The sequence below is a fragment of the Arthrobacter sp. AG258 genome, from assembly GCF_004364695.1.
Taxonomy (GTDB): Bacteria; Actinomycetota; Actinomycetes; order Actinomycetales; family Micrococcaceae; genus Arthrobacter.
Genome location: NZ_SOBI01000010.1, coordinates 1 through 56,747, shown reverse-complemented (window position 1 = coordinate 56,747; position 56,747 = coordinate 1). Strand labels below are relative to the sequence as shown.

The 56,747-nt window shown below is 67.8% G+C and carries 54 protein-coding genes (1 of these 54 running past the window's edge); 40 read left to right on the top strand and 14 right to left on the bottom strand.

Annotated elements, in window-relative coordinates:
• From pgsA to DFO47_RS18590, 3 genes are all read left to right on the top strand, one after another.
• Window positions 1-472, top strand: the 3' portion of a protein-coding gene (pgsA, locus tag DFO47_RS18600) for a CDP-diacylglycerol--glycerol-3-phosphate 3-phosphatidyltransferase (protein WP_133832585.1). 167 nt of this gene lie to the left of the window's left edge; the window shows 472 of its 639 coding nt (coding positions 168-639); its start codon lies beyond the left edge, outside the window; the stop codon is at window positions 470-472.
• On the top strand, window positions 469-948 hold the full coding sequence (locus DFO47_RS18595) for a CinA family protein (protein WP_109044899.1): 480 nt from the start codon (window positions 469-471) through the stop codon (window positions 946-948). Before pgsA ends, DFO47_RS18595 begins: the two co-directional genes overlap by 4 nt.
• Before the next feature lie 165 nt (window positions 949-1,113).
• The gene (locus DFO47_RS18590) at window positions 1,114-1,566 is read left to right on the top strand and encodes a helix-turn-helix transcriptional regulator (protein ID WP_018763632.1); all 453 of its coding nucleotides are present in this window, start codon (window positions 1,114-1,116) and stop codon (window positions 1,564-1,566) included.
• A 79-nt stretch (window positions 1,567-1,645) separates the two neighbouring features.
• On the opposite strand, the gene DFO47_RS18585 is transcribed toward DFO47_RS18590, so the two are convergent.
• The gene (locus DFO47_RS18585; protein ID WP_109044898.1) at window positions 1,646-2,176 is read right to left on the bottom strand and encodes a MarR family transcriptional regulator; all 531 of its coding nucleotides are present in this window, start codon (window positions 2,174-2,176) and stop codon (window positions 1,646-1,648) included.
• A 41-nt stretch (window positions 2,177-2,217) separates the two neighbouring features.
• Between DFO47_RS18585 and DFO47_RS18580 the strand changes: the two genes are divergently transcribed.
• The 6 genes from DFO47_RS18580 to dapF all read left to right on the top strand — a co-directional run bounded on the left by DFO47_RS18580 (window position 2,218) and on the right by dapF (window position 7,859).
• Window positions 2,218-2,442, top strand: a complete 225-nt coding sequence (locus DFO47_RS18580) for a DUF3046 domain-containing protein (RefSeq protein ID WP_018763630.1) — start codon at window positions 2,218-2,220, stop codon at window positions 2,440-2,442.
• 252 nt (window positions 2,443-2,694) lie between these two features.
• Window positions 2,695-3,750, top strand: coding sequence for a recombinase RecA (gene recA, locus DFO47_RS18575; protein ID WP_026265110.1), 1,056 nt, complete (start codon window positions 2,695-2,697; stop codon window positions 3,748-3,750).
• 111 nt (window positions 3,751-3,861) lie between these two features.
• Entirely contained in the window at window positions 3,862-4,410 is a 549-nt protein-coding gene (locus DFO47_RS18570; RefSeq protein WP_018763628.1) for a regulatory protein RecX, read from the top strand.
• A gap of 3 nt (window positions 4,411-4,413) precedes the next feature.
• A complete protein-coding gene (gene miaB, locus DFO47_RS18565; RefSeq protein WP_133832584.1) occupies window positions 4,414-5,970 on the top strand; it encodes a tRNA (N6-isopentenyl adenosine(37)-C2)-methylthiotransferase MiaB in 1,557 nt (518 codons plus the stop codon).
• A 3-nt stretch (window positions 5,971-5,973) separates the two neighbouring features.
• Window positions 5,974-6,870, top strand: coding sequence for a tRNA (adenosine(37)-N6)-dimethylallyltransferase MiaA (gene miaA, locus DFO47_RS18560; RefSeq protein WP_133832583.1), 897 nt, complete (start codon window positions 5,974-5,976; stop codon window positions 6,868-6,870).
• A gap of 44 nt (window positions 6,871-6,914) precedes the next feature.
• The gene (dapF, locus tag DFO47_RS18555) at window positions 6,915-7,859 is read left to right on the top strand and encodes a diaminopimelate epimerase (protein ID WP_026265106.1); all 945 of its coding nucleotides are present in this window, start codon (window positions 6,915-6,917) and stop codon (window positions 7,857-7,859) included.
• Here the strand turns inward: dapF and DFO47_RS18550 are convergent.
• On the bottom strand, window positions 7,831-8,454 hold the full coding sequence (locus DFO47_RS18550; protein WP_018763624.1) for a methyltransferase: 624 nt from the start codon (window positions 8,452-8,454) through the stop codon (window positions 7,831-7,833). The genes dapF and DFO47_RS18550 overlap by 29 nt on opposite strands.
• Before the next feature lie 437 nt (window positions 8,455-8,891).
• Between DFO47_RS18550 and hflX the strand changes: the two genes are divergently transcribed.
• A complete protein-coding gene (gene hflX, locus DFO47_RS18545; RefSeq protein WP_109044894.1) occupies window positions 8,892-10,472 on the top strand; it encodes a GTPase HflX in 1,581 nt (526 codons plus the stop codon).
• Window positions 10,465-12,525 (top strand): ATP-dependent DNA helicase, encoded by a 2,061-nt coding sequence (locus DFO47_RS18540; protein WP_133832582.1) that lies wholly within the window; start codon window positions 10,465-10,467, stop codon window positions 12,523-12,525. The genes hflX and DFO47_RS18540 overlap by 8 nt, the downstream gene beginning before the upstream one ends.
• A 32-nt stretch (window positions 12,526-12,557) precedes the next feature.
• Here DFO47_RS18540 and lexA read toward each other — a convergent pair whose 3' ends face one another.
• On the bottom strand, window positions 12,558-13,286 hold the full coding sequence (gene lexA / locus DFO47_RS18535; RefSeq protein WP_109044892.1) for a transcriptional repressor LexA: 729 nt from the start codon (window positions 13,284-13,286) through the stop codon (window positions 12,558-12,560).
• A 353-nt stretch (window positions 13,287-13,639) separates the two neighbouring features.
• On the opposite strand from lexA, the gene DFO47_RS18530 reads away from it, so the two are divergent.
• The 8 genes from DFO47_RS18530 to DFO47_RS18500 all read left to right on the top strand — a co-directional run bounded on the left by DFO47_RS18530 (window position 13,640) and on the right by DFO47_RS18500 (window position 20,029).
• Window positions 13,640-14,056 carry a LysM peptidoglycan-binding domain-containing protein gene (locus tag DFO47_RS18530; protein WP_231369931.1) on the top strand — a complete coding sequence of 139 codons (417 nt, stop codon included), beginning with the start codon at window positions 13,640-13,642 and terminating at the stop codon, window positions 14,054-14,056.
• Window positions 14,057-14,221: 165 nt separating this feature from the next.
• Window positions 14,222-15,340 (top strand): histidinol-phosphate transaminase, encoded by a 1,119-nt coding sequence (locus tag DFO47_RS18525; protein WP_018763619.1) that lies wholly within the window; start codon window positions 14,222-14,224, stop codon window positions 15,338-15,340.
• A 61-nt stretch (window positions 15,341-15,401) separates the two neighbouring features.
• Window positions 15,402-16,028: an imidazoleglycerol-phosphate dehydratase HisB gene (hisB, locus tag DFO47_RS18520; RefSeq protein WP_018763618.1), complete on the top strand. Its 627-nt coding sequence runs from the start codon at window positions 15,402-15,404 to the stop codon at window positions 16,026-16,028.
• On the top strand, window positions 16,025-16,792 hold the full coding sequence (hisH, locus tag DFO47_RS18515; protein WP_109044891.1) for an imidazole glycerol phosphate synthase subunit HisH: 768 nt from the start codon (window positions 16,025-16,027) through the stop codon (window positions 16,790-16,792). Before hisB ends, hisH begins: the two co-directional genes overlap by 4 nt.
• On the top strand, window positions 16,793-16,951 hold the full coding sequence (locus tag DFO47_RS21160; RefSeq protein ID WP_018763616.1) for a hypothetical protein: 159 nt from the start codon (window positions 16,793-16,795) through the stop codon (window positions 16,949-16,951).
• 76 nt (window positions 16,952-17,027) lie between these two features.
• Entirely contained in the window at window positions 17,028-17,774 is a 747-nt protein-coding gene (priA, locus tag DFO47_RS18510; RefSeq protein WP_018763615.1) for a bifunctional 1-(5-phosphoribosyl)-5-((5-phosphoribosylamino)methylideneamino)imidazole-4-carboxamide isomerase/phosphoribosylanthranilate isomerase PriA, read from the top strand.
• Window positions 17,775-17,794: 20 nt separating this feature from the next.
• Entirely contained in the window at window positions 17,795-18,679 is an 885-nt protein-coding gene (locus tag DFO47_RS18505; RefSeq protein ID WP_133832581.1) for an SseB family protein, read from the top strand.
• 57 nt (window positions 18,680-18,736) lie between these two features.
• Window positions 18,737-20,029 (top strand): MFS transporter, encoded by a 1,293-nt coding sequence (locus tag DFO47_RS18500; RefSeq protein WP_133832580.1) that lies wholly within the window; start codon window positions 18,737-18,739, stop codon window positions 20,027-20,029.
• Window positions 20,030-20,157: 128 nt separating this feature from the next.
• Here the strand turns inward: DFO47_RS18500 and DFO47_RS18495 are convergent, their stop codons facing one another.
• Window positions 20,158-20,544 (bottom strand): DUF1844 domain-containing protein, encoded by a 387-nt coding sequence (locus DFO47_RS18495; protein ID WP_018763612.1) that lies wholly within the window; start codon window positions 20,542-20,544, stop codon window positions 20,158-20,160.
• Window positions 20,545-20,824: 280 nt separating this feature from the next.
• Between DFO47_RS18495 and infC the strand changes: the two genes are divergently transcribed.
• From infC to DFO47_RS18475, 4 genes are all read left to right on the top strand, one after another.
• Window positions 20,825-21,937, top strand: coding sequence for a translation initiation factor IF-3 (gene infC / locus DFO47_RS18490; RefSeq protein ID WP_279586715.1), 1,113 nt, complete (start codon window positions 20,825-20,827; stop codon window positions 21,935-21,937).
• A gap of 121 nt (window positions 21,938-22,058) precedes the next feature.
• Entirely contained in the window at window positions 22,059-22,253 is a 195-nt protein-coding gene (rpmI, locus tag DFO47_RS18485; RefSeq protein ID WP_009358635.1) for a 50S ribosomal protein L35, read from the top strand.
• 118 nt (window positions 22,254-22,371) lie between these two features.
• The gene (gene rplT / locus DFO47_RS18480; RefSeq protein ID WP_018763610.1) at window positions 22,372-22,761 is read left to right on the top strand and encodes a 50S ribosomal protein L20; all 390 of its coding nucleotides are present in this window, start codon (window positions 22,372-22,374) and stop codon (window positions 22,759-22,761) included.
• A 70-nt stretch (window positions 22,762-22,831) separates the two neighbouring features.
• On the top strand, window positions 22,832-23,743 hold the full coding sequence (locus tag DFO47_RS18475) for an RNA methyltransferase (protein WP_026265103.1): 912 nt from the start codon (window positions 22,832-22,834) through the stop codon (window positions 23,741-23,743).
• A 119-nt stretch (window positions 23,744-23,862) separates the two neighbouring features.
• On the opposite strand, the gene DFO47_RS18470 is transcribed toward DFO47_RS18475, so the two are convergent.
• Together DFO47_RS18470 and DFO47_RS18465 are read right to left on the bottom strand one after the other, a co-directional pair.
• Complete coding sequence (locus tag DFO47_RS18470; RefSeq protein ID WP_018763608.1) at window positions 23,863-24,138, bottom strand: GlsB/YeaQ/YmgE family stress response membrane protein; 276 nt, start codon at window positions 24,136-24,138, stop codon at window positions 23,863-23,865.
• A gap of 240 nt (window positions 24,139-24,378) precedes the next feature.
• Entirely contained in the window at window positions 24,379-25,587 is a 1,209-nt protein-coding gene (locus DFO47_RS18465; RefSeq protein ID WP_133832579.1) for an MFS transporter, read from the bottom strand.
• 156 nt (window positions 25,588-25,743) lie between these two features.
• Between DFO47_RS18465 and DFO47_RS18460 the strand changes: the two genes are divergently transcribed.
• Window positions 25,744-26,190 carry a (deoxy)nucleoside triphosphate pyrophosphohydrolase gene (locus tag DFO47_RS18460; RefSeq protein ID WP_133832578.1) on the top strand — a complete coding sequence of 149 codons (447 nt, stop codon included), beginning with the start codon at window positions 25,744-25,746 and terminating at the stop codon, window positions 26,188-26,190.
• A gap of 52 nt (window positions 26,191-26,242) precedes the next feature.
• On the opposite strand, the gene DFO47_RS18455 is transcribed toward DFO47_RS18460, so the two are convergent.
• From DFO47_RS18455 to DFO47_RS18445, 3 genes are all read right to left on the bottom strand, one after another.
• Complete coding sequence (locus DFO47_RS18455; RefSeq protein WP_133832577.1) at window positions 26,243-27,340, bottom strand: Rv2578c family radical SAM protein; 1,098 nt, start codon at window positions 27,338-27,340, stop codon at window positions 26,243-26,245.
• Window positions 27,341-27,417: 77 nt separating this feature from the next.
• A complete protein-coding gene (locus DFO47_RS18450) occupies window positions 27,418-28,074 on the bottom strand; it encodes an SIMPL domain-containing protein (RefSeq protein ID WP_133832576.1) in 657 nt (218 codons plus the stop codon).
• Window positions 28,071-28,526: a hypothetical protein gene (locus DFO47_RS18445; protein ID WP_133832575.1), complete on the bottom strand. Its 456-nt coding sequence runs from the start codon at window positions 28,524-28,526 to the stop codon at window positions 28,071-28,073. Before DFO47_RS18445 ends, DFO47_RS18450 begins: the two co-directional genes overlap by 4 nt.
• 200 nt (window positions 28,527-28,726) lie before the next feature.
• On the opposite strand from DFO47_RS18445, the gene pheS reads away from it, so the two are divergent.
• From pheS to DFO47_RS18430, 3 genes are read left to right on the top strand one after another with little or no spacing between them, the layout of a single operon-like run.
• The gene (gene pheS / locus DFO47_RS18440; protein ID WP_018763602.1) at window positions 28,727-29,788 is read left to right on the top strand and encodes a phenylalanine--tRNA ligase subunit alpha; all 1,062 of its coding nucleotides are present in this window, start codon (window positions 28,727-28,729) and stop codon (window positions 29,786-29,788) included.
• 2 nt (window positions 29,789-29,790) lie between these two features.
• Window positions 29,791-32,334, top strand: coding sequence for a phenylalanine--tRNA ligase subunit beta (pheT, locus tag DFO47_RS18435; protein ID WP_133832574.1), 2,544 nt, complete (start codon window positions 29,791-29,793; stop codon window positions 32,332-32,334).
• A 31-nt stretch (window positions 32,335-32,365) separates the two neighbouring features.
• Window positions 32,366-33,070 (top strand): 4'-phosphopantetheinyl transferase superfamily protein, encoded by a 705-nt coding sequence (locus DFO47_RS18430; protein WP_243835538.1) that lies wholly within the window; start codon window positions 32,366-32,368, stop codon window positions 33,068-33,070.
• On the opposite strand, the gene DFO47_RS18425 is transcribed toward DFO47_RS18430, so the two are convergent.
• The 3 genes from DFO47_RS18425 to DFO47_RS18415 all read right to left on the bottom strand — a co-directional run bounded on the left by DFO47_RS18425 (window position 33,034) and on the right by DFO47_RS18415 (window position 39,525).
• Window positions 33,034-34,395 carry a M1 family metallopeptidase gene (locus DFO47_RS18425; RefSeq protein WP_208294431.1) on the bottom strand — a complete coding sequence of 454 codons (1,362 nt, stop codon included), beginning with the start codon at window positions 34,393-34,395 and terminating at the stop codon, window positions 33,034-33,036. The genes DFO47_RS18430 and DFO47_RS18425 overlap by 37 nt on opposite strands.
• Window positions 34,392-38,330: a Pls/PosA family non-ribosomal peptide synthetase gene (locus tag DFO47_RS18420; protein ID WP_133832642.1), complete on the bottom strand. Its 3,939-nt coding sequence runs from the start codon at window positions 38,328-38,330 to the stop codon at window positions 34,392-34,394. The genes DFO47_RS18425 and DFO47_RS18420 overlap by 4 nt, the downstream gene beginning before the upstream one ends.
• A 229-nt stretch (window positions 38,331-38,559) precedes the next feature.
• Window positions 38,560-39,525 carry a quinone oxidoreductase gene (locus DFO47_RS18415; RefSeq protein WP_133832573.1) on the bottom strand — a complete coding sequence of 322 codons (966 nt, stop codon included), beginning with the start codon at window positions 39,523-39,525 and terminating at the stop codon, window positions 38,560-38,562.
• Window positions 39,526-39,684: 159 nt separating this feature from the next.
• On the opposite strand from DFO47_RS18415, the gene argC reads away from it, so the two are divergent.
• The 10 genes from argC to DFO47_RS18365 all read left to right on the top strand — a co-directional run bounded on the left by argC (window position 39,685) and on the right by DFO47_RS18365 (window position 49,932).
• A complete protein-coding gene (gene argC, locus DFO47_RS18410) occupies window positions 39,685-40,716 on the top strand; it encodes an N-acetyl-gamma-glutamyl-phosphate reductase (protein WP_133832572.1) in 1,032 nt (343 codons plus the stop codon).
• Window positions 40,713-41,879, top strand: a complete 1,167-nt coding sequence (gene argJ, locus DFO47_RS18405) for a bifunctional glutamate N-acetyltransferase/amino-acid acetyltransferase ArgJ (protein WP_133832571.1) — start codon at window positions 40,713-40,715, stop codon at window positions 41,877-41,879. Before argC ends, argJ begins: the two co-directional genes overlap by 4 nt.
• Before the next feature lie 42 nt (window positions 41,880-41,921).
• Window positions 41,922-42,881: an acetylglutamate kinase gene (argB, locus tag DFO47_RS18400; RefSeq protein ID WP_018763594.1), complete on the top strand. Its 960-nt coding sequence runs from the start codon at window positions 41,922-41,924 to the stop codon at window positions 42,879-42,881.
• Complete coding sequence (locus tag DFO47_RS18395) at window positions 42,878-44,149, top strand: acetylornithine transaminase (protein WP_133832570.1); 1,272 nt, start codon at window positions 42,878-42,880, stop codon at window positions 44,147-44,149. Before argB ends, DFO47_RS18395 begins: the two co-directional genes overlap by 4 nt.
• Entirely contained in the window at window positions 44,146-45,150 is a 1,005-nt protein-coding gene (argF, locus tag DFO47_RS18390) for an ornithine carbamoyltransferase (protein WP_109044876.1), read from the top strand. The genes DFO47_RS18395 and argF overlap by 4 nt, the downstream gene beginning before the upstream one ends.
• Window positions 45,147-45,677, top strand: coding sequence for an arginine repressor (locus DFO47_RS18385; RefSeq protein WP_018763591.1), 531 nt, complete (start codon window positions 45,147-45,149; stop codon window positions 45,675-45,677). The genes argF and DFO47_RS18385 overlap by 4 nt, the downstream gene beginning before the upstream one ends.
• A 45-nt stretch (window positions 45,678-45,722) precedes the next feature.
• Window positions 45,723-46,928 carry an argininosuccinate synthase gene (locus tag DFO47_RS18380; protein WP_018763590.1) on the top strand — a complete coding sequence of 402 codons (1,206 nt, stop codon included), beginning with the start codon at window positions 45,723-45,725 and terminating at the stop codon, window positions 46,926-46,928.
• Window positions 46,929-46,933: 5 nt separating this feature from the next.
• Window positions 46,934-48,418 carry an argininosuccinate lyase gene (gene argH, locus DFO47_RS18375; protein ID WP_133832569.1) on the top strand — a complete coding sequence of 495 codons (1,485 nt, stop codon included), beginning with the start codon at window positions 46,934-46,936 and terminating at the stop codon, window positions 48,416-48,418.
• 191 nt (window positions 48,419-48,609) lie between these two features.
• Window positions 48,610-49,158 carry a pyridoxamine 5'-phosphate oxidase family protein gene (locus DFO47_RS18370; protein ID WP_018763588.1) on the top strand — a complete coding sequence of 183 codons (549 nt, stop codon included), beginning with the start codon at window positions 48,610-48,612 and terminating at the stop codon, window positions 49,156-49,158.
• 36 nt (window positions 49,159-49,194) lie between these two features.
• The gene (locus DFO47_RS18365; protein WP_133832568.1) at window positions 49,195-49,932 is read left to right on the top strand and encodes a maleylpyruvate isomerase family mycothiol-dependent enzyme; all 738 of its coding nucleotides are present in this window, start codon (window positions 49,195-49,197) and stop codon (window positions 49,930-49,932) included.
• Window positions 49,933-49,934: 2 nt separating this feature from the next.
• On the opposite strand, the gene DFO47_RS18360 is transcribed toward DFO47_RS18365, so the two are convergent.
• Window positions 49,935-50,429, bottom strand: a complete 495-nt coding sequence (locus DFO47_RS18360) for a methylated-DNA--[protein]-cysteine S-methyltransferase (RefSeq protein ID WP_133832567.1) — start codon at window positions 50,427-50,429, stop codon at window positions 49,935-49,937.
• Window positions 50,426-51,901, bottom strand: coding sequence for an AlkA N-terminal domain-containing protein (locus tag DFO47_RS18355; RefSeq protein ID WP_133832566.1), 1,476 nt, complete (start codon window positions 51,899-51,901; stop codon window positions 50,426-50,428). The genes DFO47_RS18360 and DFO47_RS18355 overlap by 4 nt, the downstream gene beginning before the upstream one ends.
• Before the next feature lie 118 nt (window positions 51,902-52,019).
• Between DFO47_RS18355 and DFO47_RS18350 the strand changes: the two genes are divergently transcribed.
• From DFO47_RS18350 to tyrS, 3 genes are read left to right on the top strand one after another with little or no spacing between them, the layout of a single operon-like run.
• On the top strand, window positions 52,020-52,712 hold the full coding sequence (locus DFO47_RS18350) for a DNA-3-methyladenine glycosylase (RefSeq protein ID WP_133832565.1): 693 nt from the start codon (window positions 52,020-52,022) through the stop codon (window positions 52,710-52,712).
• 51 nt (window positions 52,713-52,763) lie between these two features.
• The gene (locus tag DFO47_RS18345) at window positions 52,764-54,992 is read left to right on the top strand and encodes an AAA family ATPase (protein ID WP_133832564.1); all 2,229 of its coding nucleotides are present in this window, start codon (window positions 52,764-52,766) and stop codon (window positions 54,990-54,992) included.
• 34 nt (window positions 54,993-55,026) lie between these two features.
• Complete coding sequence (gene tyrS / locus DFO47_RS18340) at window positions 55,027-56,340, top strand: tyrosine--tRNA ligase (RefSeq protein ID WP_018763582.1); 1,314 nt, start codon at window positions 55,027-55,029, stop codon at window positions 56,338-56,340.
• The last annotated feature ends 407 nt before the right edge of the window (window positions 56,341-56,747 follow it).

The window sequence follows — 56,747 nt, the reverse complement described above, 5'->3', positions numbered from 1 at the left end:
GGTGGCGGCGTTCGCCGTCGCCATCTACACGGACAAGCTCGACGGCGACATCGCCAGGAGCCGGAACCTTGTCACGGACTTCGGCAAGATCGCCGACCCCATCGCGGACAAGCTGCTCATCGGATCGGCCCTGGTCATGCTTTCCCTGCTGGGTGAACTGCCGTGGTGGGCAACGCTGGTGATCCTGGTCCGGGAATGGGGAATCACGGCCCTGCGCTTCTTCGTCATCCGCTATGGGGTCATTCCCGCTTCCCGCGGCGGAAAGCTCAAGACCGTCGTGCAGACCGCAGCGATCTTCCTGTATTTGCTCCCCTTGGGCGCCTTTGCGCCGTGGCTGGTGTGGGTTGCTTTCGCCGTCATGATGGCGGCGCTGGCCATCACCGTGTGGACCGGCGTCGAGTATGTCATCGAAGCCCTGCGCCTGCGCGCGAAGGGGCGGCAGGCAGGAACGGCGAAAGGGCAGGAACCGTGAGCAACCTCCACCATCTCGCCGGACAGGCCGTGCGGCAGGCACTTGACGCGGGACTGACCGTTGCCACGGCAGAGTCCCTGACCGCCGGCATGGTCTCCGCCGTCCTCGCCGACACCCCCGGCGCCTCCGGCATGCTTCAGGGCGGCGTCGTGGCGTACCAGAATTCGGTCAAGGAAGGCGTACTCCACGTCCCCGCCGGGCTCCTGGCAAGGGTCGGCTCCGTCGACCCGGACGTCGCCCGCGCCATGGCGGCAGGAGCGCGCGACGTCCTGGGCGCCCACCTCGGGGTTTCCACCACCGGCGTGGCCGGTCCGGAGCCGCACGACGGCAAACCCGTGGGGCGGGTCTATGTCGGGATTGCCACCGCCGCCGGTACCGCGGCATTTGAATACTCCTTCACCGGCAGCAGGCCTGATATCCGCGCCGAAGCGTGTGCGGCGGCCCTCGAAAGACTCCTCGAGGCGATCTCCGCCTGACGCTTGCCCGCTCAAGTTACCGCACGTAAAGTTGCCGGGAACAAAAGCCGGTACCGATTAGTTATTACATTGTGTCGCTTCCGGAGAGCGGAGGCGCCTAGGATGAAACGACCAGACGGTCCGCCTTTCGGCGGACCTGACCAATGAGGGAGCAAGGCGATACAGATGGTAAAGCAGCCCGTATCCGTAAACGGCGTTGTCCGCTGGAAGGATGTGGGCCTCGCCGAACAGGCTAAGAGCGAACAGAAGGAGCGCAAGATGGTGGTACTTCGTCACGAAATCGGTGATGTGCTGCGCGATGTCCGCCAGCGTCAGGGGCGCACGCTCCGTGAAGTTTCGCACAGCGCCCGCGTTTCCCTGGGGTACCTCAGCGAAGTGGAGCGTGGCCAGAAGGAAGCCTCGTCGGAGCTCCTGTCTTCGATTTGCTCGGCCCTGGACGTGCCGTTGTCCAGCATGCTTCGGGAGGTCAGCGACCGGGTGGCGGTAGCCGAGGGCGTTGCAGTTCCGGACACCGTACCGCAGGAATTCTCCCAGCGTTACGGCCGTGACCTGGAACGCGACCTCAACGCTGAACTGAACGACGAACTCTCCACAGGCCTTCTCTCCGGCGCCCGTTAGGGGCAGCCCCCACCCGTTGGGTGGGCCGTGGAACCAGGAAGCCCCCGGCATGGCCGGGGGCTTCCTTGCGTGAAGGCGGTTAGCTCTCCTGTGCCGGCGACGCGCCCGGTGCTTCCTTCGGGAATCCGTCGGGCTCGTAGGTGGCGTTCAGCTTGGCCATGTAGCGGGCCAACTCCTGCAGGTCCTCCACCGGCCATTCCCGCAGCCGTTCCTGAAAGACCTGGCGCCGGGCGTCCTGGACCTGGTGCATCTTTTCCTCCCCCTTGGGCGTCAGCCGGATGGCTTGCGCCCGGCGGTCCAGCGGATCGGCCTCCTTGGAAACCAGCCCCAGGCCTTCAAGGAATGCGATCTGCCGGCTGACGGAGGGCTTGCCCACCCCGATGTTCATTGCCAGTTCGGTCAGCCGGATGGGCCCCTCCCGGCGGATCACGGTCAACAGCCCGTACGCCGCAGGCTCCATGTCCGGGTGCACCTCCCGGGACAGCTGGTTCGAGATGGCCCGGGCTCGCCGCCAAAAAAGACTGATCTGGTGTTCGACGTTCTGCAGGGCCGTGTCGGCGGCAGCCTCGATTGAGACATCAGCCGGCGTGCCATCGGGGGAGTTGCTCATGGCAACAATTCTAGGGTCCCCAATCATGAGAGGATTTACCGATGCGAATCAGCGACTACTGGCGGCTCATGGATGACGAGTTCGGCGCGGGCTACTCCCGAGTGCTGAGCAGTACCCTGGTCCTGGCCGGGGTGGGCGGGCGAACCGCGGACCAGGCACTGGCCGCCGGCGTGGAACCGCGCAAGGTCTGGCTTGCCGTCTGCGACCTCCAGGATGTGCCGGCGGACCGCCGGCTCGGCCGGGACATAGCCCCCCGCCGCGACTGATTCCCGCGGGGGCACCCTCTATCCGCCGGCCGGCCGGGCCCTCCTGCCGACCGGTCCGGGAACCCTTGCAGGACACGCCGCGCGACCATCCTCTTCGAATACCTGTTCGGATAACGCTATGCTTTTTCTATTGGGTTTATCCACATAGCCGATGTCCTGAGGCCGGAATGTCAGTGGGTCCCCTTAGCGTCAGAGATGACCAACAAGACGGCCGCACAGGCCACCATCGAGAAAGCATTAGAGGTGTCAACCATGGCGGCAGCCCCGGATCGTGCAAAAGCGCTGGAAGCAGCACTTGCCCAGATTGACAAGCAGTTCGGCAAGGGATCGGTGATGCGCCTGGGCGACGAAGTCCGTGCCCCCATCGAAGTCATCCCTACCGGGTCCATTGCCCTGGACGTCGCCCTGGGCATTGGTGGGCTGCCCCGTGGCCGTGTGGTGGAGATCTATGGGCCGGAATCGTCAGGTAAGACCACCGTGGCACTGCACGCCGTTGCCAACGCCCAGCGGCTGGGTGGCATCGCTGCCTTCATCGACGCCGAGCACGCCCTGGACCCGGACTATGCCGCGAAGCTCGGCGTGGATACCGACGCCTTGCTGGTTTCGCAGCCGGACACCGGTGAACAGGCCTTGGAAATCATGGACATGCTGGTGGGCTCCGGCTCCTTGGACATCGTCGTCATCGACTCCGTCGCCGCCCTGGTTCCGCGTGCTGAAATCGAAGGCGACATGGGCGACAGCCACGTTGGCCTCCAGGCACGGCTCATGAGCCAGGCACTGCGTAAAATTACCGGCCGCTTGAGCCAGACCAAGACCACCGCCATTTTCATCAACCAGCTCCGCGAAAAGATCGGCGTGTTCTTCGGTTCCCCCGAAACCACCACCGGTGGCAAGGCGCTGAAGTTCTACGCGTCGGTCCGCATCGACGTCCGGCGCATCCAGACCCTGAAGGAAGGCGCTGATTCGGTCGGCAACCGGACCAAGGCCAAGATCGTGAAGAACAAGATGGCCCCGCCCTTCAAGGTGGCCGAGTTCGACATCATCTACGGCCAGGGCATCTCCCGCGAAGGCGGCATTATCGACATGGGCGTCGAGCACGGCATCATCAAGAAGTCCGGCTCCTGGTTCACGTACGATGGCGACCAGTTGGGCCAGGGCATGGAGAACTCGCGCCGGTTCCTCCGCGACAACCCCGAGCTTGCCGCCGAACTGGAGCGCCTCATCAAGGAGAAACTCGGTGTGGGCGTGAAGCCGGCGGAGGACGAGTCCAAGGACACGCCCAAGCTGAAAGCCGTCGACGGGTTCTAGCCCTTGACATGGTCTCCCGAGGCGCATCCTCCCGACGCCAGGTCACCCAAATCCGGTTCCCGGCGGCGCCGCTCCGCCAACCCCGCCCGTGGGGCAACGGAGCGGTCTGCTGTGCCCGAAGATCCCTTGGCAGAGGACGCCGAACCGGATCCTGCCGGGGTGGCCAAGGCCATCGTGTACCGGCAACTGACGGCCTCGCCGAAGAGCAGGCTGCAGCTTGCCCGGAAACTGGCCGAACGGAACATTCCGGAACGCGTGGCAGAGGAAGTCCTGGATAAATTCCAGGAAGTCCGCCTGATCGATGACGCCGAATTTGCTGACATGTGGGTCAGGAGCCGATCCCAGTCCCGCAAGCTCGCCAGGGGAGCGCTCCGGCGCGAGCTGTCGGAGAAGGGCATCGACCCCGAAACCGCCGCCGCGGCCCTGGAACAAGTGACCGACGCCGACGAGGAAACTGCCGCCAGGACCCTGGTTGAGCGCAAGCTGCGGCCCGGAACAAACCTGTCAGACCCGGCCGAACGGGATAAAGCAGTGCGCCGTCTGGCGTCCATGCTGGCGCGAAAGGGCTACCAACCCGGGCAGGCGTTCAGGATCGTCAATGAGGTACTCGGTTCAGTCCAGGATCCCGACGGTGACCCGCTCCAAAGCCGGTACCCTTAACGGGTGAGTTTGACCATTCCTTCCCCCCATTCCGGCACCACCCCTTCCGTTGAACCCGGGACGGGTCTGCAGCCCGGAGCCCGGCCGCGTACCTACCAGGTGCGGACGTTCGGGTGCCAGATGAACGTCCACGACTCGGAGCGGATGGCGGGACTCCTTGAAGACGCCGGGTACGTTCCCGCGGAAGGCGAGCAAGCCGACGTCGTGGTGTTCAACACCTGCGCGGTGCGCGAAAACGCTGACAACAAGCTCTACGGAAACCTCGGGATCCTGGCGCCCGTCAAGGCGGCGAACCCCGGAATGCAGATCGCCGTGGGCGGATGCCTGGCCCAGAAGGACCGGGAAACCATCCTCAAGAAAGCGCCCTGGGTTGACGCCGTTTTCGGCACCCACAATGTTGGTGCGCTCCCGGCCCTGCTCGACCGGGCCCGGCACAACGACGAAGCACAGCTGGAAATCCTGGAGTCCTTGGACGTGTTCCCGTCCACGCTGCCCACCAAGCGCGACTCCGTGTACTCCGGCTGGGTGTCCATCTCCGTTGGCTGCAACAACACCTGCACGTTCTGCATCGTGCCGGCCCTCCGGGGTAAGGAAAAGGACCGCCGCCCGGGTGAGATTCTCGCCGAAATCCAGGCCCTCGTGGACGACGGCGCCATCGAAGTCACGCTGCTTGGCCAGAACGTCAACTCCTACGGAGTGGAGTTCGGCGACCGCCAGGCCTTCTCCAAGCTCCTCCGTGCCTGCGGCGAAATCGACGGGCTGGAACGGGTCCGTTTCACCAGCCCGCACCCGGCGGCGTTTACCGACGACGTCATTGAGGCCATGGCGGAAACACCCAATGTCATGCCCCAGCTGCACATGCCGCTGCAGTCCGGCTCGGACAGCATCCTGAAGGCCATGAAGCGGTCCTACCGGTCCACCAAGTTCCTCGGCATCCTGGACAAGGTCCGGGACAGGATCCCGGACGCCGCCATCTCCACCGACATCATCGTCGGCTTCCCCGGCGAGACGGAAGAGGACTTCCAGGCCACGCTCGACGTCGTCGAGAAGTCGCGCTTTGCCACCGCCTTCACCTTCCAGTACTCCAAGCGGCCGGGGACCCCTGCCGCCGACCTGCCGGACCAACTGCCCAAGGCCGTGGTCCAGGAAAGGTTCGAACGGCTCACCGCACTGCAGGACAGGATCGCCGCGGAGGAGAACCGGAAGCAGCTCGGCCGGCGGCTGGAGGTCATGGTCACCGCCCAGTCGGGGCGCAAGTCCGAGGAGACGCACCGGCTCTCCGGCCGGTCCAGGGACCAGAGGCTGGTACATTTCTCGGTTCCTGAAGGCGCGCCGGCCCCGAGGCCGGGCGACCTCGTAACAGTCACCATCACCGAAGCCGCTGCCTTCCACCTGGTGGCCGACCCCACGCCCGAGGACTACAGCCTGCGCAGGTCGCGCGCCGGGGACGCGTGGGACCGGTCGCAGGCCGATTCCTGCGGCGCGCCGGTGCCGGGGAGCGGGGCTGGACAAAAGGGTGTCTCGCTGGGCATGCCTTCGCTGCCGCTGCGCACCCGCTGACCGGTGGCCGCCCCGCCCGTCATCGCCGTCGTCGGTCCCACTGGCTCCGGCAAATCGGATCTTGCCGTCAACCTTGCCCTGGAACTCGACGGCGAGGTCATCAACGCCGACGCCATGCAGTTCTACCAGGGAATGGACATCGGCACCGCGAAGATCTCCGTGGCCGAGCGCAAGGGCGTGCCGCACCACCTCCTGGACATCATGGACGTCACGCAGGAAGCGAGCGTCTCCACATTCCAGGAGCAGGCCCGCAACGTGATAGCGGCTGTCCATGCCCGCGGCAAGAGGGCCATCCTCGCCGGCGGCTCGGGGCTCTACGTACGGGCCGCCCTGGACGTACTGGAGTTCCCCGGTACGGACGCCTCATTGCGCGCCCGGCTTGAGGCCGAATACGCGGAACGCGGGACGGCAGAACTCCTGGCAAGGCTCCGCGCGGTGGATCCCGTGTCGGCCGAGCGGCTCTCTGATGCCCGGCGGATCATCCGCGCCCTGGAAGTCCACGAACTCACCGGACGGCCTTTCAGCTCCTTCATGCCCCGCCGGGAGTACCACCAGCGGGCTGTCCAGGTGGGCCTGGCCGTGGACCGTGATGTCCTGCGGGAGCGCCTGGCAGCCAGGGTCCACCGGATGGTGGACGCCGGGCTGCTGGCAGAAGTGGGGACGCTTGACGCCCAAGGCCTGCGGACCGGGAAGACAGCCTCCCGGGCCCTCGGCTATTCACAGTTCCTGCGGGTCCTCGACGGCGCCTCAACCGTGGCGGACGCTGCGGAGGAAACCATTGTGGCCACCCGCCAATTTGCCCGCCGCCAGCTCACATGGTTCCGCGCCGACCCCCGCATCACGTGGCTGGACTGGCAGGATCCGGAACTTGCCGGCAAGGCTGCACTGCTCTGCAGGTAGCCGCGGTTTCAGCGGCAGCGGCATCCGCCGCTACGCTTGGGACCATGAATGCTACCCCCGTCGAAACGTCCGGATCCGCCCTTCGTGCCATGGGCGGCCTCCGCTTTTCCAAGGGGCACGGCACGGGCAACGACTTCGTCCTGGTGGCCGATCCTGAGGGCACCCGCAGCTTCGATGCGCACCAGGCAGCGGCCCTGTGCGACCGGCACCAGGGAATCGGCGCCGACGGGCTGATCAGGGCCGTGCCCTCCCGCTTCCTGACGGAGGGCAGGGAACTGCTGCTGGACACCCCCGGCGCGGAATGGTTCATGGATTACCGGAACGCGGACGGTTCGCTGTCCGAAATGTGCGGAAACGGGGTCCGGGTGTTCGTCCACTTCCTGCGAACCGAGGGGCTGATCGACCTGCCCGACGGCGGTTCACTTGCCATCGGGACGCGCGGCGGGGTAAAGACCGTGGTCCGTACCGGGAACGACTACGCGGTGGACATGGGCCCCTGGGAGTTCATCTTTCCCGGCGAAGCCAGTGCCAAGGCCATGGATTCCCTCGTCGCTGCCGACGGGCTGGAGGTTCCCCGGCCGGCCTTGTCCGTGAGCATGGGCAACCCGCACACCGTGGTGGCCCTCGCCGAGCTGTCCGAGCTGGCCGGCACCCGGCTTTTCACCGCGCCGAAAGTCGATCCCGTCCCGGCAAACGGTACCAACGTGGAGTTCGTCGTTCCGGCTGAGCCCCTTGTGCACGACGGCGTCGGATCGGTGACCATGCGCGTGCATGAGCGCGGTGTGGGGGAGACGCAATCCTGCGGCACGGGCGCCTGCGCGGCCGCCGTCGCCATCCGGCACTGGGCAGGTGCCGAGGCTCCCGACGTCTGGCGCGTCCATGTTCCCGGAGGGGTTGTAGGCGTCAAGTTCTTCGCCGGACCCGGCGGCCACGAGCATGTTGAGCTCAGCGGTCCGGCGGTCATTGTGGCGAGCGGGACGCTTTCCTGACCTTCAGGATCCGGAAGGACTTGGCGGTCGATTCGCGCGTCACGGTGAAGGAGCTGTCCAGTTCGGCGGCCAGCCAGCGCTGCAGCGAGTCCGAGCCCAGGTTCTTCTGGACCACGAGCCACGCCGTCCCGCCCTCAGCCAGGCGGGGGAGCCACAGCTTCAGCAGGGCATGCAGTTCTTCCTTGCCGATCCTGATGGGCGGATTGGACCAAATGGTGTCGAAACGCACTTCGGGGTCTACGGCCTCAGGCGTGCTGGCAACGACATTGGACAGGCCCAGCGCCTCGGCATTCTCGTTGGTCAGGGTGATGCACCGTTCGTTGACGTCCACCGCGTAGACCCTTGACTGGGGCGCCAGCAGAGCCATGGTGAGGGCCACCGGCCCCCAGCCGCAACCAATGTCCAACAGGTTGCCGTGGGGGTTCGGCGCAGGGACCTCCGCCAGAAGTACTGCAGTGCCCTTGTCGATGCCGTCCGGGCTGAAAATGCCCGAGGAGGTCTGGAGCCTGCGCGTTCCGCCGGCCAGTTCCACGGTGAGGGGCTTGCGGGTAAAGGGCCCGGCGGGGGACGTGCTGAAATAGTGAGCGGACTCCATAACTGGCCAGAGTAGTTCCCCCTGCAGCGTAATGGGAAACTGTGCCTGCGCCCCTCTGTTAGGCTAATGGGCATGTTCTTGATCTTCGAGTAGCCGGTACGGGCCCCGCCCGTTCCTGCCGCTGCCCAGCAGAGGCAGCCCGTCCCACAGCGACGCAGGTTCCCATGCCTTCCGCTTGTGCACCGGACCGGACCATTCCGTCCAGGCCCGGCCGCCGGACAGTACTCGAACGTCAGCCTTCCGCTGCGCTTCCTGCAATTCTCCGGCCTCGCCCGCCCAGCCGCCCCTGCAACGCGGCATCCCGGCCCCGGCACCGCCGCCGGCGGCCCCACCATCAGGAGGACTGCATGACCGCAGGCCGTCAGCCCAGCGCGAATTCTTCCCACCTTCCAACTAATCGGCACTATTCTGGAAATGCCGAATCTTCAAAGGAGACCATGACCAGCCAGCCAAACACCGGGTCCGATCCAGCCGCCCAGGACATGAGTCCCGAGGAAATCCAGGCTGTCATCGACCGGATCCTCGCCAAGGACGTACCGGCCCGGAAAGTCAGCACGCCCAGCGGCGACGGCAGCGGCACCGGAAAAGCTGTGCTCGGCAAGGCCCAGGCCATATCCCGCCTCGACGAAGAACATTCAACGTACGACGGCGACCAGCAGGACCTCGAGGAACGCAGGGCCCTGCGCCGCAGGGCAGGGTTGTCCACCGAACTCGAAGACGTCACCGAGGTCGAATACCGCCAGCTCCGCCTGGAACGCGTGGTCCTGGCAGGGCTCTGGTCCGACGGAACACTGGCCGACGCCGAGAATTCGCTGCGCGAGCTTGCCGCCCTCGCCGAGACGGCCGGCTCCGAGGTCCTCGACGGGCTGGTACAGCGGAGGGCCAAGCCGGATCCCGGAACGTTCCTGGGCTCGGGCAAGGCGCTCGAACTGAAGGACATCGTCATGTCCACCGGTGCGGACACCGTGGTGGTGGACGCCGAGCTCGCACCCTCGCAGCGTCGTGGCCTCGAAGACATCGTCAAGGTCAAGGTGATCGACCGTACGGCCCTGATCCTGGACATCTTCGCCCAGCACGCCAAGAGCCGCGAGGGCAAGGCCCAAGTGGAGCTGGCACAGCTGGAATACCTGCTTCCCCGACTCCGCGGCTGGGGCGAATCGATGTCCCGCCAGGCAGGCGGCCAAGTGGGTGGCGCCGCCGCCGGCATGGGCTCGCGCGGCCCCGGTGAAACCAAGATCGAACTGGACCGGCGCCGGATCCGTACGCGCATGGCCAAGCTTCGGCGCGAGATCGCCGCGATGAAGCCGGCGCGGGAAACCAAGCGGGCCAACCGCCGTCGTAACGAGGTACCGTCGGTGGCCATTGCCGGGTACACCAACGCGGGGAAATCCTCCCTGCTCAACAGGCTCACCGACGCCGGCGTCCTGGTGGAGAACGCCTTGTTCGCCACCCTGGATCCCACCGTCCGCAAGGCCGAAACCGCTGACGGCCTGGGTTACACCCTGGCCGACACCGTGGGCTTCGTCCGCTCGCTGCCCACGCAGCTGGTGGAGGCCTTCCGCTCCACCCTCGAAGAGGTGGCCGATTCGGACCTGATCCTGCACGTGGTGGACGCCTCGCACCCCGATCCCGAGGGCCAGATCGCCGCGGTCCGGAAGGTCTTCAGCGAAGTTGACGCCCGCAAGGTGCCTGAGATCATCGTGCTGAACAAGGCCGATGCCGCCGATCCCTTCGTGATCGAGCGGCTGAAGCAGCGCGAACCACGCCATGTGGTGGTCTCGGCCCGGACGGGTGAGGGTATTGCCGAGCTGCTGAAGGCCATCAGCGACGCCATCCCGAGGCCCAGCGTGAAGCTTGAACTGCTCATTCCGTACGACCGGGGCGACCTGCTCAGCAAGCTGCACGAATCCGACGCCGAAATCATCCACCTCGACCACGTTGAGGAAGGTACCAGGGCCGTGGTGATGGTCCGCGAGGGCCTGGCATCCGAGCTGGAACCATTCGCCCTCAATGACTGACCTCGCGGCCGGGGAAGCTGCGCAGGCGGGCGGCGAGCAGTTCGTCCTTGAACTGCTCGACCGCGCCGTCGCCGGCATGGGCGGACAAAGCCGCACCGGACAACACGAAATGGCCCGTCAGGTGGCCCGGGCCATCAGTTCGGGCAACCATCTCCTGGTCCAGGCCGGCACCGGGACCGGCAAGTCCCTGGCCTACCTGGTACCGCTCATTGCCCATGCCTTGGAAAGCAATAAGCCCGCCCTGGTGTCCACGGCCACGCTGGCCCTGCAAACCCAGATCGTGGGCAGGGACCTGCCCCGCCTCCTGAAGAACATCACCCCGGCCCTGGAACGGCCCGTCAAAGTGGCCCTGGTCAAGGGGCGGTCCAACTACGTCTGCCGCCACAAGGTGGAGGGCGGGTTCCCTTCCGAAGAGCCTTCGGAGGGCCAGCTGTTCTCCCTGGGCGAGGACACCAGCGTGCCGCACTTCGCCGCCTCTGTGGGCGGTCCCGCCTCCCAGCTGGGCAAGGAAGTGGTGCGGCTGCGGGAGTGGGCCGAGAAGACCGCCACCGGAGACCGTGACGAGCTTCTTCCCGGCGTGACCGACCGTGCATGGCGGCAGGTGTCCGTGACCTCCATGGAATGCCTGGGGGCGCAAAAATGTCCCATGGCCGCTGAGTGCTTCAGTGAACTGGCGCGGCAGGACGCGGCCGAGGCAGACGTCGTGGTGACCAACCACGCCATGCTCGCCGTCAGCGCCTTCGAGGGGCTCGCCGTGCTGCCCGAATATGACGTCGTGGTAGTGGACGAGGCGCATGAACTGCAGGACCGCGTCACCGGGGCCGTCTCCGGGCAGTTGTCCGTCGCCATGGTGCACGCCGCCGCATCAGGTGCCCGCAAACACACGGCCATCACCGTTGACGCCCTGAACGCTGCGGCCGCCAACCTTGAGCTGGCCCTCGCCGGGGCCCCGAACGGCCTGCTGCCCAACGGCCTGAACGACGAACAGCTGGACTGCGTGGACCAGCTGCGTGAGTCCTGCCGCGCGGCGCTGTCCGATTCCAAGGGGGACAGCAACACCACGGCCGACGGCGGGCGACAGCTCGCCCGGTCCCGCCTCATGCTGATCCTTGAATTATGCGAACGGCTGCTGGCTGCCCGGGAGAACCGCGAAGTGGTCTGGTTCTCGCGCGCGAGCACCTTCGACCCCGGCCAGGGCTACTCCCAGCCTGACGAGAATGCGCCGGTGCTGGTCAACATCGCGCCGCTGTCCGTTGCCGGGCGGCTGAGGGAAGGACTCTTCGCCGGCCACACTGTTGTGCTGACCTCTGCCACCCTGGCCATCGGGTCCGCGTTCGAACCGGCGGCGGGCGGGCTGGGACTGATAGGCGACGGAGCTCCCAGCTGGACGGGGGTGGACGTCGGCTCACCCTTCGACTACCCCAAACAGGGCATCCTCTACGTGGCGGGACACCTGCCCAAACCGGGCCGGGGTGTTTCGCCGGAAGCCCTGGAGGAGCTCGAGGCGCTCATCAAAGCATCCGGTGGCGGGGCTCTTTGCCTCTTTTCCTCGCGTCGGGCTGCGGAGGAGGCCGCCGATGCCCTGCGGCCCAAGCTCGATATGACCGTGCTCTGCCAGGGCGAGTCAACCATGACCGCCCTGGTCAAGCAGTTCGCGGACGAACCGGATACCTGCCTCTTCGGGACTATGTCCCTGTGGCAGGGGGTGGACGTTCCGGGCGGGTCGTGCCGGCTCGTGGTGATCGACCGGATTCCCTTCCCCAGGCCGGACGATCCCCTCATGACAGCTCGGTCGCGGGCCGTGGCCCAGGCCGGTGGCAACGGTTTCATGTCGGTGTCGGCTACCCACGCGGCCATCCGGCTGGCGCAGGGCGCCGGGCGGCTGATCCGGTCAACCGGCGACAAAGGAGTGGTGGCGGTGCTGGATTCGCGGCTGGCAACCGAACGTTATGCGGGCTTCCTGCGGGCCGCGCTGCCGCCTTTCTGGTCCACTACGGACCGCAGCAAGGCGCTGGCCGCACTCACCAGGCTCGGCGCGGAGGCCTCTGAATAGAGGCCTGCCGCGGCCGGAGGTGACAGGCGGTGTCAGAGGGACCGCAGCACCGAAACCACTTTGCCCATGATGGTCGCGTGGTCGCCCAGGATGGGTTCGTACTGCGTGTTCTGCGGGAGCAGCCAGGTGTGGCCGTCCCGCTGGCGGAAGGTCTTGACGGTTGCTTCGTCATCGAGCAGGGCAGCGACGATATCACCGTTGACGGCGTCCGCCTGGCGGCGCACCACGACCCAGTCTCCGTCGCAGATGGCGGCGTCCACCATGGAGTCCCCGGCCACTTTGAGCATGAACAGTTCACCCTGGCCCACAAGTTGGCGGGGGAGCGGCATGACATCCTCAACGAGCTGCTCGGCGAGGATGGGACCGCCGGCGGCAATCCGGCCCACGAGCGGAACCATGGCGGTGTCCAGCGCGGTAGGCAGCTCCGTTACGGTGGCGCCGGGTGTCTGCGGCGCTGAGGCGGCAATCGGCTTCCCGCCGCCGCCGTCAAGCGTGAGGGGCATGAGCACCTCCATGGCCCGCGGCCGCTTCGGGTCGCGCCGGAGGTAGCCAAGCTTCTCCAGCTGGGACAGCTGATGGGTCACGCTGGACAAGCTCGCAAGGCCCACCGTGTCGCCGATCTCGCGCATTGAGGGCGGGTAGCCGTTGTCATTGACGGACCGCTGGATGGTCTCGAGGATCTTCTTCTGCCGCGGGGTAAGCCCCTTCGGAGTCCTCTTTGGTTGCGGGGCCGTCCTGCCCCCGGCGGCTGCTGCTGCCATGTTCGCCAATGCCTTTCGCTTGCCGCCGGATCTTCCGCCCCACGCCGTAGGCCGGCGTTGCGTGAAGGGTCACCGCTGTCATTGTCAGACCCTGCTGTTCAACTTCAGTGGTGGTTGTTCTTGGTTTCCAAGCTAGGCCAGCCACATTGCTTTTTCAAACATTTGTTCTAGCGAGTCTCGACATTGTTCGTTGATAGGTGCTAAAACTTAGTAAGCAAAGTTCGAATATGTGTTCTAACCATTGCATGGCCTGTTCGAAGACCTGGCCGGAAGAGATTGGTATTCCGGCACGGCAGGCAGGACGGCAGCGGCGGACACCCGGGCAGCACGGCAGGTCCAGGAGGGCTCAGTTCATGTCAGCTTTAACTCTTTCCCACATATCCCGTCCGGAGTTCCTGGCCGGGGAGCGCCACTCGTCCGGCAGCCGGCGGATCAGTGCCGGAACTGCGCCATCACCGGCGCCGCTTCGGTTGACCCGGCGGGGGCGGATCGTCCTGGTGGGAGTGCCGCTGATTCTCCTCGCGGTCCTGCTGCTCTCCTTGGCGGGACTTTTCCACTCCCCGGCCAAGGCCTCCGATTCCGCCGCGGACCTCGCCGTGACGCCCACGGTGACAGTCACGGTCCAGCCCGGCCAGTCCCTGTGGTCCATCGCCGGTGCCGTGGCCCCGAACCGGGATGCACGGGACGTCGTGGCGGACATCGTCCAGCTCAACAACCTGTCCGCCGGCGCGGTCCTGCCCGGGCAGCAGCTCTTCGTCCCCAGCCACTGACCCCTTCTTGAGCGGGTACCGCGGAGCGGCAGCCTGGCGCCGCGGCCTGGTGACTGCGGGTGCGCGTCCCCCGGAGGCTGCCGCCAGCTCTTCGTCCGGGCGTTTCCGAGGCAGGCCAAAAGTGTCATATTTTCCGGTAGTTGCCACGGCAACTAAACTGTTCAGGTGAACGACCAGCTAGAACGCCTGAACCGGCTACCCCTCCGCAGCAACCTTCGCGGGCTGACTCCCTACGGGGCGCCCCAACTGGACGTCCCCATTCTCCTGAACGTCAACGAGAACACCCATGGCGTCCCGGCGGACGTGCGTGCCGCCATCAGCGCCGCCGTGACGGAGGCCGCCGCCGGCCTGAACCGCTACCCGGACCGGGAGTTCACCGAGCTCCGCAAGGCCCTGGCCGAATACCTTGGCCATGGCCTCGACGAAACCAACCTGTGGGCGGCCAACGGCTCCAACGAGGTCCTGCAGCAAATCCTCCAGGCGTTCGGCGGCCCGGGCCGCACCGCCCTGGGCTTCCCGCCCACGTACTCCATGTACCCGCTGCTGGCGAGCGGCACCGACACCGAATACATCACCGGTGTCCGGGCCGAGGGCTACGACCTCAGCGCAGAATCCGCTGCCCGGCAGGTCAGGGAGCTGCAGCCGAACATCGTGTTCCTCTGCTCGCCGAACAATCCCACCGGCACCGGCCTGGGACTGGACGTCGTCGAGGCTGTCTACGAGGCCGGTGCTCCAAGCCAGACCATCGTCATCGTGGACGAGGCGTACCACGAATTCGCCCACGACGGCACGCCCAGCGCCCTGACCCTGTTGCCCGGCAGGGAGCGGCTGATTGTCTCCCGCACCATGAGCAAGGCCTTCGCACTCGCCGGCGCACGCCTCGGCTACATGGCCGCGGCCCCGGAGGTCACCGATGCCCTGCGCCTGGTGCGCCTTCCGTACCACCTGTCCGCGATCACCCAGGCAACCGCCCTGGCAGCCCTGCAGCACCGCGAGGCGCTCATGGCCGATGTGCAGGACATCAAGCAGCAGCGCGACCGCATTGTGGCTGAGCTGACCAGGATGGGCCTCAAGCCTGCCGCGTCCGACTCCAACTACGTGTTCTTCGGCGGCCTGGAGAACCCGCACCAGGTCTGGCAGGAACTGCTGGACGCGGGCGTGCTGATCCGCGACGTGGGAATTCCCGGGCACCTGCGGGTCACGGCCGGTACCGAGCCGGAAACCACGGCCTTCCTCACGTCCCTGGAGCGCATCCTTGCGGGCCACGCCGCGCTTCCCGCCTAGACTTGATACAGCGGCGCTGGGCGCCCTGAACCACTCCTTCTCCCACTAAGGATCCTTCACCATGAGTTCAACCGGTTCGAATACTGCTGCGGCCCGGACCGCCCGCATGGAGCGCGCCACCAGCGAGTCCTCCGTCCTCGTGGAGATCAACCTCGACGGTACGGGTGTGTCCAACATCGACACCTCGGTGCCGTTCTACGACCACATGCTGACCGCCCTGTGCAAGCACTCGCTGATCGACATGACCGTCAAAGCCACCGGCGACACCCATATCGACGTCCACCACACCGTGGAGGATGTCGCCATCACGTTCGGCGAGGTCCTGCGGACCGCGTTGGGAAACAAAGCCGGGATCCGCAGGTTCGGCGAGGCCACCGTGCCGCTGGACGAAGCCCTCGCCAACGCGGTGGTGGACGTCTCCGGCCGCCCCTACCTGGTCCACGGCGGCGAGCCCGCTGGCCAGGAGTACCACTTGATAGGCGGCCACTTCACCGGCTCCCTGACCCGCCACGTCTTTGAGGCCATCACGCTGCACGCCGGCATCTGCCTGCACATGAACGTCCTGGCCGGCCGGGACCCGCACCACATCGTGGAGGCGCAGTTCAAGGCCTTCGCCCGCGCGCTCCGCGCCGCCGTCGAACCCGATCCCCGGGTTGAAGGCATCCCCTCCACCAAGGGTGCGCTGTGAGCGGGCAGGTCCTCAAGGACGGTGCGATCATCGATCCCACCGCCTCACAGAAGCTCCCGTCGCCCGAGGGCAAGCCGACGGTGACGGTGCTCGACTACGGGTCCGGGAACGTCCGCTCCGCCGTGCGCGCCCTGGAGCGCGCCGGTGCGGAAGTGATCCTCAGCGCCAAACCGGACGATGTGCTCAACGCCGACGGCCTGGTGGTCCCCGGCGTCGGCGCATTCGAGACCGTGATGCGCGAACTCAAGGCCGTGGACGGCATCCGCCTCATCGGCAGGCGCGTCGCAGGCGGACGCCCCGTGCTGGGCATCTGCGTGGGTTTGCAGGTCCTCTTCGAGGCCGGCGTGGAACATGGCACGGAAGCCGAGGGCATCGGTGAATGGCCTGGCAAGGTGGAGGCATTGCGCGCCGAAGTTGTCCCGCACATGGGCTGGAACACCGTCAAGGTGCCCGAGGGATCCAAGCTGTTCGCCGGCGTCGAAAATGAACGGTTCTACTTCGTGCATTCCTACGGCGTGCAGGAGTGGAACTTTGAGGTGATCCAGCCGCGGATGGCGCCACCGCTGGTCACCTGGTCCGAGCACGGCGGCCCCTTCATTGCCGCCGTGGAGAACGGGCCGCTCTGCGCGACGCAGTTCCACCCCGAAAAGTCCGGCGACGCCGGCGCCCGGCTCCTGCGCAACTGGGTGGAAGGCCTCCGCAAGCCCGCCACCGGCGACGCCGCCCATGGCACCTCCCCGGCCGAAGCCGGCAGTGGCGCCTAGATGTGGTCCGTACTCCTGATGGGCCTCGCCGGCATCCTGATTGGCGGCGGCATCTCGTTCCGTCAGCAGCACAAGCCGCTCTGGACGCAGGTGTCCTTCTACGTCCTGGCCGCCATGTCGCTGCTGGCCGCCTATTTGCTCACGCTGCCCGCCAGCTGACCCCGCCGGCCGCCGGCGACCATGCCGGCGTCGGCGCCCCAGCCCCTGTCCCGAAGAACCAACACTGAGGATGAGTATGACCACCGCACATGACCTGCCGGTCCTTGAACTGCTGCCTGCCGTCGATGTCGTCAACGGGCAGGCCGTCCGGCTGGTCCAGGGGGAGGCCGGCAGCGAAACCAGCTACGGCACGCCCTTGGACGCGGCACTGAACTGGCAGCAGCAGGGGGCCGAGTGGGTGCACCTGGTGGACCTGGATGCGGCGTTCGGGCGCGGTTCCAACGCGGACCTGCTCCGCGACGTGGTGGGCCGCCTGGACATCAAGGTGGAGCTTTCCGGCGGCCTGCGCGACGACGAGACCCTCGAAGCGGCCCTGGACCTGGGCGTGGCCCGGGTCAACCTGGGCACCGCTGCGCTGGAGAATCCGGAGTGGACCGCGCGGGCCATCGAACGCTTCGGCGACAAGATCGCCGTCGGCCTTGACGTCCGGGGCACCACCCTGGCCGGCCGGGGCTGGACCAAGGAAGGCGGGGACCTCTGGGACGTGCTGGGCCGCCTCGAGGAGGCCGGGTGCTCCCGCTATGTGGTGACCGACGTGACCAAGGACGGCACCCTGCAGGGACCCAACGTTGAACTCCTGCGCCAGATGGTGGAGAAGACCGGCAAACCCGTGGTCGCCTCCGGCGGCATCTCCAGCCTCGATGACCTCAAGGTCCTCCGCTCGCTGGTGCCGCTGGGCGTTGAAGGCGCCATCGTGGGCAAGGCCCTGTACGCCGGGGCCTTCACGCTGCCCGAAGCCCTCGACGTCGCCGGCCGGCGCTAGGCGCCCGGAAGGTCCAGCCAATGCCCAGCGCCCAGGAACCGGGACATCCCCCAGCCCGCCATCTGCCAGGACATATCGCCGCAGCCCTCGCCGGGGCCGGCGGGCCGGCGGACTCCGCGGGCCGGCCATGGGCCGGGCGCAGCCTCGCCGGTGCAGACGGCAAGATCCACAACTTCGAGGACGACGACGGCACGGCCGACGCCGGCTACCTCACCGCTGTTGCGGCGCTCCGGCAGGGGAGCGGCAGCGAGGCCGGGGTGGTGGCGGCGCTGGCAACGGCACGGGTCTTCATCCCCATCGTGGCGCAGCTTGCTGAGGAAGCGGAGACGGACCACGGGCTGCACGCCGACAAGCAGGCGGACATGGCCCTGGTCACGCTGAAGGCCGCCGACGGCCGGACGGCGCTCCCGGCATTCACCTCTGCAGCCGCGCTCTCCGCCTGGCACCCCGAGGCCCGGCCGGTTGCCGTGTACGCGGCCCGCGCCGCGCTCTCTGCCGTCGCGGAGGGTGCCGAACTCCTGGTCCTGGACCCGGGGGCCGGCTTCACCTTCGTGGTCCGCCGCCCGGCCGTCTGGGCCCTGGCCAAGCAGCACGACTGGGTCCCTTCCTACGAGGACGGTGAGCTTGCCGCCGAACTTGGCCGCGCCTCCTCCGGGTTTCCCGCGGTGCGCGGTATCGAACTCCTCCCTGGCAGGGGAGTGTCCGCCACTGCTGCCGACGGCACCGTGGTTCCCGGCGGCGGCGCCGGACCCGAACTCCAGGTGGTGCTCTACCTTGAGGACGGGTTGGACGCCGCCGGGGTCCAGGAACTGGTGGCCGGCCTGCAGGCCGAGTGGTCCCGGAATGTATTGTTTGGGGAGCGCGTCGATTCCCTGGAGATCAAGCTCAGGCGCGCTCCCGACTAGCTGCCGGCCGGATGGGTGAACCCCGCCCGCGCCGGGGCGGACCCTAAGGATCGCTTCGTGAATTTCGCTCTCTACCGGGAGTTGCTCGCCGTCCGGCCCATCCGGCGGCTGCTGCTGGTGGGCATGGTTGCCCGGATCCCGCACTCGGCTGCCGGAGTCCTGCTCACCCTGCATATCGTCCTGACCCTGGGCCAGGGCTACGCGGCGGCCGGCGCCGCCGCGGCGGTGATGACCATTGGCATTGCCCTTGGCGCCCCGTGGCGTGGCCGGCGCGTTGACACCGTGGGCCTGCGGACGGCGCTTATTCCGTCGGTGATCTCGGAGACCCTCATCTGGTCCGTGGTGCCCCATGTGTCCTACCAGTGGCTCCTGCCGCTCGTCTTCGTCGGCGGCCTGCTCACACTGCCCATCTTCAGCGTCGTCCGGCAGTCCTTGGGCGTCCTGGCCCAAGGCGACCAGCGCCGTACGGCCTTTGCCCTGGACGCCATCACCACCGAAATGGTGTTCATGATCGGCCCGGCCGCGGGCGCCGTGGTGGCCACCAGCGGGTTCACCACCGCAGGCTTGACCGTCGTGGGCATAGCGACGTCACTGGCCGGACTGTTCCTCATGTGGTTCAACCCGCCCACCCGCAGTGCGGACCCGGGAATGGGACGCGAAGCTGACGAGCAGCACGCGGCGGAGGCCGCCGTCGTCTCCACCGCCCCGGCCCATGTCCAGGAAGCCGCCGCGGAACTGGCGCCCGCGGGTGCCGCTGCACCGCAGGAGGGCTCGAGGGGAAGGCCGGCGGGCGGCTTCTCCTGGTTCACCGCCACAGTGGCGGCCCTCTTCGCGGTCGCCGCCGGCGCCGGCATGGTCCTGAGCGGCACCGACGTTGGCATTGTTGCCGCCTTGGAGATCGGTGGACACCAGAGCGAAATCGGCATCGTCTTCGTCTTCTGGTGCGCCGCCTCAGTGGTGGGCGGCATCATCTACGGCGCCATGCACAGGCCCGTCCCGCCCGTCATCCTGCTGCTGGGCATGGCGGCCCTGACGCTGCCCATGGCACTCGCCCACGACACCTGGACGCTCGCTTTCGTCTCCGTCCTGCCCGGCTTGCTGTGCGCCCCGGTGCTCTCGGCGGCCTCCGAGAAGGTGGCGGACCTGGTCCCGGAGGAGCGGCGCGGGGAGGCGATGGGCTGGTACGGCTCGGCCCTCACCGCCGGGGTTGCGCTCGGTTCACCGCTCGCCGGCATCTTCATCGACCTGATGGGCCCCTCCGGCGGCTTCGTCTCGGTCGGGGGCGCGGGTGTGCTGCTGTGCCTGGTGGGGCTGGCCCTGCAGCTGCGCCGGCGCAGGGCCGCCGCCTGAACCCGCTTCCAACGGTTGCTCCCCGCCCGCGTGGACGAGCCGCGGGCCATGTTCCCGGGGAAACGACGACGGCGGGACGACCTCGGATGGTCGTCCCGCCGTCGGGCGCTGCGTGGGGGAGTCCGGCGTTAGTTCACGGCCCCGGTGTACTTTTCGCCCGGGCCCTTGCCCGGAGCATCGGGAATCAGGGACTCCTCACGGAAGGCGAGCTGGAGGGAGCGGAGGCCATCGCGCAACGGTCCGGCGTGCTGGGAGCCGATTTCCGGGGCGGCCGCGGTAACCAGGCCGGCAAGGGCGGTGATCAGTTTCCGGGCTTCGTCCAGGTCCTTGAGTTCGGCTGCGTTGTCTTCAGCGGCGAGGCCCAGCTTCACGGCGGCGGCGCTCATGAGGTGCACGGCGGCCGTGGTGATGACCTCGATGGCGGGGACCTCCGAGATGTCGCGGATCTGCTGTGAAACGTCCGCGCCTGCGTCAGCGGGCTCGAAAACGTACGAATTACTGTCTGAGGTGCTCATACTGGTAAGCTTGACACAGACCGACTGGATGTCGTTATTTCAGAGATCGTTCCAAACGATGGGGTTCCCAGCAGCGCTTCGCGGCGTTGGCGGGAATTTTTTCTGTAGAATGGCATCCAGTTTGCAAGCGGAGTTCTCTCCCACCCGCGTCAGCCGCTGTTTCCCAGGTTCCTTGCGAACCGCCAGGGGACGAAAGGTTGCCGGGTACCTGGTTGGGCATGGAACCGGTAACAACCGGAACTGTGCGCGTGCTTCCCGTTTTCGGGACGGCTTCGCCAACCTGTTTGAGGCCTTCGATTGCTCCGGCAATTGGGGGCCTTCTCTATTTGCCGGACACAACAACAAACACAGGAGCTTTAACATTAGCGAGCCAAGAATCAATGAGCGTATCCGCGTCCCCGAGGTGCGGCTGGTCGGACCTGCAGGTGAACAGGTAGGAATCGTCCGTATTGAGGATGCCCTGCGCCTGGCTGCCGAATCCGACCTTGATCTCGTTGAAGTTGCACCTCAGGCGAAGCCTCCGGTGTGCAAGCTGATGGATTTCGGCAAGTACAAGTACGAAGCCGCGGTCAAGGCACGTGAGGCCCGGAAGAACCAGACGAACACCGTTCTGAAGGAAATCCGCTTCCGCCTCAAGATCGACACCCACGACTACGAGACCAAGCGGGGCCACGCCCTTCGCTTCCTCGGCGCCGGGGACAAGGTCAAGGCCATGATCCAGTTCCGCGGCCGCGAGCAGCAGCGCCCCGAAATGGGTATCCGCCTGCTCCAGCGCTTCGCGGACGACGTCGCCGAAGTTGGCGTGGTGGAGTCCAGCCCCCGCATCGATGGCCGGAACATGGTCATGGTTGTCGGTCCGCTGAAGAACAAGGCCGAGGCAAAGGCTGAAGCCCGTCGCGCCACCCAGCGCGCCGAGGCGAAGGCACAGAACGAAGCCAAGGCCTCCGGCCGTGTGGACACGTCCGGCACGGACCAGGCGCCCATGACCCAGTCACTGGCTGACCTCCTGCCGGAAGGCTTCACCGTTTCCACCGAACCGGAGACGGCTCCGGAGGAAACTGCCGCTGCCGAGGCGCCTGCTGCACCGGCTCCCGAGCAGGAAGCCGCCAAGGAGGAAGCTCCCAAGGCTGCCCCGGCACCCCGGCAGGAAGCACCTAAGGCCGCCGCGCCCAAGGCTGCTGCAGCCAAGCAGGAGGCTCCGAAGCAGGAGGCTCCGAAGGCAGCCGCTGCAGCACCGAAGCCCGCGACGGCCGCCAAGCCGGCGGCAGCGGCGCCGAAGCCCGCCGCCGTGCCTGCACCGCCGAAGCCGGTGGCCAGGCCTGCTGCACCGAAGCCTGCTGCCCGCCCTGCCCCCAAGGCAGTGCCCAAGCCGGCGGGTAAGAAGACCAACTAGTTCACAGCTGCCGGAGGTTCCGCCCTCCGGCAGTCAGCAACCAGCATGCTGCCCGCAGGGGCGGCTGCGCGATAGAACTGCCGGCCCCAGGGCCCGCAGAAACGTAAGGAGATCGGTTCCCATGCCGAAGATGAAGACCCACAGTGGTGCTAAGAAGCGCTTCAAGCTGACCGGCAGCGGCAAGCTGCGCCGCCAGCAGGCCAACCGCCGCCACTACCTGGAGCACAAGTCCAGCCGCCTGACCCGCCGCCTCGCCGGCGACAAGATCGTCTTCAAGGGCGATGCCAAGGTCATCCGGAAGATGCTCGGCATCTAGTTTCCAAGTTTATTGATGGGCCGCCCCCTGGCGGTTCGTCTTCTGCCAAACAGCCTTCTCAGGCCGCCGGATTTCCGGCAACAGATGCTTGGGATCAGATTTTCGAAGGAGTACGCACGTGGCACGTGTGAAGAGGGCGGTAAACGCCCACAAGAAGCGCCGGGTTGTCCTTGAGCGGGCAAAGGGTTACCGCGGACAGCGTTCGCGCCTGTACCGCAAGGCCAAAGAGCAGCTGCTGCACTCGTTTGTGTACAGCTACGGTGACCGCAAGAAGAAGAAGGGCGACTTCCGCCGCCTGTGGATCCAGCGCATCAACGCTGCGTCCCGCGCCAACGGCCTCACCTACAACCGACTGATCCAGGGCCTGAAGGCCGCTGAGGTCGAGGTTGACCGCCGCATGCTGGCCGAGCTCGCCGTCTCGGACGCCAACGCATTTGCCGCACTGGTCCAGGTGGCCAAGGACTCCCTGCCGGCTGACACCTCCGCCAAGAAGGTCGCCGCAGCCTAGAGGCCGCGCAGTGCTCCTCCCTGAGGGGCCGGTTCAAGAACTGGTGGCAGCAGCTACTACAGTTTCTTGTATGAACGACACCGGGCGCCCGCAAGATTTTCCACTGTCCAACCCCCGAGCCGATCGGGTCAGGGACGTGGCAAAGCTTGCAGGGCGCCCGGCCCGTTTAAAGCGTGGCCAGTTCCTTGCTGAGGGGCCGCAGGCAGTGCGCGAGGCACTCAAGCTCCACCAGCAGCGCCTTGCGGCCGGAGCCCCGGGCATCGTCACGGACGTCTACGCAAGCGAAAGCTGCCTGGACCGGTTTCCCGAGTTTGAGGAGCTTGCCGAGGGGACCACGGCACGGCTGGCCACCGATGAAGTCCTGTCGGCCATGGCCGACACGGTCAATCCGCAGGGAATCGTGGCCGTCTGCCGCTTCGTGGACGTCTCCCTGGCGGACGTGCTCGACGCCGGACCACGCCTGGTAGCCGTGCTCTGCCAGGTCAGGGATCCCGGTAACGCCGGAACAGTGCTCCGCGCCGCCGATTCCGCCGGGGCCGACGCCGTGGTGTTCACTGCGTCCAGCGTCGATATCTACAACCCCAAGGCAGTCCGCTCTACGGCCGGTTCCCTGTTCCACCTGCCCGTTGTCCTGGCTGCCGACCCGGCCGAACTCGCGGCTGCGTGCAAGGCCCGCGGCATCGGCATCCTCGCTGCGGACGGCTACGGACAGTTGGACCTGGATGTCCTCCAGGACGAGAGCGCCCGCCGCAGGCTCACCGGAAAGGGCCCGGATTCCGTGTACGACCTGGCCGGGCCCACAGCCTGGTTCTTCGGCAACGAGGCGCAGGGGTTGTCGGAGGAAGAACTTGCCCTGGCCGACCACCGGGTGGCTGTCCCCGTCTACGGGGCGGCGGAGAGCCTGAACCTCGGTACTGCGGCCACCGTCTGCCTCTACGCCAGCGCCAGGTCCCAACGCCGGGATGGGGCAGTTCCGGAATAAGTTGCCGGCGGCCAGCCAGGAGGGCGCCGCCGACGAAGGAGTGGCCGGGGAAGAAGCGGCCGGGCACAAAGAAAGGCCCCGGATATCCGGGGCCCGGTGGTTATGTGGTGACGGAGTGGTCAGGGCGCGCGGGTGGCTTTTCCGCGTCCGGTGACGAATCCGTAGATGCCGGCGACAATGAGGCCACCGACGATAGCGAGAATCCACGTGCCGAGGTCGAAGAAGCCCATGTCGCCCTTGGCGAAAAGGAGGCTGCCAATCCAGCCGCCAACAATGGCACCAACAACACCGAGGATGAGGCTGGTGACCCAGCCGCCGCCGACCCGTCCGGGCATAACGGCCTTAACGATGGCCCCGACAATCAGGCCCAAAATAATCCAAGCAAGAAAACCCATGTCTCCTCCTTATTGTGACCGGGAAAAATAGTCCCGATGAGCCTCAAGCTAACATAAGGGCCCCGCAAAGTCAGTAGCCGAACCTGCGCCGTTGCTGCATCGTTAGGGGCGTCCCGGTACGGTATGGACCGGGTGGGGCCACGGCGGGATCCTGCACTGTCCAGCAGCGAAGAACCGGCGACGAGGAAGCTCCCTGGCTGTACATGGCGGTACCGCGGCGATGGTGGGTCGCGGGCGGGATCAGGCTGCCAGCGGACGCTTGCGCTCCAGCACGCCACTGAGCAGCGCGACGCCGAACCCGAGGACGGCAAGTACGGCGCCCACGAGCGCCGGGGCTACGAAGCCCCACCCGAGGGCAATGACGAGGCCGCCGAGAAAGGCCCCCAGGGCGTTGGCAACGTTGAGCGCGGCGTGGTTGAGCGAGGAAGCCAAGGACGGCGCATCCGGTGAAGCATCCAGCAGCCGGGTTTGCAGGGCGGGGACCAGCATGGAACCGGCGGCCCCCACCACGAACACCATGACCAGGGCGCTCCATGCCCAGTGTGCTGCCACGGCGTAGAGCACCAGGGCAACTGCAATCGCGGGCAGGACGCGGTAGAGGGTGCCCATCACCGACTTGTCGGCCAGCCTGCCGCCGATGAGGTTCCCGGCCACCATACCCAGTCCGTACAAGGCCACCACCAGCGGGATCAGCGTGGAGGGGATTCCGGCCACGTTGGTCATGGTGTGGGCGATGTAGGTATAGGTTGCGAAGAAGCCGCCGAAGCCAACAATCCCCACCAGGAGCGCCAGCCACACCTGCAGCCGTTTCAGCGCACCGAGTTCGCGCCGGATGCTCGCGTCCGGGTGCGTCTTCTGGAACGGCACGAAGATCCAGACGAGCACCAGTGCCAGCAGCCCGATGCACCCCACCAGGACGAACAGCAGCCGCCAGCCGAAGGCCTGGCCCAGCCAGGTGGCAAAGGGTACTCCGACGACGTTGGAGATGCTGAGGCCGGCCATCACCATGGAGATGGCCCAGCCGCGCCGCGTCGGCGGGACCAGGGAGGCGGCTATCACGGCGGCCACGCCAAAGAACGCCCCGTGCGGCAGGCCCGCAGCGAACCTCGAGACGAGCATGGACCCGTAGTCAGGTGCGATGAACGAACTGAGGTTGGCAACCGTAAAGAAAAGCAGGAGCCCGAGCGCCAGGTATTTGCGGGGTAGCTTGGCCCCGACGACGGCAAGCAGCGGGGCGCCGACCACGACGCCCAGGGCGTAGGCGGAGATCAGGTAGCCGGCCTGGGGAGTGCTGATCGCCAGTCCCTGCTCCACCTCCTTCAACAGGCCCATCATGGTGAACTCGGTCACACCGATGCCTACCCCGCCCATGGCCAGCGCAAAAATGGCCATCCCAAGGTTTGGGGTCTTGGCGGGTGTTGCCGTGGACTGGGAAAGAACGCTGCTCATGTGCCTGCTTCTCAAAGATGGGTGGAAAAGACCGGATGCCACGGCAGTGGGGCAGGAACGTCCGGACAGAGTCGCAAACCCTTGGCGGCCAGGACCTATTCCCTGAGGCTGGAATGCTGTTCCGGGACATTCCATTGTGGACCATAGAATGGCCGAATGACTGGACTGATTCAGGTTGTGGGCGGAGCCATCGTGGACGAGCTGGCGGACCCGGCGGCCCTGCTGGTCGCCAGGCGAAGTGCGCCGGAGCACCTGGCCGGTCTGTGGGAGTTCCCGGGCGGCAAGGTTGAACCCGGCGAGGAGCCCGAGGCCGCGCTGGTGCGGGAACTGTCAGAGGAACTCGGAATCGGTGTCCGGCTGGGACCCGAACTGCCGGCGGAGGATCCCGGTGGCTGGCCGCTGAACGAACGGGCCAGCATGCGGGTCTGGTTCGCGGAGGTCAGCGACGGCGAGCCGCGGCCCCTTGAAGACCATGACGAACTGCGGTGGGTGGACCTCCGGGACCGGGACGCGGTCCTGGGCCTGCCGTGGATCCCCGCGGATTTTCCGATCGTCCGGGCTTTGCTGGACTCGGTGGCATCCCCGCTGAACCAGGCCCGCTGAACCAGGCCCGCTGAACCTGGGCCTCTGACACGGGACCGCCACCACAGGACCGCTAGAAGAGGGCGTCCTGCTGCAGGGGCCGTGCGGGAAGCCTCGCGGTGCCCTCTGTAGCCGGGGCGGGGATGCTGCCGGCGGGGTACTGCGCTTCCTCGGCGCGGGGATCGTCCAGGTCCCGGTGGCTGAAGCCGGAGGAATGCGAGAAACCGTGGCGTGCCTTGAAGTACCGGACCTTGGCGGCCAGCCAGGTGCGGTATTCCTTGGAGGCGTAGGACCCCGTCCCGTACAGCCGCCGGTAGCGTCCCGCCAGTTCGGGGTGGTGGGCTGCGATCCACTTCATGAACCACTCCCTGGTCCCGGGCTTCAGGTACAGGGCACCCGCGGTGACTCCCGTTGCGCCCGCGGCCGCCAAGGAGCCGAAGAGAGCATCCAGGGCTTCGTCACTGTCGGAAAGCCACGGCAGGATGGGCATGGCCATCACCCCACACGGGAGCCCGGCTTCGCGCAGCCGGGACACCAGCCTCAGCCGCGCCCTGGGCCCGGGTGTGCCGGGCTCGATGGCTTCCGAAAGGGCCTCATCGGTCATGGCCAGCGAGATTCCCAGGCCTACCGGCACCTGCGTGGCGGCACTCTTCAACAGGGGGATGTCCCGCGCCAGCAACGTGCCCTTGGTGAGGATGGACAGGGGAGTGCCGGAGTCCGCCAGGGCGGAGATGATGCCCGGCATGAGGCGGTACCGTCCCTCGGCCCGCTGATAGGGGTCGGTGTTGGTGCCGAGCGCCACTTGCTGGCGCGTCCAGGACGCCTTGTTCACTTCCTTGCGCAGGACTTCCGCCGCGTTGACTTTAACCACCACCTGGTTGTCGAAGTCCATGCCGGCGTCGAAATCCAGGTACGTGTGGGACTTCCTGGCAAAGCAGTACACGCAGGCGTGGCTGCAACCCCGGTAGGGGTTCACCGTCCATTCGAAAGGCATCCTGGACCCCGCCGGGACCCTGTTGAGCACCGATTTTGCGGTGACCTCATGGAACGTGATGCCGGCGAACTCGGGAGTGGTGACGGACCGGACCAGGCCGGCCAGCGGCAGCAATGCCGGAGCAGCCCCACTGGCAGTTTCGGGGGTCGGAACCAAAGCCTGTGCTTCCCATCTCATGGCCTCCATTCGAAGACATGTTCGAACGGAAGTCAAGGGCGGCGCGCTGCCTCAGGGCTTCTCCCAGCCAACGCCGGCTAGTGCAGCAGCTCCCACGTGACCGTCACGCCTGCCTCCACCCGGTTCCGGCCGGACTCAAGGGGCAGCCCCTCAACGGCGGAGGCCCGTTGCAGGCCGGCGGCCGGTACCGGGCCGGGAGCCGCCCGGAGGTCGGTCACGGACAACACCCGGCCCAGTGTGGCCGAGGCGAGCGACGCGAACTGGGCGGCTGCGCGGAGTGCGTCCTGCCAGGCAGCCTCCCTGGCCTGTGCACGGGTGGCTGAGTCATCGGAGAGGACCAGCTGCAGGCTCTCCAGCCGGACGTCGTCACCGCCCGACTCAACGGCGGCGGAGATGGCCGCCGGTGCGTTGCCGACGTCCCGCAGCCTGACAGCAAGGCTGCCGACCGCAACGTAGCCCACGAGTTTCTGCCCTTCGCCGTCCCGCCACGCGAGGTCTGCCCGCACTGACAGGCCGCCCGTCCGCAGGTCGGCAGGGGCAACGCCGTGTCCCCGGAGGGCCGCGGCCACGGCGGCAAGGCCCTGGCCGGCCGCCGCATACGCGTCCGTCAAGGACGGCGCGCGGCACTCCACCGCCACGGACACCGTCACCAGGTCAGGGACCGCCTCCGCCCACCCGCTCCCGGTGACGGTCACCGTGCCGGCATCTGTGGAGGCCCGCTCCGCGGCGTTCACAGGACCGCGCCCCCCGCCGGAACCGGGTAGCCGCCGGCGGCCAGGCCGGCCCTGCGTTCGAAAATATTCGCTGTTCCCGGATTTCCGCTCCGCAGCACGGACCAGCTGGCCGCGGCCAGGTATAAGGGAATGAACGGCAGGCCGAGGCACCAGGCGTACTGGCTGCAGTGCCGCTCCTCATGGCCCAGCAACGCAGGCCGGGACAACAGGTCGGCGGCCGGACCGCGGTACAGCACCACGTTCCCCACCGTGAAGGCGCGGGCGGCCGGAAGCCGCCAACGGTACCCGGCGGCCAAGACCATGCCACGCGGGCCGCGGCTTAGCCGGGTCCCCGCGGCGAGGGCGACGGCGAGGCCCGCGACAGTACTCCCGTTGAGGAGGTTCGCTGCCCGCCTGAGCCGCTGGGCCGTCGTCGGGACATCCTGGGTACCCGCGCGCTGCCGCAAAGTCATGAGGCCATGGTAGCCGGAGGGTTCAACTAGACTGGAGGGCAGTGGCCGCCGGTCCTGCCGGCGAGCCCTGACCTGGTCATTGAATGAACTGACGTTCAGCGCATTCATCCATGACCTGCCAGCGACGGACGCGCCGAGCGGGAAACCGCGTACGGCTGCCCCGCCCGCCGGCAGCCACGACTCGTAGCTAAGAACAGTAGATGACTGAAACTTTGCCGGGCGCCGCCATTCCGAACCCCACGGATGAGGCCGCCATCAACGCCGCTGTAGACCAGGCCATCACCGCCATCGACGGTGCGGCCACCCTTGACGAGCTGAAGGCGGTGCGGCTTGCCCACAGCGGCGAGAAATCCCCGCTGAGCCTTGCCAACCGTGAGATCGGCCGGTTGCCCAAGGACCAGAAAGCGCTCGCCGGAAAGCTGATGGGCGCCTCCCGCGGCCGGGTCAACAAGGCGCTCGCCGACCGCACGGCCGTCCTGGAAGCCGAGAACGATGCCCGCATCCTGGTTGAGGAAACCGTGGACGTCACCGCCGCGCCGCGCCGTCGCCGTGCCGGTGCCCGCCACCCGCTCTCCACCCTCCAGGACCGTGTGGCGGACATCTTCGTGGGCATGGGCTGGGAAATCGCCGAAGGCCCCGAGGTCGAATCGGAGTGGTTCAACTTCGATGCGCTGAACTTCAAGCCGGACCACCCGGCCCGCGAAATGCAGGACACCTTCTTCGTTGAGCCGCCCGAAGCCCACCTGCTGATGCGCACGCACACGTCCCCGGTACAGGTCCGCTCCATGCTCGAGCGCGAAGTACCCATCTACGTGCTGTGCCCCGGCAAGGTGTTCCGCACCGACGAACTCGATGCCACCCACACCCCGGTGTTCCACCAGTTCGAGGGCCTTGCCATCGACAGGAACCTCAGCATGGCGGACCTGCGCGGCACCCTTGAGCACTTCGCCCGGCAGATGTTCGGCGATGAAGCCCAGATCCGGCTGCGCCCCAACTACTTCCCGTTCACGGAGCCGTCCGCCGAACTGGACATCTTCCATCCCGGGGCCAAGGGGGGCCCGGCGTGGATCGAGTGGGGCGGCTGCGGCATGGTCAATCCGAACGTCCTGCGCGCCGCCGGCATCGACCCGGACGTCTATTCAGGTTTTGCCTTCGGCATGGGCATTGAGCGCACCCTCATGTTCCGCAACGAGGTGGGGGACATGCGCGACATGATCGAAGGCGATGTACGGTTCAGCGAGCACTTCGGGATGGAGATCTAACAGTGCGTATCCCACTTTCCTGGCTGCGTGAATTCGCGGCCGTACCGGCCGATGCAACGGCCGAAGACGTCATGGCCGAACTGGTCAAGGTCGGTTTCGAAGAGGAAGCGGTCCACCGCCCCACCGACGCCCTGCGCGGGCCCGTGGTGGTGGGCCAGGTCCTGAGCCTGGTCAAGGAACCGCAGACCAACGGCAAGACCATCAACTGGTGCCAGGTCCGCGTCGTGCCCGAAGGGCAGGAGCAGACTTTGACAGGAGACGGCATCGACCCCTCCGGCGTGCAGGGCATCATCTGCGGCGCCCACAACTTCGTGGAAGGCGACAAAGTGGTGGTCACCCTGCCCGGCGCCGTGCTGCCCGGCGACTTCCACATCTCCGCCCGCAAGACCTACGGCCACCTCTCCGCCGGCATGATCGCCTCCGTCCGCGAACTGGGCATCGGCGATGACCACGACGGCATCCTGGTGCTCTCCCGCATCGGGCTGGACCCGGAAATCGGCACCGACGCCATGGAGCTCCTGGGCCTCTACGACCAGGCTGCGGAAATCAACGTCACCCCGGACCGCGGCTACGCCTTCTCCATCCGCGGCGTGGCCCGCGAGTACGCGCACGCCACCGGCACCGCCTTCACGGATCCCGCTACGAAGGTCAACGCCCCGGGCGAGCTGTCCGGCGGCTACGGCGTCAAGCTCAACGACGACGCCCCCATTTACGGCACGCCCGGCTGCGACCGCTTCGTGGCCCGCACGGTGCGCGGCGTGGATGCCACGCGGCCCACCCCGCAGTGGATGGTATCCCGGCTGCGGCTGGCCGGCATCCGCTCCATCTCGCTGCCGGTGGACATTTCAAACTACGTCATGCTTGAGCTGGGCCAGCCCACGCACTGCTACGACCTGGACAAGCTGTCCGGCGACATCGTGGTGCGGCGCGCGTCCGCAGGGGAGAAGATCACCACCCTGGACGGCAAGGAGCGCACCCTTGATGCGGAGGACCTCCTGATCACCGACGACTCCGGCGCCATCGGCATCGCGGGCGTCATGGGTGGCGCGGCCACCGAGGTGAGCGATTCGACGTCGAACATCCTGGTTGAGGCGGCACACTTCGACGACGTGTCCATCGGACGTTCCCGGCGCCGGCACAAGCTGCCGTCCGAGGCGTCCAAGCGCTTCGAACGCGGCGTTGACTGGCAGGTTGCGGGCATCGCCGCGCAGCGCGTGGTGGACCTCCTGGTGGAACTGGCCGGGGGATCCGCTGATGAGGCGGGGACCGACGTCGGCACCGCCCCCGAAACCGTCACCATCGAGCTGCCGGCCGGCTTCGCCGCGGCCCGCATCGGGATCGACTTCACCGAAGCGCAGATTGTCACCTCGCTGGAGGACCTGGGTGCCGTCGTCGTAAAGCACGACGCCGGCTGGACCGTGACGCCGCCCAGCTGGCGCAGCGACCTGGAAACCAAGGAAGACCTCACAGAGGAAATCGCCCGGCTGGTGGGCTACGACAAGATCCCTGCCACGTTGCCCGTGGCCCCTCCCGGCCGCGGCCTCACCCGGGTCCAGCAGCAGCGCCGGCGCCTGATCCAGGCCCTGGCGGACGCCGGACTCACCGAGGTCCTGTCCTACCCGTTCGTGTCCAAGGCGGCCAACGACACCTTCGGCACGGCCGACGAAGGCACCCCCCGGAGCGCCGTCAAGCTCGCCAACCCGATCAGCGAGGAGCAAGGCTACCTGCGGACCTCGATCCTTCCGGGCCTGATCGAGGTGGCCAAGCGGAACCATTCCCGCGGCTTCCGCGACCTCGCCCTGTTCGAGTCCGGCCTGGTCTTCCTTCCCGGCGCCGCCATGGGTACCGCCGCCATCCCGCCACTGGGCGCCAAGCCCGCCGACGAGGTGCTCGACGCACTTTACGACGGCGTCCCGGACCAGCCGTTCCATGTGGCCGCCATCCTCACCGGCCACGATTCCCCGGCTGCTGCCGGCCACACTCCGCGGACGTGGGACTGGGCTGACGCGCTGGATGTTGCCCGCCTTGCGGGCGACGTCCTCGGCGTCGACCTTGTGGTCACGCAAGGCAGCCACCAGGCGTTCCATCCCGGCCGCACCGCCCGGCTCGCACTGCGGACGGGAGAGACCGTGGGGTACGCGGGCGAACTGCACCCCAAGCTGCTGGCGGCCTCGGACATGCCGGCCCGTTCGGTGGCACTTGAACTCAATGCCGACGCCCTCTTCGACGCCGCACCGGACGTGATCGTGGCCCGCCACATCTCGACCTTCCCTGTGGCCACCCAGGACGTGGCGCTCGTGGTCCCGGCCGACGTCCCGGCCGATGAGGTCCTGGCCGCCCTGCGTGAAGGTGCCGGCGAGCTGGTGGAGGACGTCGCCCTGTTCGACGTCTACGCCGGCAAGGGCATTGAGGACGGCAAGAAGTCGCTGGCCTTCGGGCTCCGGTTCCGGGCCGCCGACCGCACCTTGACCGCGGACGAAGCCTCGGCCGCGCGCGAAAGCGCCGTGGCCCTGGCCGCGGAACGCTTCGGAGCCGTGCAGCGCTAGTTGCTGTTCGCAGCCTCCGGAGGGGCGGGTCATGACGCACTGTGAAATGCGTGCAGTCCCGCCCTTCCTGCTGCCCGGCGACGCCGCCGCGGTGCGCAAGGACGCCGAACGCCTCCTGGACGGCGTGGAACTGGCGCGGGCCAAGGCCATGGCGGCTGCCGCCGGGACGGCGTTCCTGGCCGGGCGTTTGGCCCAGCGGGACTTCGCCGCCAGCCTGCTGTCAGTGTCCGCCGCAGACCTCGCCACGGCCTACGGCTGCCCGCGCTGCGGCACGGGCCCGGACCTGGGCCACGGCAGGCCGGGGTACACCTATCGGGGTGCCCCCGTGCCCCTGGCCCTCAGCCTGTCCCGGGCCGGCGGCTGGACCCTGCTCGCGGCCGTGCCGGATGCCGCACCCGGAACCCGCCTCGGGACGGACATCGAGGATCCGGCCCGCACCGGTTTCGACGGGTTCGACGGACTGGCGCTGGCACCTGCCGAACAGCTTGCGCTCCGGGGCGTCACGGCGGACCTCCTCCCTGCAGCCAGAGCAAGGTTGTGGGCCCGCAAAGAGGCCTGGCTGAAGATGACCGGCGAGGGACTCAGCAGGATGCCGTCCTCCCTTGACGTCCTGGAACGTCCCGGACTGATCGACCTTGGCCCCGCGGAAACCGGGCTTCCCGCCCACCTGGCCGCCGCCGTCGCGCTTTCCGTGCCCGCTCAGGACGCCGGCAATGGCGGCAGCGGCTCCTCGTAGAGCCACGGGTGCAGCAGGGATTCGGCATCCACGGCTGTTGCCCGGCTGACGGCCATGATGAAGTCCTGCGTCGTGACCGAGCCGTGCCGGTGGCTGGCGGTCCAGTCCTGCAGGACGGCAAAGAAGGCGAGGTCGCCCACGGCCATCCTGACGGCATGGACAGCCAGCGCGCCCCGCTTATAGACGCGGTCATCGAACATCCGCCCGGGTCCGGGGTCGCCCACCAGGATGTCTTGCTCCTCGGCGGCCAGCCGGCGCCAGGCAGCCCCGGCCCGGTCCGCCACGGCCATGACGCCGGCTTCTTCGGACCAGATCCATTCCGCGTAGCAGGCAAAGCCCTCGTGCAGCCAGATGTCCTGCCAGCTGGCCGCCGTCAGGGCATTGCCAAACCATTGATGGGAGAGCTCGTGGGCGATCAGGCGCTGGGACTCCCAGTCCAGGCCCAGGTGGTTGGGGCCAAGGATTGACATGGCCTGCGCCTCAAGCGGGATTTCCAGTTCGTCCTCGGTGACCACCACGACGTAACCGGGAAAAGGGTAGGGGCCAAAGCAGCTGCTGAAGGTGCGCATCATGGCCGGCTGGAGCGCCAGGCCGGCCCGTGCCCGGTCGGCCAGGGCGTGGGAGACGGCCACGGTCTGCGGAACGGGGGTGCCGTGCCGTCCGCTGTCCAGTTCCAGCAGAGCGTACCTGCCGATCTGCACGGTGGCCAGGTAGGCGGGCATGGGATCGGCTTGTTCATAGACCCAGGTTTCGCGGCTGGAACGGGCGGTGTGCGATTGCAGGACGCCGTTGCACACCACGCGGTAGTTCGCATCGGTGGTCACGGTGAACCGGTAGCTGGCTTTGTCCCCGAGGTGGTCGTTGCACGGGAACCAGGAGGGCGCCCCGTTGGGCTGCCCGGCCACCAGGACGCCGTCCGTGAGCTCCTCCCAGCCCACCTCACCCCAGAGGCCCCGACGTGGCCGCGGGTTGCCTTCGTAGCGCACCTCCAGCGTGAACGGCTGCCGGGCCTCGAAAGGGTTCTGCGCCGAAACCACGAGTTGCCCTGCCCGCTGGCTGAACCGAAGGGGCTTGCGGCCGTCCAGCAGCACTTTGGTGGCGCGCAGCCCGGCAAGGTCCAGCACAATGGCCGACGCCGGGACGCACGTGACGCCGTGCAGCACCGCCCTGCCGCTGAGCCGGTTGCTGGCCACCCGGTAGTCCAGGTCCAGTTCGTACCGCTCCACCCGGAAGGCGTTGGTCCCGGCGCCGGGCAGGTAAGGATCCGGGGCAGCGCCGCCGGCCTCGTTGACACTGCCGCGCGCGGATGATGCTGAAGAACTCATGGGGACCTTCGGTTGGCAGACGGCGATCCGGGGCCGCTCCAGGGACTGACGGGGTTGCCCATCCAGTACGTCGCGGCGGGAACTGCTTCGCCGCGCATCACCAGGGACGCCGGCCCCACTGTTCCGCCTGCGCCGACCCTGGCCTGGGGAAGGATGACCCCGTGCGGGCCCATGGTGGCCCCGTCCTCGAGCGTAACAGCGTCAATGCTCATCACCCGGTCATGGAACAGGTGCGTCTGCACCACGCAGCCCCGATTCACCGTGGAGTTGCGGCCAAGCGTCACCAGGTCGGCTTCGGGCAGCCAGTAGCTTTCACACCATGTGCCGCTGCCGATCTTCGCGCCGAGCGCACGCAGCCACCAGACCAGGGCCGGCGTGCCGGAAGCAGCCCGCGCAAACCATGGCGCGGACACCATCTCGATAAAGCTGTCCACTACTTCGTTGCGCCAGATGAACGAGCTCCAGAGCGGGTGCTCGCCGGGGCAGATCCGGCCCACCAGGATCCACTTGGCGACGACGGACGCGGCTGCGGCGACAAAGCCCGCCAGCAGCATGACCACGCCCGTGAGTACGGCTGCGGCGCCATAGCCCAGGGCTGCAGCGATCCAGTCGAAGGCCAGCATGGTGCCGGCAGCGATGGCCACCGTGAGCATGACCGGCACAAACCGGCCCAGCTCCCACAGGGTCCGGGCCACCTTCAGCTGCGCCGGGGGCTGGAAAGTGCGGGAACCGTCTGAGGCGATCGCGGTCCGCCGCAGCCGGACCGGCGGGCTTCCCAGCCAGGAGGTGCCCGCCTTGGCTTTTGCCGGCGTCGCGGACAGGACGGCCACCAGCGAGTTCTTGGGCACGTTCCGGCCGGCGGCGGTCATGCCGGAATTGCCGAGGAAGGACCGCTTGCCGATCTTGGCCGGCGCCACGCGCAACCAGCCGCCGTCGAGGTCGTAAGAGGCCACCATGGTGTCATCGGCCAGGAAGGCACCCTCTCCCACGGTGGTCATCTTCGGTATCAGCAGCACGGTGGAGGCCTCGACGTTCTTCCCGACCTTGGCGCCCAGCAGGCGAAGCCACACCGGGGTGAACAGGCTGGCGTAGATCGGGAACAGCAGGTCCCTGGCCAGGTCCAGCACCCGCTCGGTGGCCCAGATCTGCCAGCCCACCCGGCTGCGGATCCGGTAGTAGCCCTCCGCGATCCCGATGGACAGCAGGCGCGTGGCAGCCAGCACCAGGACGGCGTTCACGGCAAACCACACCAGCGACGCGGGGGCAAGGGCCGGCACCAGCCGGGGGAGTGCTTCGGTGAGAGAGGTACTGCCCTGGATGAAGGCGAACGCGACCCACAGCGCGACAGCGGCGGACACGTAAGGGATGACGGAAAGGCAAGCCGACGCCAGCGCGAAGCCGGCGAACCAGGCGCGTGCGGCAAACCTGCCTTGGGCTGCGGCATCCGGCACGCTGTGTTTGGCCTTGCCCTGCCGGCGCGCCGGAGACCCGGCCGCCAGCTGGCCTGCCTTGACCTTCCCCAGCACCGCGGAACCGGCTTCCACCTGCGCCCCGGCTCCGATCGAGGCGCCGGGCATCAGCGTGCTGCGTGCGCCCACGCTGGCTCCGCGGCCAATCCGGATGGCTCCAATATGGACATCGTCGCCGTCGATCCACCAGCCGGAGAGGTCCACTTCCGGTTCCACGTTGGCTCCGCTGCCCAGCGTCAGCATCCCGGTAACAGGAGGCAGCGAATGCAGCTGGACGTCCCGGCCGATCTTTGCACCCAGCGCCCGGGCGTAATACGGGACCCATGGCGCACTGGCGAGGCTGACGGCGCCGGCGAGGTCCTGGATCTGTTCGGCGAGCCACAACCGCAAGTGGACGCGCCCGGACCGCGGATAGATGCCCGGTTCCACCCCGCGCAGCAGGAACCGGGCCGCGCCGATAGCCAACAGCATCCGCCCCGCCGGGCTGACGAACACCAGCCAGGACACCGCCACCCACCACCACGAGACCGTGGGAGCGGCAGTGAACCCGGCAAGCCCGGCCAACAGGTTGTTCAGGGCCATGACGTAGGTCAGCCACCGCATGCCCACCAGGATGTGCAGCGGCACACCCATCAGGGTCTGGAAAACCTGGGACTTCCTGGCAGTGGGCCGCACGGAGCGCTCCGGTGCCGGGGCCGCCGGGCCGCCCGGACGGGACTGGCGTGCCACTTCCACCAGCGCACCGATCCGCGGCGTCGCGTAGATATCGGCCACGGTGATGGTGGGGTAGCGGACCCGCAGGGCCGAGACCAGCTGGGCGGCCGAGAGTGAACCGCCACCGTACGCGAAGAAATCGGCGTCCAACGAGCTGACCGGGCTCCCCAGCACGTTGCTCCACTGCTCCACGATCCAGGCGGCGTCATCCGGAATATTCAGGGGGGCGGCGTTAGCCTCCGCGGCGCCAGCCCCGGCCAGCGGCCATGGGAGTTCGTGCCGGTTTACCTTGCCGCTGGTCTTGGTCGGCAGGGAGTCCACCACGGTGAGCATGGGAACCAGGGCCGCAGGCAGGCTTGCCGTCAGCTGCTCCCGGGCAACCGAAAGGTCAAGGTCCACCCCGGCCGCCGGCGCCAGGTAGCCCACCAGGACGTGGTTTCCGGCGGCCGTGGTTTGGACTGCCGCGGCGCCGCCGGCCACCCCGGGAAGGGACTGGAGCGCGGCATCGATCTCGCCCAGCTCAATCCTGCGGCCGCCGAGCTTGACCTGTTCGTCGGCCCGGCCCTGGAAGACCAGGCCGGCCTGCTCGAAGCGCACCAGGTCACCCGACCGGTAGGCCCGGTCCCACCCCAGGGTGGGCATGGGCGCGTACTTCTCCGCGTCCTTGGCAGGATCGAGGTAGCGGGCAAGGCCAACGCCGCCGATGATGAGTTCGCCTACTTCGCCTTCGGCTACCGGTACCGCGTTCCCATCCACGATGGCCAGGTCCCAGCCGTCCAGCGGCAACCCGATCCGCACGGGACCGGGTGCACCCAGGGGCGCCGCGCAGGCCACCACCGTTGCTTCCGTTGGACCGTACGTGTTCCAGACTTCGCGGCCTTCAACGGCCAGGCGGCTGGCCAGCTCGGGCGGGCAGGCCTCGCCGCCGAATATGAGGAGCCGGACGTTCTCGAGCGATTCCGCCGGCCAGAGCGCAGCGAGGGTGGGCACGGTCGAAACGGCGGTGATGCCGTGGTTGATCAGCCAGGGGCCAAGGTCCATGCCGGTCCGGACCAGGGCGCGCGGTGCGGGCACCAGGCAGGCGCCGTGCCGCCAGGCGAGCCACATTTCCTCACAGGAAGCGTCGAAGGCGACCGACAGCCCGGCCAGGACCCGGTCCTGCGGACCGAGGGGTTCGTCCTGGAGGAAGATCCTTGCCTCCGCATCCACGAAGGCAGCGGCAGACCGGTGCCGGACCGCCACGCCCTTGGGTGTTCCGGTGGAGCCGGAGGTAAAGATGATCCAGGCGTCGTCGCCAGGTTCCGGGGGCCGTGCGCCTTTGAACGGGCCTTTCCGCCCCTGCCCGGCCGGCCCCGTCCCGATCGATGCGCCCGGCCTGATCGAACCGCCCTGCCCCAGGACGGCTGCCACGTTGGCCTCGCCGAACACCAGCCGCGCGCGTTCCTCGGGATCGTCGGCGTCCACGGGGACATACGCGGCTCCCACCAGGAGTACGGCGAGGATTGAAACGTAGAGTTCGCTGGTGCCGGACGGGATCCGGATGCCAATCCTGTCTCCGGCGCCGAACCCGGCCTGGTGCAGCCGGCGGCCGGTGGCACGGACAGCATCCAGCAGCTGTGCGTAGCTCAGTGAGGTGCGGCCGTCGTCCAAGGCCGAAGCGTCCGGAAAACGGGCCGCGGTGTCCTGCAGGACGTCGATCAGGGTCCGGGCCGGGGGCGCAGCCGCGGCTCCCGGCAGCTGGGGCCCGTACAGGGCGACGTTGCTGCCGTGCCCGCCTGCCGGTGGCGCGGCTGCAGAGGCCGCAGGATCCTGTCGGACGGTGCTGGCCGGCGCTGCACCGGGATGGTCATCCCCGAAGGGGTCCTGCTGCTGGGTCACCCGTGCATTTTCCCGGGAGAAGATGAACAAAAGGTGTCCGGCGCGCCCGGACGCGCCGTTTGAGGCGGTCCGGGGGTTTGCCCGGTGTTCACGTTGCCCGCGGTTACGGAACCAGGAGCACTTTGCCGGTGGTCTTCCTGCCCTCAAGGTCGCGGTGCGCCAGGGCTGCCTGGGACAACGGGTAGCGGGCCCCTACCCGCACCTTCAGGCTGCCATCGGCCGCCGCAGCGAACACTTCGTCGGAACGCCAACGCCGCTCCGCGGCATCCTGGAGGTAGTGGCCCATCGTGGGGCGGGTCAGGAATAAGGAGCCGCCGGCATTCAGGCGCTGCGGGTCGACCGGCGGGACGGGGCCCGATGCGGCACCGAACAACACCAGCATCCCCCTGATGCGCAAGGCTGAAAGGGAACCGTCGAAGGTGTCCTTGCCCACGCCGTCGTACACCACGTCCACGCCGGTACTGCCCGTGATCTCCCGGACCCGCTCCGCGAATCCTTCGTAGCGCAGCACGTGGTCCGCTCCGGCGCCGCGCGCCAAGTCTTCCTTTTCGTCGGTGGACACCGTGGTGAACACCTCAGCGCCCCGTGCCTTAAGCATCTGGATCAGCAGCAGTCCCACGCCTCCGGCGCCGGCATGCAGCAGGACCCTGTGGCCACTTTCGACCTTGAACGTGGAGTTCATCAGGTAGTGGGCAGTCATGCCCTGCAGGGGCAGCGCCGCGGCGGTAAAGACGTCCAGGCCCCTTGGTACCGGCAGCGCGGCGTCTTCGTCCACCAGCGCGTAGTCCGCGTAGCAGTTGATGCCCTCAGCCGTGGCAATCCGGTCGCCGACGGCAAATCCGGTCACCCCGTCTCCCACCGCCTCCACCGTGCCGGCGGCCTCGGTGCCGGGGGTGAAGGGGTACTGCACCTTGTAGGTGCCGCTGCGCTTGTAGGTATCGATGAAGTTCACGCCGGCCGCGCCCACCTTGAACAGCAGCTGCCCCGGGCCGGGCGTGGGGGGCTCAACCCCGGTATATTCAAGGACTTCCGGTCCGCCTGCCTGCCGTGCGAGGATTGCGTGCGTCATGGCGCTCCTTTCCCGGGTTCCGGTACCTCCGGCCCGGCTGCCGAAGTCCATCCTAGGGACACCTTGTGCCGGACGGACACGTATGCGGAACAACCGTCCCCGGATTGCGCATGTATAAATATCGACCCCATTGCATAATTATTGTTGTATGGTGGAGGCATGACTATTTCTGTTGCGGTTTCGGGAGCCAGCGGATACGCCGGGGGAGAGGTCCTCCGCCTCCTGGCCGGGCACCCCGGTGTGACCATCGGCGCAATTACGGCGCACAGCAACGCGGGCTCGCGGTTGGGGGAACTGCAGCCGCACCTGCACGGACTGGCAAGCCGGATCCTGGAAGACACCACGGTGGAGAACCTCTCCGGCCACGACGTCGTCTTCCTTGCCCTCCCGCATGGCGCTTCCGCCGAAATCGCCGCCCAGCTTCCGGAAGGAACGGTCGTCATTGATGCCGGAGCCGACCACCGGCTCGAGGACCCCGCGGCCTGGGAGAAGTTCTACGGTTCCGCCCACGCCGGCACCTGGCCGTACGGACTTCCGGAGTTGCCCGGCCAGCGCGAGGCCCTGAAGGGTGCCAGGCGCATCGCCGTCCCCGGCTGCTATCCCACCTCCGCCCTGCTGGCGCTCACTCCCGGGTTCGCAGCCCACCTGCTGGAGCCCGACGACGTCGTCATCGTTTCCGCCTCCGGCACCTCCGGCGCGGGCAAGGCGGCCAAGGCCAACCTCATCGGCTCCGAAGTGATGGGATCCATGAGCCCGTACGGAGTGGGCGGCGGACACCGGCACACACCGGAAATCGAGCAGGGACTGTCCAACGCGGCGGGGGAGCAGGTCACGGTGTCCTTCACCCCCACGCTGGCTCCGATGAGCCGCGGAATCCTCACCACCGCCACGGCCAAGGTCAAGGCCGGCACCACCGCGGCGCAGCTGCGCCAGGCATGGACGGACACGTACGACGACGAGCCGTTCGTCCATGTCCTGCCGGAAGGCCAGTGGCCAGCCACCAAGTCCGTCCAGGGCTCCAACCACGCCGCCATGCAGCTCGCCCTCGACCCCCACACCGGGCGCGTGATCGTGACCTGCGTGATTGACAACCTCACCAAGGGCACCGCCGGCGGCGCCGTCCAGTCCATGAACATCGCACTCGGCCTGCCGGAAACCGACGGCCTCAACCTGCAGGGAGTAGCCCCGTGACCATCACCGCACCCCAGGGATTCCGGGCAGCCGGCGTCACCGCCGGCCTCAAGGCTTCCGGCAACCCGGACCTCGCCCTCGTGGTCAACGACGGCCCGGCCAGGGCCGCGGCCGCCGTGTTCACCAGCAACCGGGTGGCAGCGGCTCCGGTCCACTGGTCCCGCCAGGTGGTCTCCGACGGCCGCGTCGACGCCGTGATCCTCAATTCCGGCGGCGCCAACGCCTGCACCGGCCCCACCGGCTTCCAGAACACCCACAGCACCGCGGAGAAAGTGGCAGAGGTCCTGGGGATTTCGGCCACCGACGTCTTTGTCTGCTCCACCGGCCTGATCGGTGAACAGCTGCCCATGGACAAGATCCTGCCGGGCGTCGAAGCGGCGGCGGCAGCATTGAGCGCCGACGGCGGTCCGGCGGCGGGCACCGCGATCATGACCACCGACAGCGTTCCCAAATCGGCGCTGTTCATCGGCACCGACGCCGACGGCCAGGAGTTCAGCATCGGCGGCATCGCCAAGGGTGCCGGCATGCTGGCCCCCGGCCTGGCCACCATGCTGGTAGTCCTCACCACCGACGCCGCCGTCGAATCCGAAATGCTCGACGTCGTCCTGCGGGACGCCACCCGCGTCACCTTCGACCGCGCCGACTCGGACGGCTGCATGTCCACCAACGACACCGTGGTCCTGCTGGCCTCCGGCGCGTCCGGGGCCGTACCTTCCGCAGCGGACTTCGGTGCCGGCCTCACCCAGGTCTGCGCCGAACTGGCCCGCAAACTGATCGCCGACGCCGAGGGCGCCAGCCACGACATCGCCATCCGCACCTTCAATGCCGCCAGCGAAGCGGACGCCGAAACGGTCAGCCGTTCCGTGGCCCGCTCCAACCTGTTCAAGGCCGCCATCTTTGGCAAGGACCCGAACTGGGGCCGCGTGCTGTCCGCCGTGGGCACAACGGACGCTGCGTTTGAACCGGACAAGCTCAACGTGGCCATGAACGGGATCCAGATCTGCCGCAACGGCAGCATCGGCGACGACCGGAGCCTGGTGGACCTGGAACCGCGCGAGGTCCTGGTGGAGATCGACCTGCAGGCAGGCGACGCCGAAGCCACCATCTGGACCAACGACCTCACCCACGACTACGTCCACGAGAACAGCGCCTACTCCAGCTAGGAGCTCCTGCTTCCGGCAGGAACCGCTGCGGAAAGTGACAGCATGAACACCCAGACGCGTGAAACCACCAGCATGTCCGCTGCCCAGGACAAGGCCGCCACCCTGATCGAGGCGCTGCCCTGGATCCAGCGGTTCGCAGGGACCACCATGGTGATCAAGTACGGCGGCAACGCCATGGTCAACGACGAACTGCGCCGGGCCTTCGCAGAGGACATCGTCTTCCTGCACCACGTGGGTATCCACCCGGTGGTGGTGCACGGTGGCGGCCCCCAGATCAACTCCATGCTGGGGCGGCTGGGCATCGAATCCGAGTTCAAAGGCGGCCTGCGCGTCACCACCCCGGAAGCCATGGACGTGGTCCGCATGGTCCTCACCGGCCAGGTGGGGCGCGAACTGGTGGGCCTGATCAACTCCCACGGGCCCTATGCCGTCGGCATGTCCGGCGAAGACGGCGGGCTGCTGCGCGCCGTCCGCACCGGCACCGTGGTGGACGGCGAAGACATCGACCTCGGGCTCGTGGGCGAGGTGGTCGGCGTCGACCCCGCCGGCATCGTGGACATCCTGGCCGCCGGCCGCATCCCGGTGATCTCCACCGTCGCCCCGGAGATTGTCGACGGCGGGGAGAACGTGGCAGGTGCCGGGCGTTTCCAGCCCACCGGCCAGGTCCTGAACGTCAACGCGGACACCGCGGCCGCCGCCGTCGCCTCGGCACTGGGCGCCTCCAAGCTGGTCATCCTGACCGACGTCGAAGGCCTGTATGCCAACTGGCCGGACAAGTCCTCCCTGATTTCATCGCTGACGGCCTCCGAGCTGCGGAAGATGCTGCCCCGGCTCGAATCGGGCATGATCCCCAAGATGGCCGCGTGCCTGAAGGCCATCGACGAGGGCGTGGAGCGCGCGCACATCGTGGACGGGCGCCTGCCCCACTCCATGCTTCTTGAAACATTTACGACGGCGGGCATCGGCACCCAGGTGGTCCCGGACGAGGAGAACAACGCATGAGTAAGCACACCGCAGAGGTTGAGCTTGTCGAAACCCCGGTGGCCGAACTGGTGCAAACCAAGGGCCACGCGGGCTCCGAGTGGCTCTCCCGCTACTCCACCTCGCTGATGAACGTCTTCGGCACGCCCCAGCGCGTCCTGGTCCGCGGCGCCGGCTGCCTGGTGTGGGACGCCGACGGCAAGGAATACCTGGACCTGCTCGGCGGTATCGCCGTCAACGCCCTCGGCCACGCCCACCCCTTCGTGACCTCAGTCATCGCCAGCCAGCTGGCAACCCTGGGCCATGTCTCGAACTTCTTCACCAGCCCCACGCAGGTGGCCTTGGCGGAGAAACTTTTGGAGCTCACCCACGCCCCTGCCGGGTCCAAGGTGTTCTTCAGCAACTCCGGCACGGAAGCGAACGAGGCAGCGTTCAAGCTTGCCCGCCGCAACACCGGCGCCGGCGACACCAAGCGGAGCAAAATCATCGCCCTCGAAGGCGCTTTCCATGGCCGGACCATGGGTGCCCTGGCGCTGACCGCCAAGGAAGCCTACCGGGCACCGTTCGAACCGCTGCCCGGTGGCGTGGTGCACATTCCGTTCGGCGACATCGCTGCGCTGCAGGCAGCAGTGGATGACACCGTTGCCGCCGTCTTCCTGGAGCCCATCCAGGGCGAGGCCGGCGTCCGGCCGCTGCCCCCGGGCTACCTGCAGGCTGCCCGTGAGGCCACCACCAAGGCGGGAGCACTCCTGATCCTCGACGAGGTCCAGACCGGCATCGGGCGGACCGGCAAGTGGCTGGCCAGCGAAGACGCCGGGATCGTCCCCGACGCCGTCACCCTGGCCAAGGGCCTCGGTGGCGGATTCCCCATCGGCGCCCTGATCACCATGGGTGAGCAGACGTCGTCGTTGCTGTCCGCCGGCCAGCACGGCACCACGTTCGGCGGCAACCCGGTGGCCACGGCGGCCGCCCTGGCCACCCTCCACGCGCTCGAAAGCCAGGACGTCCTGGCCAACGCCACCGCGGTGGGTGCGCACTTGCGCTCCGCACTGGCCGCGGTCCCCGGCGTCACCGAGGTCCGGGGTGAAGGGCTGCTGGTCGGCTTCGACCTCGACGCCGACGTCGCCCCCGCCGTCGTGCACGCCGCCCTCGACGCAGGCTTCATCGTCAACAGCCCCGGCCCGCGCACCATCCGCCTGGCACCGCCGCTGATCCTCACCGCAGCCCAGGCGGACACCTTCCTCGCCGCTTTCCCGGCAATCCTCCAGACAGCTAAGGACGCCCAGTGACCACCGCAACCCGGCACTTCCTCAAGGACACCGACCTCAGCCCCGCCGAGCAGGCAGAGGTCCTGGAACTCGCAGCCCGGATGAAGGCCGCTCCGTACAGCGTCCAGCCGTTCGCCGCTGAGCGCAGCGGACGCAAGACCGTGGCCGTCATCTTCGATAAGACCTCCACCCGGACCCGCGTCTCGTTCGCCACGGGCATCGCCGACATGGGTGGCAATGCCCTGATCATCAACCCCGGCGAGGCGCAGATCGGGCACAAGGAATCCGTGGAGGACACCGCCAAGGTCCTCGAACGGATGGTGTCCACCATCGTGTGGCGCACCGGCGCGCACTCCGGGCTGGTGGCCATGGCTGCCAACTCCAAAGTCCCGGTCATCAACGCCCTGTGCGATGACTACCACCCTTGCCAGCTCCTGGCCGACCTCCTCGCCGTCAAGGAACACAAGGGCGAACTGAAGGGGCTCACCATGAGCTACCTCGGCGACGCCGCCAACAACATGGCCAACTCCTACCTGCTGGCCGGCGTCACGGCCGGGATGCACGTCCGCATTGCCGGTCCGGAAGGTTACCTGCCGGCCGCGGACATCGTGGCGGCCGCGAAGGAACGGGCGGCCGAAACCGGCGGTTCCGTGCTGGTCACCACCGATGCGAAGGAAGCCCTGCAGGGAGCGGACGTGGTGGCCACCGACACGTGGGTTTCCATGGGGCAGGAAGCCGAGAAGGAAGCACGGCTCCAGCTGTTCCGGGACTACTCCGTCGATTCGGACGCCCTGGCACTCGCCGCGGAAGACGCCGTCGTGCTCCACTGCCTGCCTGCCTACCGCGGTTACGAAATCTCAGCGGACGTCATCGACGGACCCCAGTCCATCGTCTGGGACGAGGCGGAAAACCGCCTGCACGCCCAGAAGGCCCTGATGGCCTGGCTGATGCACCGGTCCGGCCTGGCCGTCGTTGACGGCCTTTCCCCCGTTGAAGGTGCCGGGGAGAGCACGTTCCAGTGACCGCCCAGCCGTCCTCCCCGGGCAGCAGCCCGGCCACCAAGACCGCCCGGCAGGCACGCATCACCGCCATCCTTACCGGGCAGTCCGTTCGTTCGCAGGCTGAGCTTGCGGCGCTGCTGGCGGACGACGGCGTGCAGGTCACCCAGGCAACCCTGTCCCGGGACCTGGTGGAACTGGGTGCGGTACGCGTCCGTGGCAAGGAAGGCGTCCTGGTGTACGCCGTGCCCGGCGAAGGCGGCGAACGGGCCGCGAAGAGCGGCGTCACGCAGGAAATCCTGGACGCGCGGCTGGCCCGGCTGTGCAGCGAACTGCTGGTCACGGCGGAAGCCTCCGCCAACATCGCCGTCCTGCGGACCCCGCCCGGTGCCGCGAACTTCCTGGCCCTGGCCATCGACCACTCGGTGATGCCATCCATCCTGGGCACCATCGCAGGGGACGACACCGTCCTGCTGGTGTCACGCGATCCGCTGGGCGGCCCGGACCTCGCAGCGCGCTTCCTGCAACTGGCCGAGGAAGCCGGGCAATAAGCTTGACGACAGAACATCAACCAACCCCAACAAGGAGCATTTAAAGTGACTGAACGCATTGTGCTGGCCTACTCCGGCGGCCTGGACACGTCAGTAGCCATCGGCTGGATCGGTGAAGCCACCGGTGCCGAGGTCATCGCCGTGGCCGTCGACGTCGGACAGGGCGGCGAATCGCTGGAAACCATCCGCCAGCGCGCCCTCGGTTGCGGCGCCGTCGAGGCCTACGTCGCGGACGCCTCGGACGAGTTCGCCAATGAATACTGCGTGCCCACGCTGAAGGCCAACGCCCTGTACCAGGGCCACTACCCGCTGGTGTCCGCCATCTCCCGCCCGGTGATCGTCAAGCACCTGGTGAAGGCCGCCCGCGAATTCGGCGCCACCACCGTGGCCCACGGCTGCACCGGCAAGGGCAACGACCAGGTCCGCTTCGAAGTGGGCATCCAGACCCTCGGCCCGGACCTGAAGTGCATCGCCCCGGTCCGCGACCTCGCCCTGACCCGCGACAAGGCCATCGCCTTCGCCGAGGAAAAGGGACTGCCCATCGAGACCACCAAGAAGAACCCGTACTCGATCGACCAGAACGTCTGGGGCCGCGCCGTGGAAACCGGCTACCTCGAGGACATCTGGAACGCCCCCACCAAGGACATCTACGACTACACCGCCACCCCGGAGTTCCCGCCGGCACCGGATGAAGTCACCATCTCCTTCGAGGCAGGCGTCCCCGTCGCGATCGACGGCGTCAAGGTCACCCCGCTGCAGGCCATCAAGGAACTCAACCGCCGCGCCGGTGCCCAGGGCGTGGGCCGCATCGACGTCGTCGAGGACCGCCTGGTGGGCATCAAGTCCCGCGAAATCTACGAGGCCCCCGGTGCCATGGCGCTGATCACCGCGCACAAGCACCTGGAGGACATCACCATCGAGCGTGAGCAGGCCCGCTTCAAGGCCACCGTTGGCCAGCGCTGGGCCGAACTTGTCTACGACGGACAGTGGTTCTCCCCGCTCAAGCGCTCCCTGGACGCCTTCATCGAGGACACCCAGAAGTACGTCTCCGGCGACATCCGCATGACCCTCCACGGTGGCCAGGCGATCGTCAACGGCCGCCGCTCCGACACCTCGCTGTACGACTTCTCGCTGGCCACCTACGACACCGGCGACACCTTCGACCAGTCCCAGGCCAAGGGCTTCATCGAGCTGTGGGGCATGTCCGCCAAGGTTGCCTCCGGCCGCGACATCCGCGTCGCAGGAAAGTAGCCCGGATGGCTGAGCCGAATTCCAAGCAGGGCCCACGAGCGCAGGGGTCCCCGGCCGAGCGCAGCGAGGTTGGGGTGCGCTCGGGGACGAACACGGGTGCGTTGTGGGGCGGCCGGTTCGCCGGCGGCCCCGCGGACGCCCTCGCGGCGCTGAGCAAGTCCACGCACTTCGACTGGCGCCTGGCCCGTTACGACATAGCCGGCTCCAAGGCGCACGCGCGCGTGCTGCACAAGGCCGGACTGCTCGACGACGGCGAGCTGGCGGGGATGCTGAACGCCCTGGACCGCCTGGACGCGGACGTCGCCTCCGGTGCGTACACTCCGGCCGAGTCCGACGAGGACGTGCACGGTTCGCTGGAACGCGGCCTGATCGAGCGAGCCGGCGCCCAGCTCGGCGGCAAGCTCCGCGCCGGCCGTTCGCGTAACGACCAGGTGGCCACGTTGGGCCGGATGTTCCTGCGCGACCATGCACGGATCATCGCCCGGGGCGTCCTGGCCACGGTGGATGCCCTGGTGGAGCAGGCCAAGGCGCACCACGGTGTTGCCATGCCGGGCCGCACCCACCTGCAGCACGCCCAGCCGGTTCTGCTCAGCCACCACCTGCTGGCCCACGCCTGGGCACTGCTGCGCGACGTGCAGCGGCTCCGGGACTGGGACAAGCGGGCCGGGGTCTCGCCCTACGGCTCCGGTGCGCTGGCCGGCTCCTCGTTGGGGCTGGACCCCGAAGCGGTGGCGGCTGACCTCGGGTTCTACTCGGCCACGCACAACTCGATCGACGGCACCGCGTCCCGCGACGTCTTCGCCGAGTTCGCCTGGGTTTGCTCGATGATCGGCGTGGACCTGTCCCGGATCTCCGAGGAAGTGATCTTCTGGGCCACGAAGGAGTTCTCCTTCGTCACCCTGCACGATTCCTATTCCACCGGCTCCTCGATCATGCCGCAGAAGAAGAACCCGGACGTGGCAGAGCTGGCCCGCGGCAAGGCAGGGCGCCTGATCGGCAACCTGACCGGGCTGCTGGCCACGCTTAAGGGCCTGCCGCTCGCGTACAACCGCGACCTGCAGGAGGACAAGGAACCGGTGTTTGACGCCGCCGACACCCTGGAGCTGCTGCTCCCGGCCGTCTCCGGCATGATCGCCACCCTAAAGTTCAATACGGAACGGATGGAGTCCCTGGCCCCGCAGGGTTTCGCGCTGGCCACGGACATCGCCGAGTGGCTTGTCCGCCAGGGCGTGCCGTTCCGCGAGGCGCACGAGCTCTCCGGTGCCGCGGTCAAGCAGGCCGAGTCCCGCGGCGTGGAGCTGTGGGATCTGACGGATGAGGAGTACGCCGCCATTTCGGAGCACCTCACGCCGGAGGTCCGCACGGTCCTGTCCACGGAAGGTTCGCTGAACAGCCGCAACTCCCAGGGCGGCACGGCACCGGCCGCCGTCGAACGCCAGCTTGTCGCCCTGGAGGGTGAACTCGCGGACGTCCGGGCGTACGCCGGCTGAAACGCCCGCTCACTTCCTGCCGGTTTTGGGCCAACGCCCGCTCACTTTCGTTAGGAAAGTGAGCGGGCGTTGGCGTTTTAAGGGCAGAAGTGAGCGGGCGTTGGTAGTTCCACTGCAATACCTGAGCGGGCGTCGGGGGCGGGCGCGGGTGGTTGGGCGTGCTGAAACCCGCATGTGGCTAGGCTGGGTCCATGAGCGAAACGTTCCGGAAGTTCCTTCGCACGCTGCCCGATTTCCCGGCCGACCTGCCCGCCTTCCATCCCGGCAGTGCCCCGCGGGATCCGGCTTTGCTCTTCAAGCAATGGCTGGACGAGGCCTTGGACGCGGGGGAGCAACAGCCGCACGCGTTCAGCCTCGCCACGGTGGATGCCGCGTCCGGGGGCGGCCCGCAGCCTTCTTCCCGGATGCTGATCCTGAAGAACATCGACGACGACGGCTGGCACTTCGCCACGTCCCGCACCTCCCGCAAGGGCAGGGAACTCACGGCGGAGCCGAGGGCTGCGATGAACTTTTACTGGCCACGCCTGGGCCGGCAGGTCCGGCTCGCCGGGACGGTGACCGGTCTCTCCGCCGAAGCCTCCAGCCTCGACTGGCACGAACGGCCCCGCGCAGACGGCACCGAAAACCCGAACTGGCAGCTCTATGCACTCCAGCCTCGCGAGATTGAGTTCTGGCAGGCAGCCGCCGACGGCCGGCACGTCCGGCACCGCGTTGGACCGGACGGAACACCGCTGGAATAGCCGCCGCCGCGCCGGGCCCTCCGCTAGGCTGACCGCATGACCTCACCTTCCCCTGCGGCGCTCCAAGCTGAACTGCACAAGGCCGCCGAGGCGCTTGCCGCCGCCCTGGACCGCCTTCCCGACGGCGGCGAAAAGGCGCCGTCAACGCTTCCCGGCTGGAGCCGCGGCCACTTGCTGGCCCACATCGCCGGCATCTGCGACGCCCTCGCCCGGCAGGTGGAGCACGGCCGCCGCGGCGAAAAGGTGGCGCTCTACGACGGCGGCGTAGAGGGACGCAACCGTGCCATCGATCTTGCAGCGGGGCACAGCCTCGGCCAGCACCGCGCCGACATCACCGCAGCCCTCCACCGGGCGCTGGCCGCCTTCGATGCTCTGACCGGTCCTGAGTGGCAGACGCCCATCGCCTTCCGCGACGGAGTCATCTACGACGCAGGCCTGGCGCTGTGGCGCGAACTTGTCATCCACACCTCGGACCTGGATGCCGGCACGGGCCCCGAAACCTGGAACGGCGCCTTCTGCTCGCACCTTTTCGACTTTCTGGCCGCCCGGGTTCCCACGGGAACCCGGCTGGTCCTGCAGCCCGTTGCCCTGCCGCCGATGGGACTCGGCGCCGGCGGCAGCACCGTCGTCGTCAGCGGCATGGTCACTGATATCGCCGCATGGCTCGCCGGCAGACAGCCATCGCTGGACAGCCTGCGCGCCACCGCCGCCGGCGACGGGACGGACCTTCCGGAGCTGCTGCCCTGGCCTTCGGCGATGCCGGACCCCAAGTAGCCCTACGCGGCCTCGCGGGCCAGCAGGCTCTCCTTGATAGGCAGGCCCCAGCGGAACCCGCCCAAAGAGCCGTCAGTCCGGATCACCCGGTGGCATGGGACAAAAAGGGCCGCCGCGTTGAAGGCGCACGCACTGGCCGCCGCCCGCACTGCCTTGGGGTTCCCTGCCAGGGCCGCGTACTCGCTGTACGTCACCGGGAAACCCGGTTTGACCTCCCGCAGCACATCCCAGGCGTGCGCGCGGAACGGCCCGGACCGCTGCAGGACCGGGACGGCCATGGCGGGCGCCGGGTCGCCGTCGTAGAAGGCCTCGACGGCGGACGAGATTCCCGCCAGGCCGGCCACCTCCTCCACGTCCTCGGGACGCAGCGCGGGGTGGACCTGCCCGATCAATTCCGGCAGGCCGGCCGTCCAGCCCGAGGCCAGGACCATGCCGTCCCTGGCGAGGATGGTAAACGGACCGTCCGGGGTGGACAGTTGCAGCAGTTGGGCTTTCATGGCATCCCTTTCGCGGGGGTGGATGGAGTGGCGGGCCGTGCCGCGGCGCGCCACAAGTGCATGGTGGCGTAGGAACGCCAGGGGCTGGTTTCCCGGAAGTCCGGTGTGAGGGTGTGGCCTCCGGTGCCGAGGGCGCGGATGCCGTTCCGGACGGCGGCGTCGTTGGCGAGGAAGATGTCCGGGGCGCCCAGGACGCGAATTGCCACGTATCCCACCGTCCATGGTCCCACCCCCGGCAGGGAAAGCAGGGCCCCGGTGAGGCTTGGCACATCGTCGCCGTACCCGAATTCGAGCCGCCCGCCGGCCATCGCATCCGCCGCGTTCAGCAGCGATTCGATCCTTCGCCGGGGTCCGCGCAGCACATGCCCCGCTGCGGCGATCTGCGCCGGCGTCGGAAACAGCCGTTCCAGGCCCCCGCCGGGGTCGCTGGCGGGGCTGCCGGCGGCGGCCAGTTGCGTGAGTGCGGTCCGGGCGGCCGCCACCGTGATCTGCTGCCCCACCATGGCCCGCACCAACAGTTCCTGCGGGTCCAGCGCCCCGGGCAGCCTCATCCCGGGGGCAGCTGAAACGGAGTCCGCCAGCCGGGGGTCCGCAGCAAGCGTGCCGTCAATCGCTTCCGGGTCCGCGTCGAGGTCGAACAGCCGCCTCACGCGGCTCAGCAGCGCCGGAAGGTCGCGCAGGTCCACCGCGCCGACGGTGAGGGTCAGCGGCCGCCCCCGCGCGGCGTCGTCGTACTCCACCCGGAACCGGGCGTCGCCGTGCGGGAGGCGGAGGGTCCGGGCATAGGAGGTGGGCGTGCCCTCCTCGATTCCCGGAATGGCACGCACGGCCAGGAAGGAGAAAATACCGGTATCGAAGGGCGCCCGGTAGGGCAGGCTCAGGGTCAGGGCGGTGGCGCCCCCGGCGGCTGCCGGATGCCGGGTGGTCCGCCGCAGTGCCGTGGGGGTCAGGTCGAAGACTTCGGCAATGGTGTCGTTGAACTGCCGGATGCTGCTGAAACCGGCTGCGAAGGCCACATCCGCAAACTTCATGGACGTGGACACCAACAGGGTGCGTGCCGTCTGTGCCCTCGCCGCCCGGGCCAGCGACAGAGGACCGGCACCCAGTTCCTGGCCGAGGATGCGGTTGAGCTGCCGGGCGGAGTAACCCAGCCGGGCAGCAAGACCCGCCACGCCGTCCCGGTTGATGACGCCATCGTTGATCAGGCGCATCGCCCGGCCGGCAACGTCTTGGCGCACGTTCCATGCCGGTGTCCCCGGGACAGCCTCCGGCAGGCAACGTTTGCAGGCCCGGTACCCTGCCTCGTGGGCGGCCGCGGACGTCTCGTAGAACGTCACGTTCGATGCCTTTGGCGTCCGGGCCGGGCACGAGGGACGGCAATAGATCCCGGTGGTGCGGACGGCTGTGAAGAACTGGCCATCGAACCGGGGGTCGCGGGCATCGATTGCCCGGTAGCGCTGCCAGAAGTCCATGCCTCCATCCTGCCAGCCCCGCACCACTGCTACTAGCGGAAATCGGACATCGCCGTGGTTGGTGCCGGATGCCCGTTGGTTCCCGCGGGAACAGCGGATTTCTGGGTACAGTCGAGCAATGGATGAGAGCCCTTCAACCACCGGGCTGCTCCGGGATTTCCTGTCCGGGGACGCCCGGGAACTCGCGCCGCTGCTGCTTGGCGCCGTGCTGACCCACGAGTCCCGGGACGGCACCGTGTCCGTGCGGTTGACCGAGGTGGAGGCCTACCTTGGGCCGGAGGACTCCCTGCATCCCGATCCCGGCTCGCACACCTACCGCGGCCCGACGCCCCGCAACGCGCCGATGTTCGGTCCCGCCGGGCACCTCTACGTCTACTTCACCTACGGCATGCATCACTGCACCAACATCGTGTGCGGACCCGACGGGGTGGCTTCCGCCCTGCTGCTGCGGGCCGGGGAAATCGTCGGCGGGCTGGACGTGGCGCAACGCCGGCGTCCGACGTCGAAAACCCCCGCCGACCTTGCCAGCGGCCCGGCCCGCCTGGCCAAGGCGCTGGGCATGACGACGGCGGACAGCGGCCGGGATGCGCTGGCACCGCCGTTCGGGCTGGAGCTTCCCTCCGGTCCGGCCGGTCCCGTCAGCTCCGGTCCGCGGGTGGGCGTGGCCGGGGCCGGGGGATCGGACCGCTACGCCTGGCGGTTCTGGCTCACCGGCGACCCCACGGTTTCCAAATACAAGGCAGCCAAACCGCGGACCCGGAGGCCCGCGGCCGGTGGGCCGCCCGGGGCAGGCACGTTTCGCCTGCGTTAATCGAAATGGTTGTAGAATGGACGGTCTGTCTTTCGCGATAGGGGAACGTTGATGCTCGACGCCGAATTGGCCCACGAACGGGACTATGTTGCCGGCCTGTATGCCCGGCTGGAGGAGCTCCGTGAGGAAAAGCGCCGCCAACTGGCGCAGGTCCGCCGTGCCGGAGCCGTGGGCACCATGCAGAACGTTTCCGAACGTGATGCGTTCGCCGCACTGTATGAGGACCGCCTGGCCCAGCTGGACGCCGTGGATGACCGGCTGGTGTTCGGCCGGCTGGACCTGGATTCCGGCGAGGCCCAGTACATCGGGCGTATCGGGCTGACCACCGAGGACCTGCAGCGGTTGATGGTGGACTGGCGGGCACCCGAGGCCGGCCACTTCTACCAGGCCACCGCCTTCGACCGGCAGGGTGTGCGGCGCCGCCGGCACCTGATCCTGCAGGGCCGCGACGTCAAAGCCATCGAGGACGACGTCCTTGACGCAGGCATGCTGACGGACGCCGAATCGCTCCAGGGCGAAGGGGCCCTGCTTGCCGCCCTGAACTCCAAGCGGACCGGCCGGATGTCGGACATCGTCAGCACCATCCAGTCCGAGCAGGACCGCATCATCCGGTCCTCGATCTCCGGTGCCGTGGTGGTCCAGGGCGGCCCCGGCACGGGCAAGACCGCCGTGGCGCTGCACCGCGCCGCCTACCTGCTCTACACCCATCGTGACCGGCTCAAAAGCGCCGGCGTCCTGCTGGTGGGGCCGTCGTCGTCGTTCATGAAATACATCGAACGGGTGCTGCCCTCGCTCGGCGAGACGGGGGTTGTCATGGCCAGCGTTGGCCGCTTGATGCCGGGCATCCACGCCGTGCCCGAAACCAACGCCGACGTGGCGGCCATCAAGGGGCGCCTGGACATGGCCGCCATCGTGGCCAACGCCGTGTCCAACCGGATGCGTGTCCCCGCCCGGAACCGGATCCTCGAGGTGGACGGGCGCAAGCTGACCTTGACGCCCCGGCAGGTCCGTCGTGCCCGGGAACGTGCACGCGCCACCGGGAAGCCGTACAACGAGGCCCGGGTGACGTTCGTCAAGATCCTGCTGCGCGAGCTGACAGAGGAGATGACCGAACTCGTTGAGGCCGGGAGCATCGGGAACAATGCGGACCGCTCGTACCTGGCCGAGGATGTGCGCACTGCCCGGGACGTGCGGATTGCGCTGAACTTGTGCTGGATGCCGATGACTCCGGAAAAGCTGATTTCGGACCTCTTCAGCAAGCCGGAAATCCTGGAATTCTGCACCCCCAACATGACACCGGAGGAGCGGGCGCTGCTGCTGCGCCCCGCCGACGCTCCGTGGACCGAGCCGGACGTGCCGCTGCTGGATGAGGCCGCCGAGCTGCTGGGCGAGCTGGACCCGGCCGCCGGACGGGGGCTGGCCCAGCAGGAGCACGACCGGGCCCGGGACCTTGCCAACGCAAAACAGACCCTGGTCAACATGCAGGCCGCCGGCGTGGACCCGCTGATGTCCGCTGAGGAGCTTGCTGAACAGAACCAGGAGCAGGGCGCCCGGCAGACCGCTGCCGAGCGTGCCACGAGTGACCGGACCTGGGCATTCGGGCACATCGTGGTGGACGAGGCGCAGGAACTCTCGCCCATGCAGTGGCGGCTGCTGGTCCGGCGCTGCCCGCTGAAGTCCTTCACCATCGTGGGGGACATCGCCCAGACCAGTTCCGTGGCCGGTGCCAACTCCTGGCAGGGCGCACTGGCCCCGATGTTCGGTGACCGGTGGCAGCTGGAAGAGTTGACGGTCAATTACCGTACGCCGTCACAGATCGCCGAGGCCGCGGTCAGGATGGCCAACGCCGCCGGCCTGGTGGTGTCCGCTCCCAAGGCCGTACGTGAAGGACGCTGGTCACCCATCATCGATGAGGTTGCTGCCGGCGGCGTGGTGGACCGGCTTCTCGAGGTCCTTCCGGAGGAGTTGGGAGCGCTCGACGGCGGCCTGCTCGCCGTCATCGCCGACGGTGACCTCCTGCCCCAGGCAACTTCCGCCCTGCGTGCGGCTTACGGCCGGCGGATCGGTACCGGCGCGGGAAGCTACGAACAGGACATCGTGGTCATCAGCCCGCGTGAGGCGAAGGGACTGGAGTTCGACGGTGTGGTGGTGCTGGAACCTTCCGTCATGCTCAACCACGAGCACGGCAAGGTGGGGGATCTCTACGTTGCCATGACCCGCGCCACGCAGCGGCTGCGGTTGATTGCCGCAGAACCGGTACCGGCCGGAATAGCCGGCTGACCGGGGTCCCGGCGTTACTGCTAACTTAGGAAGCGTGCCTGAACTGAACAACCTCGAACCGCAGCGCAACGACCCCACTTTCGCCAACATTTGGCAGGAACTGAAGTGGCGTGGGCTGGTCCATGTCTCCACGGACGAAGCAGAGCTGGAGAAGCTCCTCGCCAATGGGCCGGTCACCTACTATTGCGGCTTCGACCCCACCGCGCCGAGCCTGCACCTGGGCAACCTGGTCCAGCTGCTGGTCATGCGGCGGCTCCAGCTGGCCGGGCATAAACCGCTGGGGCTGGTTGGCGGTTCCACCGGCATGATCGGCGATCCCCGTCCGACGGCGGAGCGCACCTTGAACACCAAGGACACGGTTGCGGAGTGGGTGGGCTACCTCCAGGCCCAAGTCAGCCGCTTCCTCAGCTTTGAAGGGGACAACGCTGCAAGGATCGTGAACAACCTGGACTGGACGGCGCCGTTGAGCGCCATCGACTTCCTGCGTGAAGTGGGCAAGCACTTCCGGGTGGGCACCATGCTGCGCAAGGACGCTGTGGCCTCCCGGCTGAACTCCGATGAAGGCATCAGCTACACCGAATTCAGCTACCAGATCCTGCAGGGCATGGACTACCTCCAGCTCTACCGCGACTACGGCTGCGTACTGCAGACCGGCGGCTCCGACCAGTGGGGCAACCTCACCAGCGGTACGGAGCTGATCCGCAAGGTGGAGGGCAAGAGCGTACACGCCCTCGGCACCCCCTTGATCACCAACTCCGATGGAACCAAGTTCGGCAAGAGCGAGGGCAACGCCATTTGGCTCGATGCCGGCATGTGCAGCCCGTATGCGTTCTACCAGTTCTGGCTCAACACGTCCGATGCCGACGTCGTGGACCGGCTCAAGGTCTTCACCTTCCTGACGCGGGCCGAGATCGAAGAGATCGCAGTTTCGGTGGCGGAGCGTCCCTTTGCCAGGGAAGGCCAGCGGAAGTTGGCTTTCGAGGTCACCTCGCTGGTGCATGGCGTCGACGCCACCGAGAAGGTCATTGCCGCCTCGGCGGCGCTCTTTGGCAACGGCGATCTGGCCGCGCTGGACAAGGCAACCCTGCAGGCGGCAACCTCCGAACTTCCCACCACCACGGTGCAGGTGGACGGGATGGGAATCGTCGACCTCCTGGTTGCGTCCGGACTTTCCGAAAGCAAGTCGGCTGCCCGGAGAACCGTGGGGGAGGGCGGCGCCTACGTCAACAACGAGAAAGTCTCGGATCCTGAGGCCGTGATTTCCGAGTCTGAACTCCTGCATGGCCAGTATTTGCTCCTGCGCAGGGGCAAGAAGAACCTGGCCACGGTTGAGGTGCTGGTTCCCTAGCACCTTCGGATGCTTGATGCACGCCTCTCGGCAGCCGATTTGCACGGCCGCCGGGGGGCGTGTATTGTTTTTTGAGTCGCCGCCGCTGAGTGGCCACAACCCCCAACTGATGAGAAGCAATTCTTACCGCGCACAGCGTGGAACTGGAGAAATTGCTTCCCATTCTGCTGGGCGGATTCATTCCACCGAGTGAATTCCGGGAAAATAACCGGATTTGCAAAAGTGAATATGAATGAAATAAGATCGAAACACGCAGCGAAGAAATACGGAATATGTAATTCAGTTACTGAATTTCTTCCGGGAATATTCGAATGTGTCTGTTGTTTGAGAACTCAATAGTGTGCCAAGTTTGTTGATACCAATTGTTTTATGGATTGGTTGTTTTGGCTGGATCCGCCACCCCGTGG

Coding starts and splice junctions, on each gene's coding strand:
- DFO47_RS18425 (WP_208294431.1), bottom strand. CDS start 34,395: ATGAGTTCTTCAGCATCATCCGCGCGCGGCAGTGTCAACGAGGCCGGC.
- DFO47_RS18430 (WP_243835538.1), top strand. CDS start 32,366: ATGACGCACTGTGAAATGCGTGCAGTCCCGCCCTTCCTGCTGCCCGGC.
- recA (WP_026265110.1), top strand. CDS start 2,695: ATGGCGGCAGCCCCGGATCGTGCAAAAGCGCTGGAAGCAGCACTTGCC.
- DFO47_RS18505 (WP_133832581.1), top strand. CDS start 17,795: ATGCCCAGCGCCCAGGAACCGGGACATCCCCCAGCCCGCCATCTGCCA.
- DFO47_RS18415 (WP_133832573.1), bottom strand. CDS start 39,525: ATGACGCACGCAATCCTCGCACGGCAGGCAGGCGGACCGGAAGTCCTT.
- priA (WP_018763615.1), top strand. CDS start 17,028: ATGACCACCGCACATGACCTGCCGGTCCTTGAACTGCTGCCTGCCGTC.
- DFO47_RS21160 (WP_018763616.1), top strand. CDS start 16,793: ATGTGGTCCGTACTCCTGATGGGCCTCGCCGGCATCCTGATTGGCGGC.
- DFO47_RS18585 (WP_109044898.1), bottom strand. CDS start 2,176: ATGAGCAACTCCCCCGATGGCACGCCGGCTGATGTCTCAATCGAGGCT.
- DFO47_RS18350 (WP_133832565.1), top strand. CDS start 52,020: ATGGATGAGAGCCCTTCAACCACCGGGCTGCTCCGGGATTTCCTGTCC.
- DFO47_RS18455 (WP_133832577.1), bottom strand. CDS start 27,340: ATGAGATGGGAAGCACAGGCTTTGGTTCCGACCCCCGAAACTGCCAGT.
- DFO47_RS18590 (WP_018763632.1), top strand. CDS start 1,114: ATGGTAAAGCAGCCCGTATCCGTAAACGGCGTTGTCCGCTGGAAGGAT.
- dapF (WP_026265106.1), top strand. CDS start 6,915: ATGAATGCTACCCCCGTCGAAACGTCCGGATCCGCCCTTCGTGCCATG.
- DFO47_RS18475 (WP_026265103.1), top strand. CDS start 22,832: ATGAACGACACCGGGCGCCCGCAAGATTTTCCACTGTCCAACCCCCGA.
- DFO47_RS18460 (WP_133832578.1), top strand. CDS start 25,744: ATGACTGGACTGATTCAGGTTGTGGGCGGAGCCATCGTGGACGAGCTG.
- argC (WP_133832572.1), top strand. CDS start 39,685: ATGACTATTTCTGTTGCGGTTTCGGGAGCCAGCGGATACGCCGGGGGA.
- DFO47_RS18550 (WP_018763624.1), bottom strand. CDS start 8,454: ATGGAGTCCGCTCACTATTTCAGCACGTCCCCCGCCGGGCCCTTTACC.
- DFO47_RS18465 (WP_133832579.1), bottom strand. CDS start 25,587: ATGAGCAGCGTTCTTTCCCAGTCCACGGCAACACCCGCCAAGACCCCA.
- DFO47_RS18345 (WP_133832564.1), top strand. CDS start 52,764: ATGCTCGACGCCGAATTGGCCCACGAACGGGACTATGTTGCCGGCCTG.
- pheS (WP_018763602.1), top strand. CDS start 28,727: ATGACTGAAACTTTGCCGGGCGCCGCCATTCCGAACCCCACGGATGAG.
- argB (WP_018763594.1), top strand. CDS start 41,922: ATGAACACCCAGACGCGTGAAACCACCAGCATGTCCGCTGCCCAGGAC.
- DFO47_RS18540 (WP_133832582.1), top strand. CDS start 10,465: ATGACTGACCTCGCGGCCGGGGAAGCTGCGCAGGCGGGCGGCGAGCAG.
- argH (WP_133832569.1), top strand. CDS start 46,934: ATGGCTGAGCCGAATTCCAAGCAGGGCCCACGAGCGCAGGGGTCCCCG.
- DFO47_RS18495 (WP_018763612.1), bottom strand. CDS start 20,544: ATGAGCACCTCAGACAGTAATTCGTACGTTTTCGAGCCCGCTGACGCA.
- DFO47_RS18365 (WP_133832568.1), top strand. CDS start 49,195: ATGACCTCACCTTCCCCTGCGGCGCTCCAAGCTGAACTGCACAAGGCC.
- DFO47_RS18445 (WP_133832575.1), bottom strand. CDS start 28,526: ATGACTTTGCGGCAGCGCGCGGGTACCCAGGATGTCCCGACGACGGCC.
- DFO47_RS18530 (WP_231369931.1), top strand. CDS start 13,640: ATGTCAGCTTTAACTCTTTCCCACATATCCCGTCCGGAGTTCCTGGCC.
- DFO47_RS18360 (WP_133832567.1), bottom strand. CDS start 50,429: ATGAAAGCCCAACTGCTGCAACTGTCCACCCCGGACGGTCCGTTTACC.
- rpmI (WP_009358635.1), top strand. CDS start 22,059: ATGCCGAAGATGAAGACCCACAGTGGTGCTAAGAAGCGCTTCAAGCTG.
- DFO47_RS18395 (WP_133832570.1), top strand. CDS start 42,878: ATGAGTAAGCACACCGCAGAGGTTGAGCTTGTCGAAACCCCGGTGGCC.
- DFO47_RS18470 (WP_018763608.1), bottom strand. CDS start 24,138: ATGGGTTTTCTTGCTTGGATTATTTTGGGCCTGATTGTCGGGGCCATC.
- DFO47_RS18370 (WP_018763588.1), top strand. CDS start 48,610: ATGAGCGAAACGTTCCGGAAGTTCCTTCGCACGCTGCCCGATTTCCCG.
- DFO47_RS18355 (WP_133832566.1), bottom strand. CDS start 51,901: ATGGACTTCTGGCAGCGCTACCGGGCAATCGATGCCCGCGACCCCCGG.
- hisB (WP_018763618.1), top strand. CDS start 15,402: ATGAGTTCAACCGGTTCGAATACTGCTGCGGCCCGGACCGCCCGCATG.
- DFO47_RS18580 (WP_018763630.1), top strand. CDS start 2,218: ATGCGAATCAGCGACTACTGGCGGCTCATGGATGACGAGTTCGGCGCG.
- lexA (WP_109044892.1), bottom strand. CDS start 13,286: ATGGCAGCAGCAGCCGCCGGGGGCAGGACGGCCCCGCAACCAAAGAGG.
- hflX (WP_109044894.1), top strand. CDS start 8,892: ATGACCAGCCAGCCAAACACCGGGTCCGATCCAGCCGCCCAGGACATG.